Raw genomic sequence first — 54,799 nt, forward strand, 5'->3', positions numbered from 1 at the left:
GCTGCCCGAACTCCATGGCCTCGGCCAGCTGCGGGTGCATCCCTGCGGTCATGTGATGTCCTTCGTCCTCGGGTGACGGCATGGCCCACTACCGCTCCCAGTCTAAGGCGAGCTGCGCTGGCTCACGTCACCCATTTTCCGGCCTCGACCTGAGCGTCGCACCGCCGAAGCAGCACGCCTAATCCAGGTGCTCGCGGATCTCCGCCTCGGTGACCGCGCTGCCCAGCGCGGCGACCCAGCCGGTGATGCGGCGGGCCACGTCCTGATCGGTCAGCCCCAGCTCGGCCAGCAGTTCGCCCCGCGAGGCGTGCTCGTAGAACCGCTGAGGCAGGCCGACATCGCGGCACGGCACGTCGATGTCCGCGGCGCGCAGGGCCGCGGACACCGCCGACCCGACGCCGCCGTTGACGCCGTTGTCCTCGCACGTGACGACCAGTTTGTGCCGGCCGGCGAGCTCGAGGACCGCCTCGGAAACCGGTAGCACCCACCGCGGGTCGATCACCGTCACGCCGATCCCCTGGTTGTGCAGCCGCTTGGCGACCTCCAGCGCCATCGGGACGAACGCCCCGACGCCCACCAGCAGCACGTCGTGGTTCAGCCCCTCGGCCGGCACGGCGAGCACGTCGATAGCCGAGGTGCCGGCGCCCCGCCGCTCGATGGCCGGAATGTCTTCGCCCACATCACCTTTGGGGAACCGGAGCGCGGTCGGGCCGTCGTTGACGTCGAGCGCCTCACCGAGTTCCTCGCGCAGCCGGGTGGCGTCGCGCGGCGCGGCCACCCGCATGCCGGGCACGATGCCCAGCATCGACATGTCCCACATGCCGTTGTGGCTCGCGCCGTCCGAGCCGGTGATGCCCGCCCGGTCGAGCACCATGGTGACCGGCAGCTTGTGCAGGGCCACGTCCATCATGATCTGGTCGAAGGCCCGGTTGAGGAACGTCGAATAGATGGCCACCACCGGGTGCATGCCGCCCATCGCCAGGCCGGCCGCCGACGTCAGGGCGTGTTGCTCGGCGATGCCGACGTCGAACAGCCGGTCCGGGAACTGTTGCCCGAACGCGCTCAGCCCGGTGGGGCCGGGCATTGCCGCGGTGATCGCCACGATGTCGCGGCGTTTCCGGGCGTAGCCGATGAGCGCATCGGAGAACGTGGCGGTCCACCCGGGCCCGGCGACCTTGGTGGCCTGCCCGGTGACCGGATCGATGACGCCGCAGGAGTGCATCTGCTCGGCTTCGTCGTCCTCGGCCGGGGCGTAACCCATGCCCTTGCGGGTGACGACGTGCACGATCACCGGCCGGCCGAAGCCGCGCGCGTGGCGCAGCGCCGCCTCCACCGCGCGCTCGTCGTGGCCGTCGACCGGTCCCACGTACTTGAGCCCGAGGTCGGTGAACAGCAGCTGCGGGGACAGCGAGTCCTTGATGCCGGCCTTGACGCTGTGCATGAACCGGTAGGCGAGCTCGCCGAGCAGCGGCATCGAGCGCACCGCGTCGCGGCCCTTCGCCAGCGCCTGCTCGTAGGCCGGTTGCAGCCGCAGGGTGGCCAGGTGATCGGCGACGCCGCCGATCGTCGGCGCATAGCTGCGGCCGTTGTCGTTGACCACGATGATCACCGGGCGCTTCGACGCCGCGATGTTGTTCAGCGCCTCCCAACACATGCCGCCGGTGAGCGCGCCGTCCCCGACCACGGCGACCACGTGCCGGTTGCGGTGACCGGTCAGCTCGAACGCCTTGGCCAGCCCGTCGGCGTACGACAGCGCCGCGCTGGCGTGGCTGGACTCCACCCAGTCGTGCTCGCTCTCGGCGCGCGACGGATAGCCCGACAGCCCGCCCTTCTTGCGCAGACCCTCGAAATCCTGCGCGCGCCCGGTCAGCATCTTGTGGACGTACGCCTGATGGCCGGTGTCGAAGATGATCGGGTCGTGCGGCGAGTCGAACACCCGATGCAGCGCGAGGGTCAGTTCGACCACCCCGAGGTTGGGCCCGAGATGCCCACCCGTGGCTGCGACCTTGTGGATCAGGAACTCGCGAATCTCGGCGGCGAGTTCACGCAGCTGTTGTTGGGACAGGTGTTGCAGGTCAGCGGGCCCGCGAATCTGTTCCAGCATCCCGATAGTCTACGCAGCGAGCGCCGGAACAACAGGGAGCCGGAGGTCGCCGGCCTACGGGGGCCCGAAAAGCTCGACCAGGGTGTCGTGCAGCTCGGGGTCCGCCAGCACGACGACCTCGTCGCCGGCCTCAAGTTCGGTGTTCCCTCGCACCGGCACCAGGCCGGTGGTGCGGACCACGATGCTCACCCAGATGTCGCCGACACGGTCACTGAGCCCCTCTACCGTGCACCCCTCGGCGGCGGACCCCTTGGCGACGCTGAGGCGATGGACCCCCTCCGGTTCGTCCGCGAGCCGCACCCCTATCTCCCACGGCTGGGTCTCCACCGTGCGCATGGGCAGCCGCAACAGATTCGCGACGCCGGGCACCGAGCTGCCCTGCACCAGAACCGAGAAGATCACGACGACGACCACGATGCCGTAGAGGCGTTCGGCGTTGGGAACGTGCGCGGCCCGCAGCAACTCGCCGAGCAGAATCGGCACCGCCCCTTTGAGGCCGGCGAACAGGATGAAGAGGCGCTCGTTTCGCTCGAGTTGCACGCCAAGCAGGCAGGCGCTCACCGCCAGCGGGCGAATCAGCACCGTCAGCCCCGCGCCGACAGCGAGCCCGGGTATCCACACGTCGGGGTGGGTCAGCGCGTTGAGGTCGACGGTCAGACCCAGCACGACGAACGCGACGATTTCGGCCAGACCGGCCAGGGCGGCGTGGAATCGCTTGATCTCGGGCTTGTAGGGGGCGCGCGCGTCACCGATCACGATGCCGGCGACGAACACCGCCAGAAATCCCGACCCGTGCGCAAGCGTGGCGATGCCGTACAGCATCAGGCTCGAGGCCAGCGTTCGCAGCGGGTAGAGGCCTTCGCTCGGCAGCGCGACGCGGCGCATGAAGACGAGCAGGGCGCGGCCGCCGATCACCCCCACGGCCAGGCCGATCGCCATCTGCAGAGCGAATTGGGTTCCGACGCTGGCGAATCCGGCCGCACTGAGGCCACCGGCGGCGATCAGGCTGGACATCAACGAGATGCCGACCGGATCGTTGGCGCCGGACTCGCCCTCCAGGATGGTGCTGCTGCGGCCCCTGATTTCGCGTTTGCCCAGGACCGAGAACACCACGGCCGGATCGGTGGGAGCCACCGCGGTTGCGACGAGCACCGCGGGAAACCAGCTGATTCCGCAGGCGTAATGCAGCACCAAGGCGGCGCCGGCGGCGGTGAGGCCGGTGCCCAGGACGCCGACCGACAGGATGGGGGCAACCGCCCTGCGGAACCGGGCAGGCCCGATATGCATCCCGCCGTCGAACAGCACCAGCACCAGCGCGACGGTGATGACCTGTTGCACGATCCGCTCGGTCGGAGGCTGCACCGCCGGTACCGAGTGCACCACCGCTGCCGTTCCGACGAGCACGAGCAGGGGCACGGGGACCTTGACCCGCTCGGTCAGACGGTTCGCCAGCACCGCGACCAGACCGACCGCGCTGGAGAACAAGATGATGAGCGCGAACCGAAGATCGTCGTTCACGATTGCGGCACCCGGAGACGGGACGGCGTCTTGGCGGTAGGCACTCATGCCTTTCGGTTGGTCGACAGGGACATCGAGGACATCGCCGACCAGACTTCCCGGCACACCGCGACGGAGTCTATCCGCTCCCGCGAAACAGCACCGGCGAACGCGTTGCGATGACGGCGGTCTGGTCGCCCTATGACGCCGCTACACCCGGGTCAGCAGGGCGACGCATTCGGTGTGATGGGTGAGCGGGAACGCGTCGAACACCTTGATCTTTTCGACGGCATAGCCGTGGCGGAGGTAGAGGCCGATGTCGCGCGCGAAAGACGCTGCCTCGCAACCGATGTGCACCACCCTCGGCACGGCGGCGGCGGCCAGTTGGTCGATGATCTCGCGCCCGGCGCCCGCCCGCGGCGGATCCAGCACGGCCACGTCGGCGCCCGCCCGTTGCGTACCCAGCACCCGCCGCACCGAGTCGGTGACGACGTGCACCTGTGGCAGGTCGTCCAGCGCGACGCGGGCGGCGCGCGTGGCCGCGCGCGAGGTGTCGACGGACAGCACCCGCCCGGACTCCCCGACCGCGGCGCCGAGCGCGGCGGCGAAGACGCCCGCGCCGCCGTAGAGGTCCCAGGCGGTCATGCCGGGACCGGGCTGCGCCCAGTCGGCGACCAGCCGGCTGTACACCGCGGCCGCGCCGCGATGCGCCTGCCAGAAGGCGGTCACCGGGATCTGCCAGCTGCGCCCGCCCACCCGCTGCACGGCCTCGTAGCGGCCCTCCACCACCTTGGTCGCCGTCTTCCTGCCCTGCCGCAGGGTGCGCACCACGTGGCGCGCACCGTCATCGTCGACGGCGACGTGCAATTGGGCGGTCGGCGGCCACGGGGAGTCGGCGAGCCCGTCGAGCATGCCGGCCGGCAACTGCGCGCAGCGCAGATCGGTCACCAGCTGGTCGCTGTGATACCGGTGAAAGCCGGGGCGCCCGTCGGCGCCGACATCGAGCCGGACGCGGGTGCGCCAGCCCGTCGGCCCCGAGTCCGACAGGGGTTCGGCCGCACCGTCCCAGCGGTGTCCGCCTAGTCGCTCCAGCTGGTTGGCGACGACCTGCGCCTTGAGCGCGCGGGCCGCCTCCGGGGCGGCGAAGGCCAAATCGCAACACCCGGCGCCGTCCACCCCGGCGATGGGGCACAGCGACTCGATGCGGTCCGCCGACGGCTCGAGCACCTCGACAACCTCGGCGTGCCAATAAGATCCGCGGTCGGCGATGACCCGGGCCCGCACCCGCTCGCCCGGCAGCGCGTAGCGGACGAACACCACGCGCCCCTCGTGGTGCGCGACGCAGCTGCCGCCGTTGGCCGGGGCGCCGGTGACCAACGTCAGCTCATCGCACGGCGGCAGCACCCCGTGGGGCGGGCCGGGTGATCCGCGGGTCAATCGAAGATTCCCCGGCGAGCGTCACCCGGTGCCGCATGCGGCTGCAGCGCCTGCAGCCGCTCCGACGAAGTCAGTTGCCACGGAACAGAAGTCACCATCACGTTGGGCATGAACAACAGCCGGCCCTTGAGCCGCAGCGCGCTCTGGTTGTGCAGCAACTGCTCCCACCAGTGGCCCACCACGTACTCGGGGATGAACACGGTGACCACGGTGCGCGGCGACTCTTTGCTGACCCGCTTGACGTACTCGAGGATGGGGCGGGTGATTTCGCGGTAGGGCGAGGCGATGACCTTGAGCGGCACACTGATGTCGCTCTCTTCCCATTGGTGCACCAACTCGCGGGTCTCCCCCTCGTCGACGCTGACCGTGAGCGCCTCGAGCGCGTCCGGACGGGTAGCGCGGGCGTACGCCAGGGCGCGCAGCGTCGGCAGATGCAACTTGGACACCAGCACCAGGGCGTGATTGCGGCTGGGCAACACCACGTCGTGCTGGGCGGCGGCCTGCTCCTCCAGCTCCCGGCTGACGGTGCCGTAGTGCCGGTGAATCATCTTCATCATCACGAACAGCAAACCCATGGCGAACAGCGCGATCCACGCGCCGGCGAGGAATTTCGTGACCAGCACGACCAGCAAAACCGCGCCGGTCGAAAGCAATCCGACGGTGTTGACGACCCTGGAACGCATCATCTTGCGCCGCGCCCGTGGGTCGGTCTCGGTGCGCAGCAACCGGGTCCAGTGCCGCACCATGCCGATCTGGCTCAACGTGAACGAAATGAACACGCCGACGATGTAGAGCTGGATCAGGGCGGTGACCTCGGCGTGGAACGCGATGATCGCCAACAGGGCCGCCCCGGACAGGAACAGGATCCCGTTGGAGAACGCCAACCGATCCCCGCGGGTGTGCAGCTGGCGCGGCAGGTAGCTGTGCTGCGCCAGCACCGAACCGAGCACCGGGAAGCCGTTGAACGCGGTGTTGGCCGCCAGCACCAGGATGAGGGCGGTCACCGTGGCGATCAGCAGGAAGCCGATGTGGAAGCTGCCGAACACCGTTTCCGCCAGCTGGGTGACCAGGGTCTTCTGGTAGTAGCCCGGCGGGGTGCCGGTCAGTTGCCTGGCCGGATCCTCGACCAGCTGAACCCGGATCTGCTGGGCCAGCACGATGATGCCCATCAGCAGGGCCACCGCGATCCCGCCCAGCATCAGCAGCGTGGTCGCCGCGTTGCGCGACTTGGGCTTCTCGAACGCCGGGACCCCATTGCTGATCGCCTCCACACCGGTCAGCGCCGCGCAACCCGACGAAAACGACCGCGCCACCAGAAACGCCAGCGCGAAGCCGACGACCTGGCCGTGCTCCGCGTGCATCTGGAAGCCGGCCGACTCCGCCCGCAGCGGATTACCCAGCACGAAGATCCGGAACAGCCCCCAGCCGATCATCACGAACACGCCGACGATGAACGCATACGTGGGGATCGCGAACGCCACCCCCGACTCGCGGATGCCGCGCAGGTTCAACGCCATCACCAGCAGGATCGAGGCCACACAGAACCACACCTTGTGCTCGGCCACCAGCGGGATGGCCGAGCCGATGTTCGCCATCGCCGACGCCGTCGAAACGGCCACGGTGAGAACGTAATCGACCATCAGCGCGCTGGCCACCACCAGGCCGGCCGTCCCGCCCAGGTTGGTGGTGACCACCTCGTAGTCGCCCCCTCCGGACGGGTAGGCATGCACGTTCTGCCGGTAGCTGGCCACCACGACCAGCATCACCGCGGCCACGGCCAGCCCGATCCAGGGCGTCAGCGCGTAGGCGCTGACGCCGGCCACCGAGAGCATCAGGAAGACTTCCTCGGGTGCGTAGGCCACCGACGACAACGCATCGGAGGCGAACACCGGCAAGGCGATCCGCTTGGGCAGCAGGGTGTGACTGAGCCGGTCGCTGCGAAAGGGCCGGCCAATTAGCAACCGACGCGTTGCGGTTGAAAGTTTGGACACGAGAGCCAAGAGTAAGCCCACAAGGGTTTGGCGGTAGCTTCGTAGGCGAGAATGTTTGCCGACGCGAAATCGGCTGGCCGGCGTGGGTTGCCGATTTCAGAACACAGGGCGCAGCCGAGAGGATCGGAAAGTGCGAGTAGTGGTGATGGGCTGCGGCCGCGTCGGTTCCTCGGTGGCCGACGGGCTATCGCGGATCGGCCACGACGTCGCGGTCATCGACCGCGACAGCACCGCGTTCAACCGGCTCAGCCCGGAGTACGCCGGCGAGCGGGTGCTGGGCCAGGGATTCGACCGGGACGTGCTGCTGCGAGCCGGCATCGAGGAGGCGGACGCGTTCGCCGCCGTGTCATCCGGGGATAACTCGAACATCATCTCCGCGCGGCTGGCCCGCGAGACCTTCGGCGTCAAGCGCGTCGTCGCCAGGATCTACGACGCCAAGCGCGCCGAGGTCTACGAACGCCTCGGCATCCCGACCATCGCCACCGTGCCCTGGACCACCGACCGCCTCCTCAACGCGCTGCTGCGGGAAACCGAGACCGCCAAATGGCGGGACCCGACCGGCACGGTGGCCGTCTCCGAGGTCGTCCTGCACGAGGAGTGGATCGGGCATCGGGTCACCGATCTCGAACAGGCCACCGGCGCCCGCGTCGCGTTCCTGATCCGGTTCGGCACCGGCGTCCTGCCGGAACCGAAGACGGTGATCCAGGCCGGCGATCAGGTCTACGTCGCCGCGATCTCCGGCCGCGCCGCCGAGGCCGTGGCCATCGCGGCCCTGCCACCCAGTGAAGATTCGTAAGGAGCGGCGAAAATGAAGGTAGCTGTCGCCGGGGCCGGCGCGGTGGGCCGCTCCGTCAGCCGCGAACTCATCGGCAACGGCCACGACGTGACACTCATCGAGCGCAACCCGGACCACGTCGACGTGGACGCCATCCCCGCCGCCCACTGGCGGCTCGGCGATGCCTGCGAGCTGAGCCTGCTGGAGTCGGTGCACCTGCACGAGTTCGACGTGGTGGTGGCCGCGACCGGCGACGACAAAGCCAACGTCGTGCTCAGCCTGCTGGCCAAGACCGAGTTCGCGGTGCCCCGGGTGGTGGCCCGGGTCAACGACCCGCGCAACGAATGGTTGTTCACCGACGCCTGGGGCGTGGACGTGGCGGTGTCGACCCCACGGATGCTGGCCTCGCTCATCGAAGAGGCCGTCGCCGTCGGTGATCTGGTGCGCCTCATGGAGTTTCGCAGGGGCCAGGCCAACCTCGTCGAGATCACCCTGCCCGATGACACCCCCTGGGGCGGCAAGCCGGTGCGTCGACTGCAGCTGCCCCGCGACGCCGCGCTGGTCACCATCCTGCGCGGCCCCAGGGTGATCGTGCCCGAGGCGGACGAGCCGCTGGAGGGCGGCGACGAGCTGCTCTTCGTCGCGGTCGCCGAGGCCGAAGAGGACCTGCGCAAGCTGCTGCTGCCGGACGGCCCGGCGCTGACCGACTAGTCGGAGCCGGCCTCGACCCCGACGCCGGCGTCACCGGTCGCGGACATGGCCCGCAGCGCGGACTTGATCGCCAAATACGTCGCCAGCGCGGCCGCCACGGTCAGCGGCCACCCCATCGCGATGCGCGCGACGGCCAGCCAACCGGTCCGGTTGGCGTCGTAGAGCATGCCCTGCACGACGAATCGGGCGGCGAAGACGAGCACCCAGCATCCCGAGGCGATGTCGAAGGCGTAGACGGCCCGAGGGACATCGCGCCAGCCCTGACCGCGCCCGGTGGCCCAGCTCCACACGTAACCGACCAGCGGCCGGCGGATGACGACCGAGACCGCGACGACTACCGCCCACAGCAACGACATCCAGATGCCCACCAGGAAATAACCCTTGGACTCCCCCATGACGTAGGCGACGAGGCCGCAGATGGCGACGCCGAAGAATCCGGAGAATGCCGGCTGCGGGGATTCCCGCCGAATCAACCGCCACACCAGGACCAGTGCGGCCGCCGCGAGCGCGGACACGATCGCCGCGAACAAGCCCGACACCGACGAGGCAATGACGAAGATCACAACGGGCAGCGACGAATAGATGACGCCGCTGACCCCACCCGCCTGCCGGATCAGACGTTCCACCGTGATGCGGTCGACGGTCGCGCGGTCGGGCGAGCCCGACTCGTGGGCTTCCGCACCCGCCCCCGGATCACCGGGTCGTGTCACCGCTGAATTTCGTAGTGCGGGTTGTAGATGGCCTTGCTGCCGTTCTCCAGCGTGCCCAGCCGGCCCCGCACCCGCAGCTTGCGGCCGGAGTCGATGCCGGGTATCCGGCGCTGCCCCAACCAGACCAGGGTCACGGTGTCGCTGCCGTCGAACAGCTCGGCGCGGACACCGCCCGCGCAGGCCTTGCCGTTACATTCCACGCTGCGCAGCGTGCCGATCATCGTGACCTCTTGGCCGCGCTCGCAATCGATCGCCCGTTGCGCGCCGGCGCTCTCTACCTCGTCGGACAACTCTTCGGAGTCGCGTTGCTCCGGAGCCTCCGTCAATCGGCGGCTGAGCCGGCGCAGATATCCCTGGGCCCCCATGGCCCCTCCTGACAATGCTGATAAGCCTTGGCGCTTCCATTTATGCCAACGGACACCGTAGACCCCTTGGTTCCCCCGCGCCAACCCAATCAAACGTCGTGTTGGAGCGCAGGTGAACACCGGGGCACTATCTGGGGGTGGCTGTGGATCTGCGGGGTGTCACCATCGTGTTGTTGCCCGGTACCGGCTCCGACGACGACTACATTCGCCGGGCCTTTTCCGGTCCGCTGCGCGACGCCGGCGCCGTGTTGGTGGCGCCGCCGCCCCACCCGGACCGGTTGATCGACGGCTACCTGTCCGCGTTGGATGCCGCCGCGCAAACGGGCCCGATCGCCGTCGGCGGCGTGTCGATCGGCGCGGCGGTGGCGGTCGCCTGGGCTCTAGCCCACCCGGACAAGGCGGTCGCGGTGCTGGCCGCGCTGCCGGCCTGGGCCGGTGCGCCCGAGGCGGCGCCCGCGGCCCTCGCGGCGCGCCACACCGCATCGCAGCTGCGGGCCGACGGGCTGGCGACGACCACCGGCCAGATGCGGGCGTCGAGCCCGCCATGGCTGGCCGACGAGCTGGCGCGGTCGTGGCGCGCCCAGTGGCCCCAATTGCCCGACGCCATGGACGAGGCCGCCGCCTACGTGGCGCCGAACCGAGCGGAGTTGGCCGGGCTCGCGGCCCCGCTGGCCGTGGCGGCCGCGGTCGATGACCCCATCCATCCGTTGCGGGTGGGCGTGGAGTGGGTCGACGCCGCGCCGCGGGCGGCGCTGCGGACGGTGACGCTCGACGAGATCGGCTCGGATCCGGCCGCGCTGGGCGCGGCGTGCCTGGCCGCCCTCGCCGAGGCTTGATGGTGGCGACCCGCAGCGCCCGGCTACGCCGCGCTCGCGATCACCACGAGGCTTGATGGTGGCGACCCGCAGCGCCCGGCTACGCCGCGCTCGCGATCGCCACGAGTCCACTAGCCCCCGGTGGTGGTGCGCAGCTGCTGCATGGCCGAGCCCTCGGCGCTGCGCCGCGCCGCCGGCTCATTGGCCCCTTCCTGCGGCTCTTGTTGCGCCTGGGCTTGCTGGGCGGCCGCGGCTTCCCGCAATTGCTGCGCCATGGCCTCGGGCAGCTGCACCGTCAACGGCGTACGCACCGGAAGCGGTGTGTCACCGCGGCGAACCACGGTGTCCGCCAACGCGGCTCGCGCCTCCTGCTCGAGCGCTTCCATGGTCTCGTGCGGGCCGTTGATGACGCAGCGGATCATCCACCGGTAACCGTCGACCCCGATGAAGCGCACCGCGCCGGAGGCGGAGCCGACGACCTCGCGGCCCCAGGGTCCGTCCTTGATGCTGACTTGGGCCGAGTCCCTGCGCAGCGATTCGGCGAGCTCGCCGGCGACTTCGCGCCACAGGCCGCCCGTCTTCGGTGCCGCGTAGGCGGCGATGGTGAAGCGGCCGTTGGGCGTGACCACCCACACGGCGCTGGGAACTCCCGTCTCGGTCAGTTCGACCTGCAGCTGACCCGCCTCGGGCATGGGAATGAGCACCGACCCCAGGTCCAGGCGCGCCAGCTCGGCGACCGACGGGTCGTCGAAATCGTCGATGTCGAACGGTCCCTCGAGTTCTTCGACCTCGGAGGCCGCGTCGCCGGGCGATGTGACGATGTCGCCGGCCGGGCCGGCCGCGGTCTCGTCCTTGTCGTCTTTGCGTGCGCGCTTACCGAATCCAGCCATCAGCGCCGCCCTCCCCCGCAAGCGGGTGATTCCCCCACCTCATCGCGGACTCCTCTCTGCATGGTCGCCGGCGCGCTCACAAACTCGCATGTCCGCCGGAGGAACCGTGGCCACCATCGCCACGGGAGGTTTCGGCCAGGCCCGCCTCGTCGAACGACGACACCTCGACCAGCTCGACCAGCTCGACCTGCTGCACGAGCAGCTGGGCGATGCGGTCGCCGCGATGCACCACGATGGGCTCGGCCGGATCCAGATTGATCAGTGCGACCTTGATCTCGCCGCGATAGCCGGCGTCGATTGTGCCCGGACTGTTGACGATCGAAAGCCCCACGCGAGAAGCCAATCCCGAACGCGGGTGAATCAGGCCGACCATTCCGAAGGGAATCGCGACGGCCACGCCCGTGCGCACCAGGGCGCGTCGTCCCGGCTCCAGCTTGAGGTCTTCCGCGCTGTAGAGATCGACGCCGGCGTCGCCCTGATGGGCGCGCGTGGGCAGTGGCAGCTCGGGATCGAGGCGAACGATGGCCAGACTGGTTGACACGGGGCCACAGATTACCCTTGACTGCGTGTCCGGTACGCGCGTCGCACCGCACAGCGTGCGATATCGCGAACGACTGTGGGTGCCATGGTGGTGGTGGCCGCTGGGCTTCGGCCTGGCGGGGCTCATCGCTTTCGAAGTCAACATGGGTGTGGCCCCCCGGCCGTCCTGGCTGCCGTACGCGACGCTTTTCGCGGTGGCGGCCGGCACGCTGTTGTGGCTGGGCCGCATCGAGATCCGGGTGACCGCCGACCCGAGCGCCCCGGGCGGGGTGGAGCTATGGGCCGGCGAGGCGCACCTGCCGGTCACCGCGATCGCCCGCTCCGCCGTGGTGGAACCGCCGGCCAAGTCCGCCGCGTTGGGCCGCCAGCTCGACCCGGCGGCCTACGTGCTGCATCGGGCATGGGTCGGGCCGATGGTCCTGGTGGTACTCGACGATCCGGACGACCCGACGCCGTACTGGCTGGTGAGTTGCCGCCATCCCGAGCGGGTGCTGTCGGCATTGCGAAGCTGACCCCGAAAACGGTCAAGCCGCGCAGTCGGTACAGATCATCAGGCCGTTCTTCTCGCTGGCCAGCCGGCTGCGGTGTTGCACCAGAAAACAGCTCGAGCAGGTGAACTCGTCAGCCTGCTTCGGGATGACACGCACCGACAGTTCTTCCCCGGACAGGTCGGCGCCAGGCAACTCGAAAGACTCAGCGGTCTCGGATTCGTCGACGTCGACGACGGCCGACGCCGCCTCGTTGCGTCGTGCTTTGAGCTCCTCCAGCGAGTCTTCCGAGACGTCGTCGGTCTCGGTGCGCCGTGGAGCGTCGTAGTCGGTAGGCATACCTGTTCCCCTGCCCTGTTGCCTCTTCATGCCTCTAATGCCAGGCATCGCTTTGTACCAGCGTCGAACGCATCCACCAAATGATTCGTGCCCGTATCGCGGCCCATTAACGTGTGATTTACGTCACAGCACCATTGTGGGCCTTGCGTTCGCCTTTGAACAGTGCGTTTACCGTGCGACTAGAGTGCACCTGTGGTCGCACAAATCACCGAGGGTACCGCCTTTGACAAGCACGGTCGGCCCTTTCGGCGCCGCAACCCCCGGCCCGCGATCGTCGTGGTGGTCTTCCTCGTCGTGGCGACGGCCGTGGCGTGGACCATCGCGCTGACCCGGCCGGCGAAGGTGCACGAGGTCGCGGTCTGCAACCCGCCGCCGAAAGCGACCGGATCGGCGCCCGCCCAGCTCGGTGAGCAGGTGTCGCGAAGCGCGATGATGGACGTCACGCCCGCCAAGCTCAGCGACACCAAGGTCCGCGTGCTCAACGCCAGCGGCCGCGGCGGACAGGCCGGCGACGTCGCCGGCGCGCTGAAAGACCTCGGGTTTGCTCAGCCGACCGCCGCCAACGATCCCCTCTATACCGGCACCCGGCTCACCTGCGAGGGCCAGATCCGGTTCGGCACGGCCGGGCAGGCCACCGCGGCAGCGGTTTGGCTGGTCGCGCCCTGCATGGAGCTGTTCAACGACAGCCGCGCCGACGACTCCGTCGACCTGGCGCTGGGGACGGACTTCACCGCACTGGCCCACAACGACGACATCGACGCCGTGCTGGCCACTCTGCGCCCCGGTGCCACCGAGCCGTCCGACCCCGCGCTGCTCACCAAGATCCACTCCAGCAGCTGCTGACGCGGCTCAGTCGAGAATCGGGTCCAGGCCGTCGATTTCGTCCAGGGCGGCCAGCAGCTGCTCGGCGATCCCCGGCGCGGCGGCCAGCACCAGCCCCGCGCCGTCGATCTCCGGCGGCGGCAGGAAGACCCGGGCCCCCGCCTCGGCCGCGATCAGCGCCCCCGCGGCGCAATCCCATGGCTGCAGGCCGTGCTCGTAGAACGCGTCGAGCCGGCCCGCCGCGACCATGCACAGATCCAGGGCCGCCGAACCGATGCGCCGAACGTCGCGCACCACCGGCAGCAACCGCGCCAGCAAGTCGGCCTGCGCCGCCCGGCGCTGGCGTGCGTAACCGAAACCGGTGCCCAGCAACGCCATCGACAGGTCGTCCACCGTGGCGCACCGCAACGGCCTAACCCCGTTCTGGTCGATGACGTGCGCGCCCAGTCCGGTCGCCGCGGAGTAGACAAGGTCGCCGACGACGTCGGCGACCGCGCCCGCGACCGACACGCCGCCCACTTGCACACCGATCGACACCGCGTACGCCGGAATGCCGTAGACGAAGTTCACCGTGCCGTCGATGGGGTCGAGCACCCAGGTGACCGCGTCCGCGGGCTTGCCCGCGGGATCGGTCGGCCCGCCGCCCTCCTCGCCCAGAATCGGGTCACCGGGCCGTAATTCGGCCAGCCGGTCCCGCAGCAGGTGCTCGGTCTCGGTGTCGACGACGGTCACCGGATCGGTGGGGGTGGTCTTCGACCGCACCGCGCCGTCGCCGGAAAGTTTCGACCCCGCCGCGGCTTCGCCGAACACCTCGGCCCGGCGACGCCGCACGAACGCGGCGGCTTCCGTGGCCAACGTCTCGGCGACCGTGCGCAGCCGGGCGGGGTCGTCATCAGCTCGGGTCACCGGTCTATCGCATCACAGCCGCCACGGCCCCGCAGATGCCCCGTGGCCACACCGGCGCCGGGCTAAGGTGGGCGCACAGTCCAAGTCACGCGCAGGAGCTTCGATGACCAGCACCGACTCGACCACGGAAACGCCCGGCACCGGCACCGCCGTCGGCACCCCACAGCGTCGGGGATTCGGCGTCGATGTCGGCGGCAGCGGCATCAAGGGCGGCATCGTCGACATGGACACCGGGCAGCTCATCGGCGAACGGTTCAAGCTGTTGACCCCGCAACCGGCGACGCCGCAGGCGGTCGCCAAGACCATCGCCGAGGTCGTCAACGCGTTCGGCTGGACCGGCCCGCTCGGCGTCACCTATCCCGGGGTCGTGACCCACGGCGTCGTCCAGACGGCCGCCAACGTCGACAAGTCATGGATCGGCACCAACGCGCGCGAGATCATCAGCGGCATGCTGGACGGGCAGGACGTCACGGTGCTGAACGACGCGGACGCCGCCGGGCTGGCCGAGGAGCACTACGGGGCCGGCAGGAACCAGTCCGGCCTGGTCGTCCTGCTGACCTTCGGCACCGGAATCGGCTCCGCGGTCATCCACAACGGCACCTTGATACCCAACACCGAGCTGGGGCATCTCGAGGTCGGCGGCAAAGAGGCCGAGCAGCGGGCGGCGTCGTCGGTCAAGGAGAAGAACAACTGGAGCTACGAAAAGTGGACCACGCAGGTCACCCGGGTGCTGGTAGCCATCGAGAACGCGATGTGGCCGGACCTGTTCATCGCCGGCGGCGGCATCAGCCGCAAGGCCGACAAGTGGCTACCGCTGCTCGGGAACCGCACCCCGGTGGTGGCTGCGGCCCTGCTCAACACGGCCGGGATCGTCGGCGCGGCGATGGCCTCCACCTCCGACGTGACCCACTGATTTTCCCCGGCAGAGCCGTTCGACGGCTCGCTGTCGTTACAATGGTCATCGGCGACCGCCCGAACGACAGCGTGCAAACACGAACGCTGATCCAACGCCGACATCGACATAGCAGACACTTTCGGTTCACCATGCCCTTACCCACCGAAGGTGAGCCCAAACGAAGGGGTGTAAGTGGCAGCGACCAAGGCCAGCCCGGCAACCGACGCGCCGGCGAAACGGACCGCCACCAAGTCTCCGTCCTCCCCCGCTAAGCGCCCGGCGGCCAAGGCCGCCAATGGCGCTGCCCCCGCCAAACGCGCCGCGAAGGCGCCGGGACGGACCACCAAGGCCGAAGGCGAGGCCGGCGCCGAGCTGAAGAAGACCCGCGCCGCCAAGGCCCCGTCGGGCCGTGGGACCAAAGCGGCCAAGGGCGCCCCGGGCGATGCCGACGTAGAGCTGGAGGTCGTCGAGGACCTCGACGACACCGAAATCGACGCCGAGCCCGGCGAGGATCTCGAGATCGACGCCGGCGACCTGAGCCTGGACGACCTGGAAGACGACGTCGCGGCGGACGGTGAGGACGCCGACATCGAGCCGGCCGACGCCGACGACAGCGAAGAAGAGGGAGCCGCCCCGGCCGCCGCGGCCGGCGAGGCCGCCGACGCCGAGGACGAGGAGATCGCCGAGCCCTCCGAGAAGGACAAGGCGTCCGGTGATTTCGTCTGGGACGAGGACGAGTCCGAGGCGCTGCGTCAGGCGCGCAAGGACGCCGAGCTCACCGCGTCGGCGGACTCGGTCCGGGCCTACCTCAAGCAGATCGGCAAGGTGGCGCTGCTCAACGCCGAGGAAGAGGTCGAGCTGGCGAAGCGGATCGAGGCCGGCCTGTACGCGACGCAGTTGATGGCCGAGATGGCCGAGCGGGGCGACAAGCTGCCCGCCGCGCAGCGCCGCGACATGATGTGGATCTGCCGCGACGGGGACCGCGCGAAAAACCACCTGCTGGAAGCCAACCTGCGCTTGGTGGTGTCGCTGGCCAAGCGCTACACCGGCCGCGGCATGGCCTTCCTCGACCTGATCCAGGAAGGCAACCTGGGCCTGATCCGCGCGGTGGAGAAGTTCGACTACACCAAGGGCTACAAGTTCTCCACGTACGCCACGTGGTGGATCCGCCAGGCCATCACCCGCGCCATGGCCGACCAGGCCCGCACCATCCGCATCCCGGTGCACATGGTCGAGGTCATCAACAAGCTGGGCCGCATCCAGCGCGAGCTGCTGCAGGACCTGGGCCGCGAGCCCACGCCTGAAGAGCTGGCCAAGGAGATGGACATCACGCCCGAAAAGGTGCTGGAGATCCAGCAATACGCCCGCGAGCCGATCTCGCTGGACCAGACCATCGGCGACGAGGGCGACAGCCAACTCGGCGACTTCATCGAGGACAGCGAGGCCGTAGTGGCCGTCGACGCGGTGTCGTTCACTCTGCTGCAGGACCAGCTGCAGTCGGTGCTGGAGACGCTGTCCGAGCGCGAGGCCGGCGTGGTGCGGCTGCGCTTCGGCCTCACCGACGGCCAGCCCCGCACCCTCGACGAGATCGGACAGGTCTACGGCGTCACCCGCGAGCGCATCCGCCAGATCGAGTCCAAGACGATGTCGAAGCTGCGCCACCCCAGCCGTTCCCAGGTGTTGCGCGACTACCTCGACTAAGCGCGCTTTCGCGCGTCCTCTCCGGAGGTGTTGCGGCGTTGCCGCGCAAGGATTTCCGGCCTGCCCGGAAAATCCGTCGCGCAGCCGGCGGCGGCGTCGTACGGTGACTGCCATGTCAGCCCAACGCACCCTGGTCTCGTCCGACTCCGAGTTCGAAGCGGCCGTCGGCTATTCGCGCGCGGTCCGGGTCGGCCCGCACGTGTCGGTGGCCGGAACGACCGGCGCCGGACCGGCCGGAGATATCGCGTCGCAGGCTCGAGACGCCTTGCGCCGCATCGAGATTGCGCTCGGGCAGGCGGGCGCGGCGCTCACCGATGTGGTGCGCACCCGCATCTACGTCACCGACATCTCGCGCTGGCGCGAGGTCGCCGCGGTGCATGCGCAGGTCTTCGGCGCCATCCGTCCCGCGGCGACCATGGTGGAGGTGTCGGCGCTGATCGCACCCGAGTTCGCGGTAGAGATCGAGGCCGACGCCTACGTGCCGTCCCCCGCAGGCGGGAACGCGCCGTCGGGCCCCGGCCGGTAGTCGGTGACCCGGATCACGGCGTTCGCGGGCAGCGGGCCGTACAGGTGCGGGAACAGCATCGACGCGGGATCCGTTGCTACACCTGGTTCCCAGCGCACCTCGGAGTCCAATCGGGCCGGATCGATGTGCAGCAGAACCAAGTCACCGCGACCACGGTAGAGCCGGTTGGCCGGCAGATGAACCTGGTCGGGCGTCGACAGATGGATGAACCGCCCGCCGCCGGACGCGTCGGGGCGAATCTCACCGCACTTGCGGGCACGGGACCACTCGTCGCGCCCGCACAGATGTACCAGCAGGTCAGGAGCGAAGGCCACGAATGATCACTGTAGAGAGCACTACGAAACGAAACGTTTACAGCCCGTGAGAAACGACACACCCGATAACGATCAGGGAACAACGCGAAAACCCCATACGTCTGAGAGAGTGAATGAAAGCAAGAACGGAGAAGCCATGAATGCAACTCTGACCAGTCCCGAGCTAACCCGTGCGGACCGCTGCGATCGCTGCGGTGCCGCTGCTCGAGTCCGCGCCAAGCTGCCTTCTGGAGCCGAGCTTCTCTTCTGCCAGCATCACGCCAACGAGCACGAGGCGAAGCTGACCGAGCTGTCTGCCGTGCTGGAGGTCAGCGGAAGCTAGTTCCGCCAACTCACCCGTCGCCAATGTGGGCGGCGGGGGCGGTCTTCGGTAATGCTGGACGGGTATGAGCGATCAAGTCGCAAGACCGTCCCGCCATCACATCCGGCGACTCAGTCTGAGGACCCTCGCGAAAAGCTGGGATGACTCCATCTTTTCCGAGTCGGCGCAGGCGGGTTTCTGGTCGGCGCTGTCGCTACCGCCGCTGCTGCTGGGGATCCTGGGCAGCCTGGCCTACGTGGCGCCGCTGTTCGGCCCGGACACGTTGACGGCGGTCGAGAAGAGCATCATCTCCGCGATCCGCAGCTTCTTCTCGCCCAGTGTCGTCAACGAGATCATCGAGCCGACCATCCGCGACGTCACCGCCAACGCCCGCGGCGAGGTGGTGTCGGTCGGCTTCCTCATCTCGATGTGGGCCGGATCGTCGGCGATCTCGGCCTACGTCGATGCGGTGGTGGAGGCGCATGACCAGACTCCCCTGCGCCACCCCGTGCGCCAGCGGCTCTTCGCCTTGTTCCTCTACGTGGTGATGCTGGTCTTCGTGGTGTGCGCCGCGCCGGTGCTGGTGGTCGGTCCGCGCAAGCTGAGCGAGCACATCCCGTACAGCCTGGCCAACGTGCTGCGTTACGGCTACTACCCGGCGCTGATCCTCGGCCTGCTGGTCGGGGTGGTCATTCTGTACCGGGTGGCGTTGCCCGAACCGCTGCCGACGCACCGGCTGATCTTCGGCGCCGTGCTCGCCACGGCGGTCTTCCTGATCGCCACGCTGGGGCTGCGGGTCTACCTGCGGTGGATCACCAGCACCGGCTACACCTACGGCGCGCTGGCCACCCCGATCGCGTTCCTGCTGTTCGCGTTCTTCGGTGGTTTCGCGGTCATGCTGGGCGCCGAACTCAACGCCGCCATCCAGGAGGAGTTCCCGGCGCCCAAGACGCACGCGCACCGGCTGCGCAAGTGGCTGGAAGCCCGCCTGACCGTGCGGAAGCGACCGACTGGTTCCTCGCCGGAGCGGGCACCCGCCGACAACGCGACGCTGTGACGGCGGGCCTAGCCCTTCTTCATCCGGTCGTAGATCCGCTTGCAGTCCGGGCACACCGGCGATCCCGGCTTGGCCGCCTTGGTGACGGGGAAGACTTCCCCGCAGAGCGCCACCACGTGGTTGCCCATGACCGCGCTCTCGGCGATCTTGTCCTTTTTGACGTAGTGGAAGTACTTCGGCGTATCGCTGCCGGTCCCGTCGTCGACGCGTTCGTCGGTCTCGGTGCGTTCGATCGTCTGGGTCTGCATGCCTCACATTGTGCCCCGTGACTCGCCTCTGCCGGAATCGGCCGGGTGTGGGAGAGTGGAGAAATGAAGCGCGAATCCGATCTGGGGTTCGACGATGAGGGCCGACCGGTGCTCATCACCGCCGCAGCACCCTCCTACGAGGAGCAGCACCGCGCGCGGGTCCGGAAATACCTGACGCTGATGGCGTTTCGGATCCCGGCCCTGATCCTGGCGGCGCTGGCGTACGGCGCCTGGCACAACGGTCTGATCTCACTGGCGATCGTGGCCGTGTCGATCCCGTTGCCATGGATGGCGGTCCTGATCGCCAACGACCGGCCGCCCCGGCGCCCGGACGAACCCCGGCGGTTCGACGACGCCGAGCGACGGACGCCGCTGTTCCCCAGCGCCGAGCGGCCGGCGCTCGAGGCGCACCCGCATCCGCACTCGACCTGGCCCATGGGACCGCAGGGCTGGGAATAGTCCGCAGTTCTTAGGACATTCTCAGGTCGGCGGGACATTTGTGCACGTCAAGACGTGTGAGATGGAATGGGGCTGGGAACTCTCAGGGCTGATCTGTCGTTGAACTCAATGACAGTACAAGCCGAACGGGAGGTCGCTATGGCGAACGCCAGCACGAGCAGATTTGATGGCGATCTGGATGCTCAAAGCCCCGCCGCGGACCTCGTGCGCGTATATCTCAATGGCATCGGTAAGACGGCGCTGCTGAACGCGGCGGGCGAGGTTGAACTGGCCAAGCGCATCGAGGCCGGGCTCTACGCCGAGCATCTGCTCGAAACTCGCAAGCGCCTCGGCGAGAACCGCCGACGCGACCTCGAGGCCGTGGTGCGCGACGGCGAGGCCGCGCGCCGTCACCTGCTGGAAGCCAACCTGCGCCTGGTGGTGTCGCTGGCCAAGCGCTACACCGGTCGCGGGATGCCGTTGCTGGACCTGATCCAGGAAGGCAACCTGGGCCTGATCCGCGCCATGGAAAAGTTCGACTACACAAAGGGTTTCAAGTTCTCCACCTACGCCACGTGGTGGATCCGCCAGGCCATCACCCGCGGCATGGCCGACCAGAGCCGCACCATCCGGTTGCCGGTGCACCTGGTCGAGCAGGTCAACAAGCTGGCCCGGATCAAGCGGGAGATGCACCAGAACCTGGGCCGCGAGGCCACCGACGAGGAGTTGGCGGCCGAATCGGGCATCCCGGTGGAGAAGATCAACGACCTGCTCGAGCACAGCCGCGACCCGGTAAGCCTCGACATGCCGGTCGGCTCCGAGGAGGAAGCCCCGCTGGGCGACTTCATCGAGGACGCCGAGGCGATGTCCGCCGAGAACGCGGTGATCGCCGAACTGCTGCACACCGACATCCGCAGCGTGCTCGCCACGCTCGACGAGCGCGAGCACCAGGTGATCCGGCTGCGGTTCGGCCTGGACGACGGCCAGCCGCGCACGCTGGACCAGATCGGCAAGCTCTTCGGCCTCTCCCGCGAGCGGGTCCGGCAAATCGAGCGGGACGTAATGTCCAAACTCCGCCACGGCGAGCGCGCCGACCGGCTACGGTCGTACGCGAGCTAAGGCTCCCGGAACTAGTAGCAAGACGGTATGCCCGCCGCGGACGCGGCGGGCATACTGCTTGTCGGGGAAGCGTTACACCCATTCACGCAGCTGGCCAAGTAGACTCGGCGTCGATGGAGGGTGCTGAATGAACGACCTGGTTGACACCACCGAGATGTACTTGCGGACCATCTACGACCTCGAAGAAGAGGGCGTTACGCCGCTGCGCGCGCGCATCGCCGAGCGCCTCGAGCAGAGTGGGCCGACTGTCAGCCAAACCGTATCCCGCATGGAGCGCGACGGGCTGCTCCACGTCGCCGGCGACCGCCACCTGGAACTCACCGACAAGGGCCGGGCGTTGGCCATCGCCGTGATGCGCAAGCACCGCCTTGCCGAACGGCTGCTCGTCGACGTCATCGGCGTGCCCTGGGAGGAAGTGCACGCCGAGGCATGCCGGTGGGAACACGTGATGAGCGAGGACGTCGAGCGGCGGCTGGTGAAGGTGCTCAACCACCCGACCACCTCCCCCTTCGGCAACCCGATCCCGGGGCTTCTGGACCTGGGCGTGGGCCCCGAATCCGGGGCGGAGGAAGCCATGCTGGTCCGGCTGACCGAGTTGCCGCCCGGCTCGCCGGTGGCCGTCGTCGTCCGCCAGCTGACCGAACACGTGCAAGGCGACATCGACCTGATCACCCGTCTGAAGGATGCCGGCGTCGTGCCCAACGCCCGGGTGACCGTCGAGACGGGGCCCGCCGGGGTCACCATCGTCATCCCCGGCCACGAGAACGTCACCCTGCCGCACGAGATGGCGCACGCCGTCAAGGTCGAGAAGGTCTGACCCGCTCGCCGTCGGGCTAGCACGCCCTGCGGCCCAGCCGGCGCGGCGGTATCCGCACACCGAGCTGTTTGGCCAGCCGATAGCCGGTGAGCGCCAATTCCCGAATGTCCTCGGGCCGTAGCCCCGACTGCAACGCCGTGTCCAGCATGCCCGCCATCCGGTGGTCGGGCCGGCAACGCAGTGCGGCCTCCAGCGATACCCCGGCCAGCGGCCCGTCGCCGCGGGCGTAGGCACTGAACGCGAGCAGCACCAGGGCCTCCACCCGCCACGGTGGAGGCAGGGTGCGGGCCAGCAATGCCCACAATGACTCCGCCTCGCCGGCGTTCTCGCCGACGGCCAGGGCGTAGAGGATGTCGCGCACCTGCGCGTCGCTCAGGGCGCAGGCCAGCTTCGCCAGCTGGGCGTCCGACGGCACCTGGCCGGCGGCCGCACGCGACGCCACCGTCATGGCGAGCCGCACGTCGCCACGCACGCAGCGGTCCGGGTCGGTGCGGTGGGCCGCCCGGCGTCTGGTCGCCTGCCGCTCGATCACCCCGGTCAGCCCGGCGCTGCGCGCCGCGTCCTCGGGCGTGATGACGGCCTGCAGGTCAGCGCGGCGCGCGTAGAGCCGCCTGCCGTCGAGCACCGCCGCGGCCGCCAGCGGCGACGCCGAGGGATCGTCGACCGGGCCGCTCGAACCGCAGCCGTCCACGCAATGCCAGCGCCCGCCGAGCGCGACGCGGTCGACCACATGGGCCGCCCACAGCTCGATACCGTGCTCCGACAACGACTTCGCCAGCGCGTCGCACACCCGCCGGTAGTCCTCGTTACAGGATGGACAGTGCGCCCCCTCCGCGTCGACGATGACCGCGATCGCGGCGTCGGGCCGGGCCGCGGCGGCGACATCCGCGAGGTGCCCGACCCCGGCGGCGAGTTCTTCGGAGAGGTCGACGCGCAGCACCGCGCCGAGGTCACCACCATCCAAAGACACCAGTACCAATGAGTTTTCGGGGACGAAGCCGAGAACGGCCGGCAGGGCGGCGATGAGTGCGCCGGGGCGGTTCAGTTTGAAGTCAGGTCGATGCGTCGTCATGGGCACCACGGTGACGGGCCCCGCCGTCAACCGGCGCTCGCGAGAACGGGTGTAATTGGGCACCTGTGCATGAACCCAGCACTGTGAGTTCTGCTGCTCTACTGTTTACCCATGAGTTCGGCGCAAGAGTACGACATGGTGGTCATCGGTTCGGGGCCCGGCGGGCAGAAGGCCGCCATCGCCTCGGCCAAGCTCGGCAAGTCGGTCGCGGTCGTCGAACGGGGCCAGATGCTCGGCGGCGTGTGCGTCCAGACCGGCACCATCCCGTCAAAGACGTTGCGCGAGGCCGTCCTTTACCTCACCGGGATGAGCCAGCGCGAACTGTACGGGGCGAGCTACCGGGTCAAGGAGAAGATCACCCCGGCCGACCTGCTGGCCCGCACCCAGCACGTGATCGGCAAGGAAGTCGACGTGGTGCGCAACCAGCTGATGCGCAACCGCATCGATTTGTTGCTGGGCCACGGCCGCTTCGTCGACCCGCACACCATCGAGGTGGAAGACCCCTCCCGACGCGAAAAGCTCACCGTCAGCGGCAAATACATCGTCATCGCCACCGGCACCCGACCGGCGCGGCCGTCCGGCGTCGAGTTCGACGAGGAGCGGGTGCTCGACTCCGACGGGATCCTCGACCTCAAATCGCTGCCCACCTCGATGGTGGTGGTCGGCGCCGGGGTGATCGGCATCGAGTACGCCTCGATGTTCGCCGCGCTGGGCACCAAGGTCACCGTCGTGGAGAAGCGGAGCGACATGCTGGACTTCTGCGACCCTGAGGTCGTGGAGGCGCTGAAATTCCACCTGCGCGACCTGGCGGTGACGTTCCGGTTCGGCGAGGAGGTGACGGCGGTGGACGTCGGCTCGGCGGGCACCGTCACCACCTTGGCCAGCGGCAAGCAGATCCCCGCCGAGACGGTGATGTACTCCGCGGGGCGCCAGGGCCAGACCGATCACCTCGACCTGCACAACGCCGAGCTGGAGGCCGACGGCCGCGGGCGAATCTTCGTCGACGACTTCTTCCAGACCAAGGTGCCGCACATCTACGCCGTCGGCGACGTGATCGGCTTCCCCGCCCTGGCCGCGACGTCCATGGAACAGGGCCGGCTGGCCGCCTACCACGCCTTCGGGGAGCCGACCGACGGCATCACCGAGCTGCAGCCGATCGGCATCTACTCCATTCCCGAGGTCTCGTACGTCGGCGCCACCGAGGTCGAGCTGACCAAGGACGCGATCCCCTACGAGGTCGGCGTAGCCCGGTACCGGGAACTGGCCCGCGGCCAGATCGCCGGCGACTCCTACGGCATGCTCAAACTCCTGGTATCCACCGATGATCTCAAGCTGCTGGGCGTGCACATCTTCGGCACCAGCGCCACCGAGATGGTGCACATCGGGCAGGCCGTGATGGGCTGCGGCGGCACAGTCGAGTACCTGGTCGACGCCGTGTTCAACTACCCGACGTTCTCCGAGGCCTACAAGGTGGCCGCGCTCGACGTGATGAACAAGGTGCGCGCGCTCAACCAGTTCCGCCACTAGCAGCTGTCGTCGGGGTCACCCGGGATCGGGTCGCCGGGGCCGCCCGCGTCGGCGCGGGCCAGCAGCTGCGCGGTCTGCGCGTCGAACGGCGCCGAATACGAGACGTTTGCGGCGCACCCGCCGCGCTCGAAACCACCGATCACCCCGGTCAGCGTCGTGCCGTTGACCCAGGGGGCGCCGCTGGTGCCGTCCACCAGCCCCTCGCACGGAAACGAGGGAAACCCCGCCTCGGTCAACGACGTGCTGGCCTGGCATCCGATGGGCGCCCCGCCCACGCCGGCCGGGTAGCCCATCACGGTGATGTGACTACCGGGCGGCGGGGTCGTGCCCAGCGTCAGCGCCAGGCCGGCACGTGCCTCGACCGAGCTTCCCGCGTCGTTGCTCATGCGCGCGATCGCGTAGTCGGCGTTGGGGTCCTTGCTGGCGGTCCAGCGGGGGTCGAGGTAGACCGCGTCGGCCTTCCACACATCGGTCGGGGGCGGGGGCGCGTCGCCGGAGAAGCCCGGCACGAAGGTGATTTTGGACGCCCCGGCCAGGCAGTGCGCCGCGGTGATCATCAGGTTGCCGCCCGCGGAATGCACCACCGACCCCGTGCACACGTGCAGAAGGCTGCCGTCGATGAAGATGGCGCCGACGCGCTTGTCCGGGTCCACCGGTCCCGCGACCGCCTTTTGCTCGGGCTTTTGCTCGGGCTGACTGAGCCGTTGCGCCGGCGCACCGCTTCGCGGAGGCGGCGGCGGCGGAGCCGACGCACGATCGCCCGGCGGCCGCTTGCACGACGTCACTGACGTTGCCACGGCGACCACCAGGCACAGCATCACGGTCGGTACGCGCATCGCTGTCATCATGCCTGACGCCTGCGCGACGGGCCGACTCCAACGCGCGTCCCCCCAGACCCGCCGGCAAGGCGCATTCGCCACCCCCACGATGTTCTCTTCTGGATTAAACGCGAACTTCACACCGCTGTTCGATATTGGCGCCCACCGATTCGGGGGACACTGGTAGGGCACCCTGGAGAGATCCCCGAGAGGAGGCGGTCGGTGATGGCTCACGGTCAGGATCCGCAGGAACCGGACTACCAGCCGGGACAGGCCGGCATGTACGAGCTCGAGTTGCCCGCGCCGCAGCTGTCGACGTCGGACGGTCGAGGCCCGGTGCTGGTGCACGCACTGGAGGGCTTCTCGGACGCCGGTCACGCGATCCGGCTGGCCTCGTCGCATCTGAAGGCGGCCCTGGACACCGAGCTGGTCGCGTCCTTCGCCATCGACGAACTGCTCGACTACCGGTCGCGGCGGCCGATGATGACCTTCAAGACCGACCACTTCACCAGTTATGAAGAACCCGAGCTGAGCCTGTACGCCTTGCGCGACACCATCGGGACCCCGTTCCTGCTGCTCGCCGGCATGGAGCCCGACCTGAAGTGGGAGCGCTTCATCACCGCGGTCCGCCTGCTGGCCGAGCGCCTGGGCGTGCGTCAGACGATCGGCCTGGGCACCGTCCCGATGGCGGTTCCGCACACGCGGCCCATCACGATGACGGCGCACTCCAACAACCCGGAGTTGATCGCCGAGTTCACCCCGTGGATCTCCGAGATCCAGGTCCCGGGCAGCGCGTCCAACCTGCTGGAGTACCGGATGGCCCAGCACGGTCACGAGGTCGTCGGCTACACCGTGCATGTGCCGCACTACCTGACGCAGACCGACTACCCCGCCGCCGCCGAGGCGTTGCTCGAGCAGGTGGCCAAGATCGCGTCGCTCGAGCTGCCGCTGACGGCGTTGACCGAAGCGGCGGCGGTCATCCGCACCAAGATCGACGAGCAGGTCGAGGCGAGCGCGGAGGTTGCTCAAGTGGTGACCGCGCTCGAGCGCCAGTACGATGCCTTCATCGACGCTCAGGAGAACAGGTCGTTACTAGCAAGAGACGAGGACCTGCCTAGCGGCGAAGAGCTTGGCGCAGAGTTCGAGCGATTCCTCGCCCAGCAGGCGGAGAAGAAGCGCGACGACGACGACGACCAGGCCTGACCTTTCCCCCGGCCCGCATCCCGGCCCGACACCAAGGTTGGCGACATGACCGAGCGGAAGCGCAAGAGCACTCTCCGCCCGGTGCGTGAGGTCGCCGCCCCGCGGCTGGAATTCCGCACCATCCACGGATACAAGCGGGCCTACCGGATCGCCGGTGACGGGCCCGCGATCCTGCTGGTCCACGGTATCGGCGACAACTCCACCACGTGGAATACCGTGCAGGCCAAGCTGGCCCAGCGGTTCACCGTCATCGCCCCCGACCTGCTGGGCCACGGGCGATCCGACAAACCACGCGCGGACTACTCGGTCGCCGCCTACGCCAACGGGATGCGCGACCTGCTCAGCGTGCTCGACATCGAGCGGGTGACCGTCGTGGGCCATTCGCTGGGCGGCGGCGTCGCCATGCAATTCGCCTACCAGTTCCCGCATTTGGTCGACCGGCTGATCCTGGTCGCCGCCGGTGGCGTCACCAAGGATGTCAACGTCGCCCTCCGGCTGGCCTCGTTGCCGATGGGTAGCGAGGCCCTCGCCCTGCTGCGGCTGCCCCTGGTGCTGCCGGCGGTTCAGCTGGCGGGGCGCATCGCGGGCCTGGCGATCGGATCCACCGGGCTGGGGCGCGACCTGCCCAACGTGTTGCGGATCCTCGACGACCTGCCGGAGCCGACGGCCTCGGCGGCCTTCAGCCGGACCCTGCGCGCGGTGGTGGACTGGCGCGGCCAGATCGTCACCATGCTCGACCGGTGCTACTTGACCGAAGCGATCCCGGTGCAGATCGTCTGGGGCACCAAGGATGTGGTCGTCCCCGTTCGGCACGCGCGGATGGCTCACGCCGCCATGCCCGGCTCCCGCCTGGAGATCTTCGAAGGCTCCGGCCACTTTCCGTTCCACGACGACCCGGCCCGCTTCATCGACGTGGTCGAACGCTTCATCGACGGCACCGCGCCCGCCGAATACGATCAGGCGGCCCTGCGCGCGTTGCTCCGCAGCGGCGGCGGCGAGAAGGCCGTCAGCGGCCCGGCGACCACCCGCGTCGCCGTGCTCAACGCCATGGGCTCCGACGAACGCAGCGCTACCTGAACCACCTTGATCGGTGCGCCCGGGTCCGGGGCCGTACAGTCGGGCCATGGGTATCGACGTCACCGTGTTGCGGGTGTTCACCGATCAGGACGGCAATTTCGGCAATCCGCTCGGCGTCGTGGATGCCGGCCGGGTCGAACCGGCGGACCGGCAACGGCTGGCAACTGAATTGGGTTACAGCGAAACGGTTTTCATCGATATTCCGGCCGCCGGGTCAACCACCGCGCACGCCACCATCTACACCCCGCTGATCCAGATTGCGTTCGCGGGGCATCCCACGGTCGGCGCGGCGTGGTGGTTGCGGAAGAACGGCACGCCGATCAACACGCTGCAGGTGTCGGCGGGCCTGGTACAGGTGAGTTACGCCGACGACCGCACCGGCATCAGCGCCCGCTCGGAGTGGGCGCCCGAGGTCGCGCTGCACGAATTCGGTTCGCCCGACGAGCTTCTGGCCGCCGACCCGGGGGATTTTCCCGACGACACGGCGCACTACCTGTGGGCCTGGACGGACCAGGCCGCCGGTTCGCTGCGCGCCCGCGTGTTCGCCGCCAATCTCGGCGTGCGGGAAGACGAGGCGACCGGCTCGGCGGCGATGCGCATCACCGACTACCTCAGCCGCGACCTCCACATCACCCAGGGCAGGGGATCGATCATCGAGACGACGTGGAACGCCGAGGGCTGGGTGGGGGTGGCCGGCAGCGTCGTCAACGACGGTGTCCGCCATCTGAACTGACCCCGGCCGGCCCGGGCGCTCAGCGCTGGCGGTGCAGCACCGCGGCGAGGTGGTGCTGCAACGGTTGCCCGACCGCCCCCATCCGCACCGAATACGACAGCTCATCGCCGTCGATGCGGAAAGAGCGGCCCAGCGAGGTGACCTCCTTGGCGGTCGGGGTGAGCCCGACGTCCGTTGTGGAGAGCTCGATTTCGATCAGGCCGCCGCTGACCGTATACGTGCCCACCTCGATTTCGGTGATGCCGCTCGGATGGGCCAGCACCAGCTCGAGGTGACCGGGTTGCGGCACGCGCAGGTAGCCGGTCTCGGCGTGCAACGGCTTGCCGTCGGCCGCCGCCTTGGTCTTTTGCGCGTACGCCAGAAACGGCTTGCCGACGTGAGAGAACACCACTTCTTCGAGGTAGTCGAAGGGCTCGATCGTCGGGTACTCCCCCGCTCCCCGGCCGGCCCAGGTGCCCAGGAGTGGCGCCAGGGCGTCGAGATCGGGATGCAAGTCCATGGGCATGAAAACGAGCCTAGCCGGGCGAGGATGGGGACCGGCACGGCCCGCCGGCGCTCCGGGCCGGGGTCAGCCCGGCGTCGTGACCTGACGGTGTTCGCGCAGCGCCTGGATCTCGCGTTCGAAATCCTCGGCGGACTCAAAGGACCGGTACACCGACGCGAAGCGGAGGTAAGCCACTTCGTCGAGGTCGCGCAGCGGGCCGAGGATGGCCAAGCCGACCTCGTGACTGGGGACCTCGGGCGAACCCGCGGCGCGCACGGTGTCCTCGACCTGCTGGGCCAGCAGGTTCAGCGCATCGTCGTCGACCTGGCGGCCCTGGCAGGCCCGGCGGACCCCGCTGATGACCTTCTCCCGGCTGAACGGTTCGGTGACACCGCTGCGTTTGACCACAGCCAGCACCGCGGTCTCCACGGTGGTGAAGCGCCGTCCGCACTCGGGGCACGATCGGCGGCGCCGGATGGCCTGCCCTTCATCGGTTTCCCTCGAGTCGATCACCCGGGAATCGGGATGACGACAGAACGGGCAATGCATGACCGCTCCTTCGCCGTGCCGACAACCAGGTACCGCAGCACTTCGAGCGTACCCGTGCGCCCACCTGCGCGGGCGAGGCCCGGGTGTCAGCCGACGGGGGCGATCAGCGTCTGGCCCGCCACCACATTCGGCGAGTTCATGTCGTTGAGTTCACGAATGCGGTCGGCGACCTGCCGGGCCGGAGCGTCCGGAGCCACCCGGTGAGCGACGTCTTGCAGCGACTCGCCCGCCTCGACGCGTACGACGGCCAACCGGTCCGGTAAGTGCGCAGCCGAGCTGCCGGAGTCGCCGTTGAGCACCTGGCCGACGTTGCCGACCAGGCCCAGCCACAGGGTGATCGCGCCGGCGGCCAGCGCCAGCCAGATCGTGGTCGCCACCGTGACGGGCCGCCTGCGGTGCGGCGCGCCCGACATCGCGACGCCGGTGCCGCGGTAGCGCACGGGCGCGCCCGCCGGCCGCGACGGGCCGGGGCGGCGCAGACGATCCAGCCCGTCCCGGCCGTAACGAAGGCCCTGGACCGGTCCGTTGACCGGACGCCGTGGGCTGCCGGTACGCGGCGCCAGCGTGTGGATGATTGTCATCTGCGTTCCTCCGGTCAACTAAATTCGCTCAGCTGTTCGACTGTATCGCTCGTGTGTTCGAACACCGAACATGTGAGCGAAGCGTGTCGCACGAGCCGAACGCTAGACCACCCCACCGACAAGTTCGCGGGCGCTAGCGCTGACATGCGGCTGAAATACCCGATCCGCCGAAGAGTTACACCTTTGTGATTTATGACTTCGGCGTGTTTTTCGCGCGCGGCGGAGCGGTGGCGACACGCTAGTCGAACACATGTTTGATTCTTGGGCGCGCTGGGGTTACATTCAGTGCCATGAGCGACAGCAACGACACCTCATCGGCCGGCGCGGACAGTCGGCTGCACGCCGTCGATTCATCGCTGACCGAACGCCAACGGACCATCTTGAACGTCATTCGCGCGTCGGTCACCAGCCGTGGCTATCCGCCGAGCATCCGGGAGATCGGTGACGCCGTCGGTCTGACGTCGACGTCGTCGGTGGCGCATCAGCTGCGCACACTGGAACGCAAGGGATACCTGCGTCGCGACCCGAACCGCCCCCGGGCGGTCGACGTCCGCGGCGCCGATGACAACGTGGCGGCAGCGACCACCGAAGTCGCCGGCTCGGACGCGCTGCCGGAGCCGACGTTCGTTCCGGTCCTCGGGCGCATCGCGGCCGGTGGCCCCATCCTCGCCGAGGAAGCCGTCGAGGACGTCTTCCCGCTGCCGCGCGAGCTGGTCGGCGAGGGCACGCTGTTCCTGCTCAAGGTCGTCGGCGACTCGATGATCGAGGCGGCGATCTGCGACGGCGACTGGGTGGTCGTGCGACAGCAGAACGTCGCCGACAACGGCGACATCGTCGCCGCCATGCTCGACGGGGAAGCCACCGTGAAGACCTTCAAGCGCGCGGGTGGTCAGGTATGGCTGATGCCGCACAACCCGGCGTTCGATCCCATTCCCGGCAACGATGCGACCGTGCTCGGCAAGGTCGTCACGGTGATCCGCAAGGTCTAGCGCCGTCGCGGCCGCCGGCCGGCTCAGTCCGCCTTGACGAAGCCGTTGGCCTGCGCCACTTCCTCACTGGACAACCAGATTTCGGCGAGCGTGTCGTGGTAGAGCTCGCTGCCCGGCGTGTAGTACAGCCCGGAGCGGGCGCTCGCCTTGATCGGGTATCCGTCGGGCGCCTGGTAGGGGTCGTCGAGGGGTAGGTGGATGGTGGGGCGCCCGCCCGGGCCGGTCGCCACGCCGCTGTCCTCGTCGTCGGCGGCCGCGTGCCGCCCGCCGCCGCGCTGCTCGGACGTGCCGGCGGCCGCGACCTCGGGCGCGATGGCCTCCGGGGCGGCTGCCTCGGCCTCGAACACGTCCGCCGGGACGTGCGGTGCCGCGACGTCCGGATGCTCGGGCTCGGGGGCGGGAGCACCTTCGTCGAACCCGGCGTCGGGAGGCGTGTGGGGAACGGCGACATCGAGGTATTCGGCCTCCGCGTACTCGCCGTCGGCGCGGTCGGTGTCGTCGTAGGCGGGCTCGGGCTCGTCGTCGGCGTATCCGGCTTCGGCGTAATCCGTTTCGGCGTAATCGGATTCCGCGTATTCGGTTTCGCCGTACTCGGCTTCGGCGTATTCGGGTTCGGCAAAGCCGGCTTCGGGGTGGCCGGCCTCGGCTTCGGCTGCGGGATAGCCGGCCTCGGAGAGGTCCGCCGGCGAGACGGCGGAGAACGAGTCGGTGTCGACCGCGTCGGGGTCCTCCTGCTCGAGGTCGAACGAACCCTCCTCCGCGCCGCCCCGCCGCCAGCTCACCCGTCCGGCCGCCCCGGCATCCGGGGCCGCCTCCTGGCGGGCGAAATGCTCGGTGGTCACGTCGTCGTGTCCCCAGGGCTGGTCGCCCGCGGTGTCGTAGCCGAGATCGAAATCGCGGCTGGGCTCGTAGCCGGCGTCGTCGGCGGCGCGACGCCGGCGCCACCGGAAGGCCAGCAGCCCCGCCAGCACGATCAGCGCCAGCACCGGAACGACGGCCAACAACCACCACGACTGCCAGGTGAACTTCTTGGCATGGGTGGGCATCGCCGAGCTGCTCGGCTGATTCTGCCCCGACACCTGCAGGCCGGAGAGCAACGGCGCGAGGTTGGCCGGATCCGTGCTGAACGTGTTCTTCGCCCGGTTCCACGAGATCTTGCCGCCGGCGAACTGCTGGGAGACGACGTCGCCGTCGACGGCCTGGTCGCCGACCGGCGCGCCCAGCTTGCCGGTCGGTCCGCGGAGCTTGTCCCACGCGGCCTTCATCGCCCCGCGGACCACGAACGCGCCGTGCTCCGAGGTCCAGAAGATCACCGGCTTGTCGGCGCCGGAGAACGTGACGACGCGGCTGGACGGGATGCCGCCGTCGGACTCATTGGTGGTGGGGAAGCCCAGGTCGCTGCCCGCCGGTCCGCCGAGCGACTCGTACTTGGCCAGGATGTTGGTTTCGACGGCGTTCGCGCCGGTGGCGGGGGTGAAGTACACCTTCCCGTTGGCGAAATCCTGGACGATGCCCTCGCCGCCGACCGGATACTGCGCGCCCTTCTTGACGCCCAGGGGGCCGTTGGGGCCGCCGGCCGCGCGCCAGGCCATGTTGATGGCCGCGGTGGGGTCGATCGCCACCTGCAGGCCCTTCAACTGGTCGGCCAAGGCCGGCGGCTCGGTGGTGAACTGCTTCGTCTGCCTGTTCCACGAAACCTGGCCGCCGCTGAACTTCTGGGCGGACACCTCGCCGTTGTATGTCTCGTCGCCGATCGGCACGCCGAGCACGCCGCCCGAACTGCCCAGCTTGTCCCACGCGGCGTTGATCGCGCCGCGTACCACGAATGCGCCGTGCTCGGGTGTCCAGAAGATCACCGGCTTGTCGCTGGCCGAGAAGGTGCTCACGCGGCTGTCGGGGCCGGCGAGGCCGGGCACTTCGTTGATGGCCGGGAAGCCGAGGTCGCTGCCGGCGGGGCCGCCCAGCATCTCGTATTTGTCCAGGATCGGCCCGTAGATGAACTTCGCGCCGGTCGCCGGCGTGAAGAACATCTTGCCGCCGTCGAAGTCCAGCACGAAACCGTCCCCGGCGGGATAGACATCGCCCTTGCGGGCGCCCAGGGGTGAAGCGTCGCCGCCGGCTTTCTCCCAGGCCGCCATCATGGCCGCCTCGGCGTCTCCGATCGGAGACGCCGCCGCCGGCGGCGCCAGCAAGGCAGCGGCCATTGCCGTAGCGGCCAAGCTGACCAGCGCGCTCCCGACCAGCCTGCGCATGTGACCTCTCTGCCCGTTCACCCAGCCTCCCAGCCGACGGCTATTCCCCTATCAGCGGCCATGCCCGTTTCCGCACAGCCGGCGAGCGGGCCGCAGTCCGACCGCGGAGAAACGACCGCGTACCGAACCGCATTTGCGCCGGGCTCGCATAACTTTGCTCCAGCCAACGAAAAATGCGAAGTCAGATCAGGAATATTACAAAAACGGATACCACGCCGATGTCGAAATGATGCCGAGCCACGCTCAAATCGCGACTGGGCGTCCGGTCGCGCGCGCCCGATTGGGCTAATCGCGCCGAAACTCGACGACGACGATCGCCTGTGCAATGGGGCGTCCGTGCCGTCGCACGCAGCCATTCGGCATTCGCCGGAGTTGGCGACCGTGACCAGGCGCTCGGCGCCGTCATGCTTTTCGGCGTGACGATGCGCCATTGCCCGGGCGGCGTACCCAAAACGCATGTGCCGACGGTACGTGAAGCCATTAACTCCGCAACGATCCACCCGAGAATTCGGCCCCGCGGCGGGCACTGATCCGGTTTGCCGACGAGGTGCGAATTGGCCGGTCCGACGGCGCTTCCGGCCAATGGCGCGGGCTAGACCCCCAGGCTGCGACCGATGATCTCCTTCATGATCTCGGTCGTTCCGCCGTAGATGGTCTGCACCCGCGCGTCCAGATAGGCACGGGCAACGGGGTATTCGCGCATGTAGCCGTAACCGCCGTGCAGTTGCAGGCAACGGTCGATGAGATGCACCTGCTTTTCGGTGGAGTACCACTTGGCCATCGCCGCTTGCTCCGCGGTCAGCTTCTTGTCCAGGTGCAGCCGGATGAACTCGTCGACCATCATGCGCACCACGGTGGCCTCGGTCGCCAGCTCGGCAAGCACGAAGCGGCTGTTCTGGAAGCTTCCGATCGGCTTGTTAAATGCCTTGCGCTCCTTGGTGTATTGCAACGTGTGTTCCAGCACCTGCTCCATCGCCGCGGCGGCCATGATGGCGATCGAGATGCGTTCCTGCGGCAGGTTCTGCATCAGGTAGATGAACCCCATGCCCTCCTGCCCGAGCAGGTTCTCGGCGGGCACCTTCACATCGGTGAACGACAACTCGGCGGTGTCCTGCGCGTCCAGCCCGATCTTGTCCAGGTGGCGGCCGCGCTCGAAGCCCTCCATGCCACGTTCGACGACGAGCAGCGAAAAGCCCTGCGCGCCTTTGTCGGGATCGGTCTGGGCGACCACGATCACCAGGTCGGCGTTGATTCCGTTGGTGATGAACGTCTTTGCGCCGTTGAGCACGTAGTGGTCGCCCTGCTTGACCGCGCGGGTCTTGATGCCCTGCAAGTCGCTGCCGGTTCCCGGCTCGGTCATCGCGATCGCGGTGATGATCTCGCCGCTGCAGAACTTGGGCAGCCAGCGCTGCTTCTGCTCCTCGGTGGCCAACGCCAGCAGGTACGGCGCCACGATGTCGTTGTGCAGGCCGAAGCCGATGCCGCTGTAGCGGCCGGTGGTGGTCTCCTCGGTGATGATCGCGTTGTACCGGAAGTCGGGGTTGCCGCCGCCGCCGTACTCCTCCGGCACCGCCATGCCCAGGAAGCCCTGCTTACCGGCCTCGAGCCACACGCCGCGGTCCACGATCTTGGCCTTCTCCCAGTCGTCGTGGTGCGGCGCGACGTGACGGTCCAGGAAGGCGCGGTAGGACTCACGGAACAGGTCGTGCTCCGGCTCGAAAAGAGTGCGCTGGTACTTGACGGCACTGCCCATGTGAATGACCTCCGGCGACGGGGAACTCTGTCGCCCAACATATACCAACCAGACGGTTGGTCGGCAGTGGGCGGGGTTCGACCGCCGACTAAATCAGTGGGCCGCGAACTCTTGCAGCCGGCCGGCCAAGGCCACCGGAACCCGGGCCTTGATCCGGGTGCCGTCGGGGTTGTGCTCCTCCTGCTGCACCCGCCCATCGGCGTGCAACCGGGCGACCAGGTCACCGCGGTGATACGGGATCACCACGTCCACGGCGGTATCGGCGGGAACGGCCATCTCGCCCATCCGGCGCCGCAGGGCGTCGATGCCCTCACCCGTGCGGGCCGAGACGAACATCGCGCCGGGCAGCGCGTGCCGCAGCTTGGCCAGCGTCAGGCCACTCGCGGCGTCGACCTTGTTCACCACCAGCAGCTCGGGCGGTGGGTCACCATGATGGTCGGCGATGACCTCCGAGATCACCTCGCGCACCGCGTTGATCTGGGCCAGCGGGTTGACGTCCGAGCCGTCGACCACGTGCAGCAACAGGTCGGCGTCGACGACCTCCTCCAGCGTGGAGCGGAACGCCTCGACCAGTTGGGTGGGCAGGTGCCGGACGAACCCGACGGTGTCGGTGAGCACCAGCGGGCGACCGTCTTCGAACTCGGCGCGGCGGGTGGTGGGCTCCAGCGTGGCGAACAACGCGTCCTGCACCAGGACCCCCGCCCCGGTCAGCGCGTTGAGCAGGCTCGACTTGCCGGCGTTGGTGTAGCCGACGATGGCCACCGAGGGCACGTCGCTGGCCAGCCGGCGGCTGCGCTGGGTGTCGCGGACCGTTTTCATGTCCTTGATCTCGCGGCGCAGCTTGGCCATGCGTTCGCGGATGCGGCGGCGGTCGGTCTCGATCTTGGTTTCACCCGGACCGCGCAGGCCCACGCCTCCCCCGCTGCCGCCGGCGCGACCACCGGCCTGCCGGGACATCGACTCACCCCAGCCGCGCAGTCGCGGCAGCATGTACTCCATCTGGGCCAGCGATACCTGCGCCTTGCCCTCCCGGCTGGTGGCGTGCTGGGCGAAGATGTCCAGGATCAGCGCAGTGCGGTCGATGACCTTGACCTTCACCGCCTTTTCCAGCGCGGTCAGCTGCGCCGGGGACAGTTCACCGTCGCAGATCACCGTGTCGGCGCCGGTCGCCAGCACCACCTCGCGCAGCTCCTGGGCCTTGCCCGAGCCGATGTAGGTCGACGGGTCGGGCTTGTCGCGGCGCTGGATGAGCCCTTCGAGCACCTGGGAGCCGGCCGTCTCGGCCAGGGCGGCCAGCTCGGCCATGCTGGCCTCGCTGTCGGCGGCGGTGCCGTCGGTCCAGACACCGACCAGCACGACGCGTTCCAGCCGCAGCTGGCGGTACTCGACTTCGGAGACGTCGGTGAGCTCGGTGGACAGACCGGCGACGCGGCGCAGCGCCGACCGGTCTTCGAGAGCGAGCTCGCCGGTGCTTGGCTCCGCGACTGCGGGAGCGGGATTTTGAAATTCAGGCTGTGTCATAGGCAATACAAGATGATGCACGGCGAATCGGCGCCGTGCACTCGAATTAACGCTCCTGCGCGTCCCACCATTCCTCGCTGACCTCCCCCCGGGCCACCAACACCGACGGCCCCCTCAAGTAGCTGGTGGCGTCGGTGATCGTGACGACGACGTCACCGCCCGGCACCCGCACGGTCAGCGTGCCGGTGGCCGCACCGTCGGCGGCCAGCGCGGCGACGGTGGCCGCGACCGTGCCGGTGCCGCATGAGCGCGTCTCGCCCACGCCCCGTTCGTGTACCCGCATCCGCACCTCGCCGTCGACGGGTGAGGTGAGGACTTCGATGTTGACCCCGTCGGGGAACTGGGCGCGGTCGAAGCTGACCGGTGCGGCCACGTCCAGCCCCGCCAGCTCCTCGGCGGTCAGGCCGGGGTCCACGCAGGCCAGGTGGGGGTTGCCCACGTCGACCGCCAGGCCGGAAAACCGGCGGCCGCCGACGACAGCGCTTCCGGGACCCAGCGTGTTGGCCTTGCCCATGTCGACGCTGATGTCGGCCCGGGTGGCGTCGGCGCGGTGCACGGTGATCGGCCGCGGGCCGGCCGGTGACCCCACCACGAACTCGTCGCGAGCCTCCAGCCCGCTGGCGCGCAGGTAGTGCGCGAACACCCTGATGCCGTTGCCGCACATCTGGGCGAGCGAGCCGTCGGCGTTGCGGTAGTCCATGTACCAATCGGCCGAGGCGACGCCGTCGGGCAGCCGGTCGAGCACGCCTGCCGCCAGCGCGGCGCCGGCGGTGGTGACGCGCAGCACCCCGTCGGCGCCCAGCCCGCGCCGCCGGTCGCAGAGGGCGGCCACCCGGGCGGCGGTGAGGTCGAGCGCGGCGTGCTCGTCGGGTAGCACCAGGAAGTCGTTCTCGGTGCCGTGGCCCTTAGCGAATTGCACCTGCTCAGGATACGTGGCGCCAGGCGTGCAGGGCTTCGTCGACGAGCCGGGCGCCGTCGCTCGCGTCCAGCCAGCGGACCCGGTGGTCGCGGCGGAACCACGACCGCTGGCGCCGCACGTAGCGTCGGGTGCCCACGTACGTCTGCTCCCGGGCGTCGCGCAGTCGATCGGCGCCACCCCCGGCGTCGAGCGCCTCGATCACCTGCGCGTAGCCCAGGGCGCGCGACGCGGTGACCCCGTCGCGCAGGCCCCTGCCAAGCAGCGCGCCCACCTCGTCGACCAGGCCCTGGTCGAACATGGCGTCGGTGCGACGGGCCAGCCTCTCGTCGAGAGTCGTTGTCTCGCAATCGAGTCCGATGATGACGGTGTCCCACCTCGGTGCGCCGATGCGCGGTGCGGACGCGGCGAACGGCCGTCCGGTCAGCTCGACCACCTCGAGCGCGCGCACCGTGCGCCGCGCGTCGGTGGGCAGGATGGCCGCGGCCGCGGCGGGGTCGCGACGGGCCAGCTCGGCGTGCAGGCCGCCGACCCCGACCTCGGCCAGCCGCCGTTCCCAGCGCGCCCGCACGGCCGGATCGGTGGCGGGGAACGACCAGTCGTCGAGCAGGGACTGCACGTAGAGCATGGAGCCGCCCACGATGAGGGGCACGGCGCCGCGGGCCGCGATCGCCTCGACGTCCGCGGCGGCTGCGCCCTGGTAGCGGGCGACGGTCGCGGTCTCGGTGACGTCGAGAACGTCGAGCTGGTGGTGCGGGATGCCGCGGCGTTGGTCGACGGGCAGCTTGGCGGTGCCGATGTCCATCCCGCGGTACAGCTGCATCGCGTCGGCGTTGACGATCTCGGCGCCGCCCTCGAGCCGTTCCGCGATGTCGAGGGCAAGCTGCGACTTGCCGGTTCCGGTGGGGCCGATGATCGCCAGCGGTCGCACGGTCACCTCAGAGCTGCCAGGCACCGGCGAAGTAGCCCACGCCGTAGGGGGCGCCCCGGTACAACTCCTTGGCCGATCGCGGTCCGGGTTCGGCCAGCCCGGCCAGGACCTGGAAGGCGGCCCGGCCCAGGATCTGCCGCGGCAGCCGCGTCAGTGCTGCGACGTCACCGGTGGCCAGCGCGTCGTCGAGGGCCTGCTGCGCGTCGGCGTTCCCCGGGTCGTAGCCCCCGGGGGCGGCGGGGGTCAGGGTGTTGGCGCCGTCGGCCACCACCAGCACGCCGATGGGCTCGGGTGAGGCGTCGATCTCGGCGCGCAGCAAACGCCCGCGGTCCAGCGCGGTGCCGGCGTCGTGGTCGGCGGAGTAGACCCGTGCCCGCGCGGTGGCGTCGGGGCGGACCTGGCCGCGGAGCCAGGCGGCGAGCAAGACGCACACGGGCAGGTCGGCCGGCGACTCGTCGTTGGCCGACGGGGACAGCCGCACGCGGAGGTCCACCCCGAAACCCGCGAAGGTGCCGGCCGTGTGGGGACCGCACGCCTCGTCACGCGCGGCGGTCCCGATGACGCTCCAGCGCGCGGGCAGCAGGGCGGCCGCCGCCAGCACCGCGGCCGCCAGGTCGGTCACCTCCGCGGCGGCGGCTCCGGCGAGCTCGGGCACCAGCAGCGGGGCCGACGGAACGATCGCAATGCCGCTGAGCACGCCACCAAACTAACGTTTCGCCGGCGCGGCGTTTTCAGGCCTCGGCCGTCGCCGCCATGATGTGACCGCTAACAGGGTCGGCCTCGTCGTGGCCGGGCGACCACGTGCCCGGCGCGATCTCTCCGGCGTCACGGCCGACCTGCGCGACCATGGTGGCGGCCTCGCCGCGGGCCAGCGCGATCGTCGCCACGATCACCACGGCCACGGCCGCGACCAGCACGAAGGCCTTGGGCCCGGTGGCGTTCAGCGTTTCGCCGAGCACGAAGATGCCCAGCAGGCCGGCCACCACGGGCTTCGCCACGGTCATCGTGGGCATGGAGGCCGTCAGCGCGCCGGCACGGAACGCCGACTGCTGGAAGATCATCCCGGTCAGCGCCAGCAGCAGCCAGGGCACGAACTCGGGTGCGGTCAGCACGGCCAGTGGGCCGCCCTCGGACACCTCGACGATGCCCTTGGTCAGCACCGCGAACAACGCCAAGGCCGACCCGGCCACCACGGCCAGCAGCGCGGCCGCCAGCGGGCTGCCCGACCAGATCCGCGCGGCCACCACGCACGCCACCAGCAGTGGCACCGCCACCGCGGCCACGACGGCCCACGTCCCGACCGCCGCGCGCTGATTGCCGGAGGCCGGGTCGCCGACGAGGATGACCACGGCCAGGGCGCCGGCCAGTATCACCGCCCAGATCCACTCCCAGCGGGTCACCCGCCGCTTGGTCAGCCGCGCGTAGATCGGCAGCGCGAACAGCAACGCGGTCACCTGCAGCGCGGTCACCAGCACCACCGAGCCCCAAGCCAGCGCGCCGGCCTGCAGGCTGTAGTTGACGATCGCCGCCAGGCCCCCCAACCACCAGCGGGTGTCCCGCAGCGACATGCGGAACAACTCGAGATGGCCGACATCTTTGTCCGTGATTTCCTGCGCCGAGCGCTGGCGGATCACATCGCCGACCGCGGACGCCATCGCCGCGCACAATGCGATCAACGCCGCGACATCAACCTTCGACATAGCGACCCCTCACCTCAAAAACTGCCCCGACCAGCTTTCCCTCGCGCAATGGCAAATACACTCAAAATTCGCCTTCAATTCAGCAACAACCGTATGACGTTGCCCACGCCGCAGGCGTTCAGCGAATCACCCTCGTCGTTCATACGTCATCAACCTATGGAAGTGCTGTGGGTAACACTGCAATCGGGTAACGCCGGCAAGTCACGCGGGCTGGGCTGCGGCGAGTCCGAGCCGCGCCGCGACCCGGTCCCGCGTCGCGCAGGCGTCGACCCGCGCGCTGCCAGCACCGGTGCCAGGACCGCCGCCACGGTGGCCCACGTCCGTAGCGACGCCGTCGCATGGCCCGCCTGCGGGTTGCCGACCGTCACGACCACCGTCACCGCCGCGGTCAGCACCACCGCCCAGGCCCACTCCCGCGCGGTGACGGAGCGGCCTGCCGACCTGGCGCTGATGGGCAGCGCGAACAGCAGCGACAGGACCAGCAACGCCTGCACCAGCAACACCGAACCCTGGTTCAGTGCGGCCGCCTGCAAGCCGATGCTGACCACCGGCATCACGGCCCCGCACCTCCACCGCCGGTTGCCGAGCAACCTGCGGAACAGTTCAAGGTGCCCGACCGACGTGTCGGTGATCCGGTGTGTCGCACGCTGCTGCAGCACGTCGCCGATCGCGACGCAGAGCGCCGACGCCAACGCGAGCAAAGCGGCGATGTCCGCCTTGGCCATGGTTTCTCCGCCCGAGTCAGGGTACGGAGAACTGTCGTACCCGCTGCGTCTGCGGCGATGCATCCCGCGCGAAAGGATCACCGGTGGCGGCGCACGGGCCGCCAAGCTGCTTGAATACTGGTGAGTAGCTGTTGGGAGAGCCGCGATGCCGACCCACAGGTACAGCAGACGGTGCCGCTACGCGCGGCAGGTGCGCGGAACAGCAACCGCGCGAAGGGTAGGTGACCAGCGCATGACGGCTGACGAACCCCACGGCGCAGAGCCGGCCGGGCCGGCGCCCCAACCGGTTCCGGGCCCGGTCCCACGCCCGGGACCACGCCCGGGTCCCCGGCCGCAGGGCCCGGGGCCGCGGCCCGCCGTGCACCCGGTGCCGGCACCGCCCACCAGCGATCCGCACCGGTTCGGCCGCGTCGACGACGACGGCACGGTGTGGCTGATCACCGCCGGCGGCGAGCGCGTCGTCGGCTCCTGGCAGGCCGGTGACCCCGAAGCCGCCTTCGCCCACTTCGGCCGCCGCTTCGACGACCTGAGTACCGAGGTCACGCTCATGGAGGAGCGGCTCGCGGCGGGCACCGGCGACGCCCGCAAGATCAAGGCGCACGCCTCCGAGCTCGCCGAGACCTTGCCGACGGCGGCCGTGCTGGGCGACGTCGACGCGCTCGCGCGCCGGCTGACCAGCCTCGTCGAACAGGTCGAGGCCACGGTCGCCGCGGAGCGATCCCGTCGCGACGAGCATCGCGCCGCCCAGACCGCGCGCAAGGAGGCGCTGGCCGCCGAGGCCGAGGAGTTGGGCGCCAACTCCACGCAGTGGAAGACCGCCGGCGACCGCCTGCGGGCCATCCTCGACGAGTGGAAGACCATCAACGGCCTGGACCGCAAGGTCGACGACGCGCTGTGGAAGCGCTATTCGGCGGCCCGGGAGGCGTTCAACCGGCGGCGCGGATCCCATTTCGCCGAACTGGACCGCGAACGGCTGGGCGTTCGCCAGGCCAAGGAACGACTCTGCGAACGGGCCGAGGAGCTGTCCGATTCGACGGAGTGGGCCGCCACCAGCGCGGAATTCCGCAAGCTGCTCACGGAGTGGAAGGCGGCGGGCCGAGCGGCCCGCGACGTCGACGACGCGCTGTGGCGGCGGTTCAAGGCGGCCCAGGACGTCTTCTTCACGGCCCGCAACGCGGCGACGGCGGAGAAGGACGCCGAGCTGCGGGCCAATGCCACCGCCAAGGAGGCGCTGCTGGCCGAGGCGGAGAAGATCGACACCGGCAACCACGACGCGGCCAGGGCGGCGCTGCGCTCGATCGCCGAGAAGTGGGACGCGATCGGCAAGGTGCCGCGGGAGCGGTCCGCCGAGTTGGAGCGTCGGCTGCGGGCGGTCGAGAAGAAGGTGCGCGAGGCGGGCGAGGCCGACTGGTCGGACCCCCAGGCGCAGGCGCGCGCCGAGCAATTCCGCACCCGCGCCGAACAATACGAGCAGCAGGCCGAGAAGGCCGCGGCTGCGGGCCGCACCAAGGAGGCCGCAGAGGCCAGAGCCAACGCCGAACAGTGGCGGCAGTGGGCCCAGGCGGCCGCCGAGGCGCTGACCCGTAAGCCCTAGGCTTCGGACCCCCGGGACATCGGGTCGGGGCGGTTCGGAATGTCGGCCCTGGGGCCGCCGCCCAGGCTGTCGAGCAGCGTCATCGACTGCTGCTGCGCCGCGACCCGGCGCCGCTCCTCCTCGGCCGCGAGTTGCACGATGGTCCGCGACCACACCACCCGGGTCCACTGATAGGTCAGTACCAGGACGACGATCCACGCCGCGATCAGCCCCACCCCGGGGCCCGGATGACCCGCGGCCACCGTCTGGCGCGACCAGATGGCCAGCAGCCCCGCCGCACCGGCGAGCGCCGAACCCGCCAGCGCGACCCAGGCCAGCGCCCAGCGGCGGGTCACCAACGCCAGCATCGAGAACCCGACGCCGAACACCAGCGTCAGCCAGCCGAAGACGCGCGACGGCAGCGCCACCGCGGCCGCGCCGGCCCCGCGGCTGCTGAACAACACGTCCCAGCCCCGCACGGAGCCGGTGTGCGGCAGGATGAACGATCCCAGCAACACGAAGACCAGGATCGCCACGACGAAACCGCGCGGGCCCGGGTCGAATCCGCGCGCGACCCGGCGCTCGGCGGCCTCGATTTCGCTCCGCAGGACGTGGTAATGCGGGTGTTCTTCATTCATCGGGCACATCCAAGGGGTTGGGTGGATTTCGTGGGGCCGGGCGGTCCCACGGCGGGCATGCCGAGACCAATGCCGCCGGGGCGGTGCCCGGCGGCGTGCGCGTCTCCCGCGCGGGTCTGGCGGTGGCTGAGGATGCCGGCGTCGGCGATGAGGTGGTGCGGCGCGGCCTGGGTGATCACCGCGGTGACGACGTCCCCCGGTCGCACCCGGTCGTCGGCGCCGAAGTGCACCAGGCGGCCGTCGCGGGCACGGCCCGTCATCCGGGCCGTGCGGATGTCCTTGCGCCCCTCGCCGGCGGCGACCAGCAATTCCACGGTCTGGCCGACCAGCGCGCGATTACCCTCCAGCGAGATCTGCTCCTGCAGCTCGACCAGCCGCTCATAGCGTTCCTGCACAACGGCTTTCGGGAGCTGCCCGTCGAGTTCGGCGGCCGGGGTGCCGGGCCGCTTGGAGTACTGGAAGGTGAACGCGGCCGAGAACCGGGCCTGGCGCACGACCTCCAGGGTTTGCGCGAAGTCCGCTTCGGTCTCGCCGGGGAACCCGACGATCAGGTCGGTGGTGATGGCGGCGTGCGGCATGGCCGCGCGGACGCGGTCGATGATGCCGAGGTAGCGCTCGGCGCGGTACGAGCGCCGCATCGCGCGCAACACCCGGTCGGAGCCCGACTGCAGCGGCATGTGCAGGGCGGGGCAGACGTTCGGCGTCTGGGCCATGGCGTCGATGACGTCGTCGGTGAATTCGGCGGGGTGCGGGGAGGTGAACCGCACGCGTTCCAGGCCGTCGATGTCGCCGCAGGCCCGCAGCAGCCGCGCGAAGGCGCCGCGATCGCGGGGCAGCGTCGGGTCGGCGAACGACACCCCGTAGGCGTTGACGTTTTGGCCCAGCAGCGTGACCTCGAGCACGCCGTCGTCCACCAGCGCCCTCACCTCGGCCAGGACGTCGGCCGGGCTGCGGTCGACCTCCTTGCCCCGCAACGAGGGGACGATGCAGAAGGTGCAGCTGTTGTTGCACCCGACGGAGACGGAAACCCAAGCGGCGTAGGCGGATTCGCGCGCGCTCGGCAGCGACGACGGGAACTCCCGCAGCGACTCGGCGATCTCCACCTGGGCGGTCTTGTTATGCCGGGCCCGTTCGAGCAGCGTGGGCAGCGACCCGATGTTGTGCGTGCCGAACACGACGTCGACCCAGGGCGCCTTGCGCAGCAGCGCGTCCCGGTCTTTCTGCGCCAGGCAGCCCCCGACCGCGATCTGCATCTCGGCGTTGGCCCGTTTACGCGGGGCCAGGTGGCTGAGGTTGCCATACAGCTTGTTGTCAGCGTTTTCGCGGACGGCGCAGGTGTTGAAGACGACGACGTCGGCGTCGGCGCCCTCGACGGCCCGCCGATAGCCGGCCGCTTCCAGCAGACCCGCCAACCGCTCGGAGTCGTGCACGTTCATCTGGCAGCCGTAGGTGCGGACCTCGTAGGTGCGCGCGGGCCCCGCGTCGCCGGCCGCACCCGCAGCGTCCCGCACCACCATCGAAGTCACGGAGCCATGGTACGGCGACCGGTCGGCCCGCGAGAAACCGCACGTCAGCGGGCTAAACTCGGCGGCGCTCCCGTTCGGCGGCCAGCTCGGCCAGGACCACTTGGCACGCGAGGTTCTGGCTGTAGCCGCGACGCGCGAGCATTCCGACCAGCCGGCGGGTCACCCGCGCGTCGTCGCCGTCGAGCGTTTCCCGGCGCAGCTTCGCCCGCACCAACTGCTCGGCCCGGCCCCGTTCGGCTCCCGCGTCGATTTCGGACAGCGCCGTGGCGATCACGTCCCCGTCGACGCCCTTGGTGTGCAGTTCGGCGGCCAGGGCCCGGCGGCTTTTCGCCCGGCGGGACTGCACCCACTGTTGTGCGAAGTCGGTGTCATCGACCAGGCCGACGGCGGCGAGCCGGTCGAGCACCGAAGCGCTGACGTCCTCGGGGTAACCGCGTTTCGCCAGCTGGCCGTGCAGCTCGGCCCGGGTGCGCGCCCGCGCGGTGAGCAGGCGCAGGCACAGCGTCCGCGCCTGCTCCTCGCGGGAGGGCTCAGAAATCGACGGGGGCGGGCAGGACGCTGTCATCGGACAAGCCATCGGTCACGACCGCACCAATGCCGAGCTTTTCCTTGATCTTCTTCTCGATCTCGTTGGCCACCTCGTCGTTTTCCATCAGGAAGGTGCGGGCGTTCTCCTTGCCCTGACCGAGCTGCTCGCCTTCGTAGGTGAACCAGGAACCGGACTTGCGGATGAAGCCCTGCTCCACGCCCATGTCGATCAGCGAGCCCTCCCGGCTGATCCCCCTGCCGTAGAGGATGTCGAATTCGGCCTGCTTGAACGGCGGCGACACCTTGTTCTTGACGACCTTGACGCGGGTGCGGTTGCCGACCGCGTTGGTGCCGTCCTTGAGCGTCTCGATCCGGCGCACGTCCATGCGCACCGACGCGTAGAACTTCAAGGCCTTTCCACCAGTGGTGGTTTCCGGGCTGCCGAACATCACCCCGATCTTCTCGCGCAGCTGGTTGATGAAGATCGCGGTGGTTCCCGAATTGTTCAGCGCGCCGGTCATTTTCCGCAGCGCCTGGCTCATCAGCCGGGCCTGCAACCCGACGTGGCTGTCACCCATCTCGCCCTCGAGTTCCGCGCGGGGCACCAGGGCCGCCACCGAGTCGATGACCAGGATGTCCAGCGCGCCGGAGCGGATCAGCATGTCGGCGATCTCGAGGGCCTGCTCCCCCGTGTCGGGCTGGCTCACCAGCAGGGAATCGGTGTCCACGCCAAGCTTTTTGGCGTAATCGGGGTCCAGGGCGTGCTCGGCGTCGATGAACGCCGCGACGCCACCGGCGGCCTGGGCGTTGGCCACCGCGTGCAGGGCGACGGTGGTCTTACCCGAGGATTCCGGGCCGTAGATCTCCACGACCCGGCCGCGGGGCAGCCCGCCGATGCCCAGGGCCACGTCCAGTGCGATGGATCCGGTCGGGATGACCGAGATCGGCTGACGCATCTCGTCGCCGAGACGCATCACCGAGCCTTTGCCGTAGCTCTTTTCGATCTGGGCCATCGCCAGCTCGAGAGCCTTCTCGCGGTCGGGGGCTTGCGCCATGGTGCCTCTCCTATGGTTCGGTGTGTTCGGTGACCGGTGTCGGTCGGTTGGCCGTGACACTAGAGAAGGCCACCGACAAGTTGACTCACCGAACGTTCCCCACAGTAGCCGAACACGTGTTCGATTCAAGTGGACACGCCGGGCCCGGCAACCCCATGTGGCAACATCTGCTGCCGAAAGGCGCCGACAGGGCCGATGAAGCCCGACGGGGCCGATAAAGCCCGACGAGCCTGAGGAAACCGGCGTGAATCCGGTGCGGTCCCGCCCGACCGGGGTCCGCCCCGTGAGCCGGACACTCGCCGTCGGCGCTCCCCCAGGATGTCGGGGCGGATCTCCCCTTGAAGGAGGCTTGGTCGCGCACACATGGACATCTCTGCTGAGCTGGCCGAAATCTCTTCCCTCCATGGGTTTTTCGCGTTGACCGTGGGTGGCGACGCGGCCGGATGGCACCCGGTCGGTCGGTCGTACGCCGACGGCTTCACCGACTTGGTCGACGCCACCGCGAGGCGCTATCGCACGACGGACCTGCGGATCGCGGCCTCGCTGGTCCAGCTCGGTCACGCCACCCGCCTGTGGTCACCGGTGCTCGCGTGCGCGCTGGGCCATGGGGTCGTGCCCGACCTCGACGACCTGCAACGCGCCGACGAGGGGGCGCAACTGCGGTTGCCCGCACCCGTCGGGCGGCCCGTCGACCGGCCGTCGGCGGGATTGCTCTACCGCATCGTCGTCGAACAGCACCTGCGGCCGCTCGCCGCCGGACTGCGGGTCAAGCTGGCGCCGGCCCTGCTGGCGGGCAACATCGCCTCCGCGCTGGTCGGGGCGTCCCGCGCCCTGCTGACGGCGCGGCCCGGCCTGCGCGGCCCGATCGTAGAGGTGACGAACTCGCTGCTGGACACCGGCACGCTGGCCGGATCCGGCGCCGTCACCGGCGCCCTTCTCGACTTCAGGCGGCGCAGTTGCTGCCTGTTCTACCGCGTGCCCGGCGGATCGGTGTGCGGCGACTGCGTGTTGCGCCGAACACCGCGCCGCACCCGCGGATAGCCCGGATTCACCACTGGTCGCGCGGCACGTCGAAGTCGACGCACAGGGCCCGCCACACGTCGCGGGGCTCGACGCCGTCCTCGATCGCCTGGTTGGCGGTGCGGCCGTCGAATCCGGTCAGCACGTGGTCCGCCAGCACCGAAGAGCCGTACGCCGCGCCGAAGCGCAGCACGACCCGCTCGTTGAATTCCGTTAACCGCACGCCAGCAAGATACCCACCGGTGCAGTGATCAGACACCGGCCCCGTCACCGCCAGCTGGCCGGCAGGTCGGCCCAGTGATTCGGGCAGTAGTCCTGAACGGCCTCGGACATGATGGTCCGCGCGCGCTCCGCCGACATCCTGGAACGCAACTGCATGAAGGCGTATTCGACCGGCTCGAATCCCTGCTGAGCGGCCGCCGGGTCGTCCATCAACTGGCAGGCCTGCTGCTCGTCGCCGCTGTCGGCGTGCGCGATGCCCGAGCCGAACACCAGGGCCAGAAGCAGGCCGCCGGCGGCGATCGTCCTCATTGCCATTGCCCTCCCGTCGCGAACCGGCCAATCATCCCGCAGGGGCGAGCGCTTCGTGGCACACGCGGACCGGATCGGCCACGCTGGCGATGCTAGCGGCGGCGGCCCGGGCGGCTGCCCGGTATCCGGGCGAGCACAGCACCTCGTTGACCGCGGCGACCAGCGCCTCGGGGGTCAGCGGCCGGATCAGCCGCCCGCTGCCCTGCCGGACCACCCGGTTGGCCATCTCCCATTGGTCCCCGCCCCCGGGCACCACCACCAGCGGCACCCCCGCCAGCAGCGTCTTGGCCACCATGCCGTGCCCGCCGCCGCAGACCACCACGTCGGCGTGCGTCAACAGCTCGGCCTGGCTGCCCAGCCCGACCACCGCCCACGGCGGCACCTGCAGATCCGCCCCGCCCAGCCGCGAGACCACCAGCCGCGATCCGGCCGGGAGCGTCTCCCCCGGCCGCAGGTGAGCCAGCGCGACCTCGGCCAGCCCCTCGGTCCCGGTCAATGCGGTCGACGGCGCGACCACCACCACGGGCCCCGAGCCGGCCGGGATGTCCAGCACCCGATCGGTCGGTTCGAAGTGCAGGGGCCCCACCAGCACGGCCTCCGGCGGCCAGTCCGGCCGCGGCACCTCCAGGGCCGGCAGGGTGGCGATCAGGCGCCGCAGCGGCCCGGGGTCACGGGCCGGCAGCCCGATCTCGACCCGCGCGGCGGCGCGCTGCCGCAGGCCCGCGCGCCAGGACCGCGCGGTCAGCGCGCGCATCGCGGCGTCGCGGAGCCGGCCGCGCAGGCCGGTGCCCGGCGCCAGTCCGCTGCCGATCGGCGGCAGCCCCTTCGACGGCAGGTACAGCGGATGCGGGTCGAGCTCGATCCACGGGATGCCCAGCAGCTCGGCGGCCATGCCGCCGCCTGCGGTGATGACGTCGGAGACCACCAGGTCGGGCGCCAGGTCGCGCAGCGCGGGCGCGTTGAGGACGGCCATCCGCGCCGCGCGCCGATGGATGCGGGCCCCGGCGTCGACGTCGTCGTCGGTGGCCACCAGACCGTCCAACGCGACGGCGTCGACGCCGGCGGCGCGGGCGGTGTCGAGCCACTGACCGCCGGTGAACAGCGTGGGCTGGTCGCCGGCCTCGGCGAAGCGTTGGCACAGCGCGATCGCGGGAAACGAGTGACCGGGATCCGGCCCGGCGACCACAGCGACACGCATCGGCCTCACCCTGCCACAGCGCGCGACCCGCACGCTCGCCTACGCTGGCAGTCATGACCGAGCTGACCGGTACCGCCGTTGCGAACACCCGCACGGTCGAGGGCTTCCTCAACGCCCTGCAGGACGCGGACTACGACGCCGCCGACGCGGCGCTGGACGACAACCTCGTCTACGAGAACGTCGGGTTGCCGACGATTCACGGCCGCGTCCGGGCTATGAAGCTGTTTCGCCAGATGGACGGCCGCGCCGCCTTCGAGGTGAAGATCCATCGCATCGCCGCCGACGGCGGGGCGGTGCTCACCGAGCGCACCGACGCCCTCATCTTCGGCCCGCTGCGGCTCCAGTTCTGGGTGTGCGGGGTGTTCGAAGTCCACGACGGGCGAATCACGTTGTGGCGCGACTACTTTGACTTCTTCGACATGTTCAAGGCCACCCTTCGTGGCCTGGCGGCCGTGGTGCTGCCGTCGCTCAGGGCGACGTTCTAGCCCGCGGTCATCAGCTGGCGCCGCGCAGCCCGCCGAGTTCGTCGAACGCCTGCGCCCAACCGACCAGGCGGTCGGTCGCCCCGGCCAGCTCGGCGCGGTAGCGCTGCGAGGCGGCCAACTGGTCACCGTTGGCCGACGACACCAATTGGGCTGCGGCGGTGACCATTTCGTTGTACTGGCGAACGCCGGCGCTCAACTGTGCGGTGAACGCGTTGATGGTCGGCACCAGATACGACCGTGACGATTCGCTGGACTGCGCCGCCCGCTCCATCGACACCACCTCCGCGGCGGTGGCCGCCATGGCCGCCGAGGTCTTGTTGGCCGCCGCGCTCAGGTCGCGGATCTCGGCCGTCGGCAACATCGAGCCCCGTTCGATCACGTTCAGCAGGGAGAGGAAACCGCGTTCGGAGGCACCCAGCGCGTACATCGCGGGGCGCGCCGCCGAGCCGGGCGGCGGCAGCCGACGGACGTTGGTGGGGCGCGGTGTGGGCAGCGGCTCGGAACGCAGCCACCGGTAGCGGAACAACAGCAGCGTCGCCGGGACGGCCATGACGACCGCGACGGCGCCGGTGATCTCCAGCAGCAGCGCGAACCAGCCCCAGGCGGCCAGCAGCATCGTGACGGCCGCCCAGAACACGCAGCCGGCGCTGAAGATCAGGCCCCATCGCAGCGCGCGGCGGCGGCGCCGCAGCAGCCGAGCGCGGGGATCCGCGGCGGCGCTGATCTTCTCGGCCACCAGGCCGGACAGGTCGGCGGCGGTGGCCATCCCACGCCCGAGCAACGTGCGCCAAAGGCCGCGCCGCGTCTCGCTCACCGCCGACACCGCGTTACTGGCCAAAAGGCTTCTCGGTGGTCGCGCCCCCGCTGGTCTCCGCGGGCGCGGCGGTCGCCTCCGGAGTGGCCCCGGCGGCCGGCGTCGCTCCGGTCGGCAAGGCTTCGCCGCGCATCGAGGCGCGGATCTGCTCCAGCCGGGAATGGCCGGCCATCTGCACACCGGCCTGCTCGACCTCGAGCATGCGCCCCTGCACCGAGCCCTGGGCCAATTCGGCGGCACCCATCGCGGTGGCGTAGCGGCGTTCGATCTTGTCGCGCACCTCGTCGAGGCTGGGAACGTTGCCGGGCGCGGCGATCTCGCTCATCGACCGCAGCGATGCGCTGACCTGTTCCTGCATCTTGGCCTGCTCGAGCTGGCTGAGCAGTTTGGTGCGCTCGGCGATCTTCTGCTGCAACACCATGGCGTTCTGTTCGACCGCCCGTTTGGCCTGCGCCGCCGCGTTCAGCGCCTGATCGTGCAGCGTCTTGAGGTCTTCGACGCTCTGCTCGGCGGTCACCAGCTGGGCCGCGAACGCCTCGGCGGCGTTGTTGTACTCGGTGGCCTTGGCGGCGTCACCGGCTGCGGTGGCCTGGTCGGCCAGCGTCAGCGCCTGACGCACGTTGACCTGAAGCTTTTCGATGTCGGCGAGCTGCCGGTTGAGCCGCATCTCCAGTTGCCGCTGGTTGCCGATCACCTGCGCCGCCTGCTGGGTGAGCGCCTGATGCGTGCGTTGCGCTTCCTCGATGGCCTGCTGGATCTGCACTTTGGGGTCGGCGTGCTCGTCGATCTTCGCGTTGAACAGCGCCATGAGGTACTTCCACGCTTTGACGAACGGATTGGCCATGAGTGAGCTCCACCTTCGCTTCTTGTGGGCCGGACGGCCCCTGGATGGGCCCGTCGCCTGTCGCTCAATTTAGTGGGTCGGCGCCGATCGCCCTACCCCTGACGCGGGATCCCGGGTGCGGGCCGCGTTCAGGCGATCGCCAGGGACGCCACCGGCGGGATGACGACCTTGGTGTCGGCGTCGATGCTCGGACCGCGCAGCCCGTCGGCGGGCGTCCGCTCCACACCGGCCATCCGCTCGCCCGCGTCGATCAGGACCGACGACAGCGGCACCCGCAAGGCGTCGCAGATGGCGTTGAGCAGCTCGCTGGAGGGCTCCTTGCGCCCGCGTTCGACCTCGGACAGATAGCCGAGGCTCACCCGCGCCGAATCGGACACCTCGCGCAGCGTCCGGCCCTGTGTCATCCGGGACTCCCGCAGCACGTCGCCGATGACCTCGCGCACTAATGGCGGCATGTTCCGCCCTCCTTCGTCCAGTCAGCCCGCGCCCGGAGCGAAACGGCCCCGTCCGGCAGGCGCTCATTAGGTGGAACGCGGCCGGCGGGGTCTTGGTTCCCGTTCCGCGGGACAGATTCAGTCGGTGGTGCGGCGCACTTCGCGGACGGTCGACACGACGTAGTCGATGCCGGTGACAATGGTCAGGAGGATGGCCGCGCCCATCACCACCGCGGCCGTCACGCGGAAGGGACCGGACAGGGGCAGGATGAACAAGCCGATCGCCACGGACTGCACCACCGTCTTGATCTTGCCGCCCCAACTGGCCGGGATGACGCCGCGGCGAATGACGGCCAGGCGCAGCACGGTCACGCCGAGCTCGCGGGCCAGGATGACCACCGTGACCCACCAGGGCAGGTCGCCGAGCATCGACAGCCCGATCAGCGCCGACCCGATCAGCGTCTTGTCCGCGATCGGATCGACGAACGCGCCGAATTCGGTTGCCATTCCGTAGTTGCGGGCCAGCAGGCCGTCCAGCCGATCGGTGATGACCGCGAGCGTGAAGATCACGAACGCCACGATCCGAAAGGCGATCTCGTGGCCGTCCTTGGCGAACAGCGCGAGCAGGAAGACCGGGACCAACACCAGCCGGAGCAGCGTCAGCGTGTTGGCGAGGTTTGCGATGTGGACGCGGCCTGGGGGTCCCATCACCGGACCCGTTTGCGGCTGCCCCGACACGGCAACAGAATAACTGTTGGTCAGCACGCCCGTCCCGGATGCCGATACTGTTAGCCGTGACCGAAAGCTCGCAGGACTGTCTGGTGCGACGCGCGCGAACGTCCGATGTCCCCGCCATCAAGCGACTCGTCGACACCTACGCCGGCAAGATCCTGCTCGAGAAGAACCTGGTGACGCTGTACGAGGCGGTCCAGGAGTTCTGGGTGGCCGAGCGCGAAGGCGACGTGGTGGGTTGTGGCGCGCTGCACGTGATGTGGTCCGACCTGGGCGAGATCCGCACGGTCGCCGTCGACCCGGCGATGACCGGCCACGGCATCGGCCACGCGATCGTCGACCGGCTGCTGGCCGTCGCGCGCGAGCTGCAACTGAAGCGGCTGTTCGTGTTGACGTTCGAGACCGAGTTCTTCGGCAAGCACGGGTTCACCGAGATCGAGGGCACGCCGGTGACCGCGGAGGTGTTCGAGGAGATGTGCCGCTCTTACGACATCGGTGTCGCCGAGTTCCTGGACCTGAGCTACGTCAAACCCAACATCCTCGGCAACTCCCGGATGCTGCTGGTGCTGTAGTCCCGCGAGCAGACGCAAATTCTCATTGAGACGGCCCTACACGTGCGATTTTGCGTCTGCTCGCCAAGCTACTCGTCGGGGTCGCCGCCGTCGGCGTCGCTGCCGCCGCGGATCAACGCCAGCGTCCCGGCCAGCTCGTCGGGCTTGACCAGCACCTCGCGCGCCTTGGATCCCTCGCTGGGCCCGACGATGCCGCGGGTCTCCATCAGGTCCATCAGCCGGCCGGCCTTGGCGAAGCCGACGCGCAGCTTGCGCTGCAGCATCGAGGTGGAGCCGAACTGGCTGGACACCACCAGCTCGACGGCCTGCAGGAAGACGTCCATGTCGTCGCCGATGTCGGGGTCGACGTCCGTGCGCTCGCCGGTGGGCTTGGCCGTGGTGACGCCCTCGGTGTACTCGGGTTCGGCCTGGTCCTTGCAGGCGGCGACGACGGCCTGGATCTCCTCGTCGGTGATGAACGCACCCTGCAACCGGATCGGCTTGCCCGCGCCCATCGGCAGGAACAGGCCGTCGCCCATGCCGATCAGCTTCTCGGCGCCCGCCTGGTCCAGGATGACCCGGCTGTCGGTCAGCGACGACGTGGCGAACGCCAGCCGCGACGGCACGTTGGTCTTGATCAGGCCGGTGACCACGTCCACCGACGGGCGCTGGGTGGCCAGCACCAGGTGAATGCCCGCCGCGCGGGCCTTCTGGGTGATCCGGACGATGGCGTCCTCGACGTCGCGGGGGGCGGTCATCATCAGGTCGGCCAGCTCGTCGACGATCGCCACGACGTACGGGTAGGGCCGGTATTCGCGCTGGCTGCCCAGCGGCGCGGTGATCGCCCCGGAGCGCACCTTCTCGTTGAAGTCGTCGATGTGGCGCACCCGGGAGGCCTGCATGTCCTGGTAGCGCTGCTCCATCTCCTCGACCAGCCAGGCCAGCGCGGCCGCCGCCTTCTTGGGCTGGGTGATGATCGGCGTGATCAGGTGCGGGATGCCCTCGTACGGCGTCAGCTCCACCATCTTCGGGTCGATCAGGATCATCCTGACCTCCTCGGGGGTGGCCCTAGTCAGCAGCGAGACCAGCATGGAGTTGACGAAGCTGGACTTGCCGGACCCGGTGGAGCCGGCGACCAGCAGGTGCGGCATCTTGGCCAGGTTGGCCGAGATGAAGTCGCCCTCGATGTCCTTGCCCAGCCCGATCACCAGCGGGTGGTGGTCGCGGCGGGTCGACGGCGCGGTCAGCACGTCGGCCAGCCGCACCATCTCGCGGTCGGTGTTGGGCACCTCGATGCCCACGGCGGACTTGCCCGGGATCGGGGCCAGCATGCGCACGCTCTCGGTGGCCACCGCGTAGGCGATGTTCTTCTGCAGCGCGGTGATCTTCTCCACCTTCACGCCGGGCCCGAGTTCGACCTCGTAGCGGGTGACGGTGGGCCCGCGGGTGCAGCCGGTGACCGCGGCGTCGACCTTGAACTGGGTCAGCACCTCGCTGATGGCGTCGGCCATGACGGTGTTGGCGGCGCTGCGCTTCTTGGGCGGGTCACCGGCGACCAGCAGGTTCAGCGAGGGCAGGGTGTAGGGGCCCTCGACGACCCGGTCCAGCACCTCGGTCTGCTTCTTGGGGCGACGGCGGCTCTTCCCGATGGCCGGCTCCGGCGTGGTGGGAATGTCGTCCTCGTTGTCGCGCAGGGCGGGGGCCGGGTCGACCGCCCAGGCCGGCGGCTCGTCGCCGGGGGCCGGCACCGTCTCGTCGGGGAAGCCGTCGGAGAAGCCCTCGGCCGCAAGGGGATCGGCGTCGTCGTAGTCGCCGTGGTCGTCGTAGTCGTCGTAGTCGTATTCGTCGTCGCCGAGCAGTCGGGCGCCGAACATGGCGCGCACCGCGTCGGGCACCTCCCGGATGGTCGTCCCGGTCAGCAACAGCAGGCCGAACATGAAGCCGATGAACAACAGCGGCGCGGCGATCCAGGCGGTCAGCCCGTCCGAGAGCGGGCCCCCGATCGCGAAGCCGACGAATCCGGCCGCGCGGCGCCGGGCCTCCGGGTCCTCGGGCGAGCCGGACCACAGGTGGCGCAGCCCGAGCACGGAAAGGGCGATCAGGGTGGCGCCCAGGATCAGCCGCGGCCGCGCGTCGGGATTGGGCTGGGTGCGCATCAGCGCCACCGCCACGCCGGCGGTGACGACCGGGAGCGCCAGAACGCCCGCCCCGATGAAGGTGCGCAACAGCGTGT

59 protein-coding genes and 1 pseudogene (2 of these 60 running past the window's edge) are annotated in these 54,799 nt (G+C 69.6%); 22 read left to right on the top strand and 38 right to left on the bottom strand.

All coding sequences use genetic code 11. The features are described from left to right. The 5 genes from U8D42_RS12995 to U8D42_RS13015 all read right to left on the bottom strand — a co-directional run. Positions 1 to 52, bottom strand: the 5' end (the start) of a protein-coding gene (locus tag U8D42_RS12995) for a YbaB/EbfC family nucleoid-associated protein (RefSeq protein WP_322860081.1). It extends 296 nt beyond the left edge of the window; 52 of the gene's 348 nt are visible here — the first part of the coding sequence; it begins with the start codon at positions 50 to 52; the stop codon falls past the left edge of the window. Between the two features lie 126 nt (positions 53 to 178). Further along, positions 179 to 2,104 (bottom strand): 1-deoxy-D-xylulose-5-phosphate synthase, encoded by a 1,926-nt coding sequence (gene dxs / locus U8D42_RS13000; protein ID WP_322860080.1) that lies wholly within the window; start codon positions 2,102 to 2,104, stop codon positions 179 to 181. Between the two features lie 54 nt (positions 2,105 to 2,158). Continuing rightward, a complete protein-coding gene (locus U8D42_RS13005; protein WP_322860079.1) occupies positions 2,159 to 3,622 on the bottom strand; it encodes a cation:proton antiporter in 1,464 nt (487 codons plus the stop codon). Between the two features lie 189 nt (positions 3,623 to 3,811). Further along, positions 3,812 to 5,005, bottom strand: a complete 1,194-nt coding sequence (locus U8D42_RS13010; RefSeq protein ID WP_322860190.1) for a class I SAM-dependent RNA methyltransferase — start codon at positions 5,003 to 5,005, stop codon at positions 3,812 to 3,814. 29 nt (positions 5,006 to 5,034) lie between these two features. Further along, positions 5,035 to 7,029 carry an APC family permease gene (locus U8D42_RS13015; RefSeq protein WP_085240024.1) on the bottom strand — a complete coding sequence of 665 codons (1,995 nt, stop codon included), beginning with the start codon at positions 7,027 to 7,029 and terminating at the stop codon, positions 5,035 to 5,037. Between the two features lie 130 nt (positions 7,030 to 7,159). Here U8D42_RS13015 and U8D42_RS13020 point away from each other — a divergent pair, with 130 nt between their 5' ends. After that, positions 7,160 to 7,825 carry a potassium channel family protein gene (locus U8D42_RS13020; RefSeq protein WP_167542764.1) on the top strand — a complete coding sequence of 222 codons (666 nt, stop codon included), beginning with the start codon at positions 7,160 to 7,162 and terminating at the stop codon, positions 7,823 to 7,825. 12 nt (positions 7,826 to 7,837) lie between these two features. Then, positions 7,838 to 8,515 (top strand): potassium channel family protein, encoded by a 678-nt coding sequence (locus U8D42_RS13025; protein ID WP_085240023.1) that lies wholly within the window; start codon positions 7,838 to 7,840, stop codon positions 8,513 to 8,515. Here U8D42_RS13025 and U8D42_RS13030 read toward each other — a convergent pair. Continuing rightward, positions 8,512 to 9,225 carry a DUF3159 domain-containing protein gene (locus tag U8D42_RS13030; protein WP_431523765.1) on the bottom strand — a complete coding sequence of 238 codons (714 nt, stop codon included), beginning with the start codon at positions 9,223 to 9,225 and terminating at the stop codon, positions 8,512 to 8,514. The genes U8D42_RS13025 and U8D42_RS13030 overlap by 4 nt on opposite strands. After that, on the bottom strand, positions 9,222 to 9,590 hold the full coding sequence (locus U8D42_RS13035; protein ID WP_085240021.1) for an OB-fold nucleic acid binding domain-containing protein: 369 nt from the start codon (positions 9,588 to 9,590) through the stop codon (positions 9,222 to 9,224). The genes U8D42_RS13030 and U8D42_RS13035 overlap by 4 nt, the downstream gene beginning before the upstream one ends. Before the next feature lie 137 nt (positions 9,591 to 9,727). Between U8D42_RS13035 and U8D42_RS13040 the strand changes: the two genes are divergently transcribed. Then, the gene (locus tag U8D42_RS13040) at positions 9,728 to 10,426 is read left to right on the top strand and encodes an alpha/beta hydrolase (RefSeq protein ID WP_322860078.1); all 699 of its coding nucleotides are present in this window, start codon (positions 9,728 to 9,730) and stop codon (positions 10,424 to 10,426) included. Between the two features lie 110 nt (positions 10,427 to 10,536). On the opposite strand, the gene U8D42_RS13045 is transcribed toward U8D42_RS13040, so the two are convergent. Continuing rightward, positions 10,537 to 11,295: a DUF3710 domain-containing protein gene (locus U8D42_RS13045; protein WP_322860077.1), complete on the bottom strand. Its 759-nt coding sequence runs from the start codon at positions 11,293 to 11,295 to the stop codon at positions 10,537 to 10,539. A gap of 76 nt (positions 11,296 to 11,371) precedes the next feature. Beyond that, positions 11,372 to 11,836, bottom strand: a complete 465-nt coding sequence (gene dut / locus U8D42_RS13050; protein ID WP_322860076.1) for a dUTP diphosphatase — start codon at positions 11,834 to 11,836, stop codon at positions 11,372 to 11,374. A gap of 25 nt (positions 11,837 to 11,861) precedes the next feature. Between dut and U8D42_RS13055 the strand changes: the two genes are divergently transcribed. After that, positions 11,862 to 12,347, top strand: coding sequence for a DUF3093 domain-containing protein (locus tag U8D42_RS13055; RefSeq protein ID WP_085240017.1), 486 nt, complete (start codon positions 11,862 to 11,864; stop codon positions 12,345 to 12,347). 12 nt (positions 12,348 to 12,359) lie between these two features. On the opposite strand, the gene U8D42_RS13060 is transcribed toward U8D42_RS13055, so the two are convergent. Beyond that, complete coding sequence (locus U8D42_RS13060) at positions 12,360 to 12,662, bottom strand: DUF4193 domain-containing protein (RefSeq protein WP_007171590.1); 303 nt, start codon at positions 12,660 to 12,662, stop codon at positions 12,360 to 12,362. Positions 12,663 to 12,854: 192 nt separating this feature from the next. Here U8D42_RS13060 and cei point away from each other — a divergent pair, with 192 nt between their 5' ends. After that, on the top strand, positions 12,855 to 13,505 hold the full coding sequence (cei, locus tag U8D42_RS13065; RefSeq protein WP_085240016.1) for an envelope integrity protein Cei: 651 nt from the start codon (positions 12,855 to 12,857) through the stop codon (positions 13,503 to 13,505). A gap of 6 nt (positions 13,506 to 13,511) precedes the next feature. Here the strand turns inward: cei and U8D42_RS13070 are convergent, their stop codons facing one another. Beyond that, entirely contained in the window at positions 13,512 to 14,390 is an 879-nt protein-coding gene (locus U8D42_RS13070) for an inositol monophosphatase family protein (RefSeq protein ID WP_322860075.1), read from the bottom strand. 103 nt (positions 14,391 to 14,493) lie between these two features. Here U8D42_RS13070 and ppgK point away from each other — a divergent pair, with 103 nt between their 5' ends. The 3 genes from ppgK (at position 14,494) to U8D42_RS13085 (ending at position 17,512) form a co-directional block, all read left to right on the top strand. After that, positions 14,494 to 15,303: a polyphosphate--glucose phosphotransferase gene (ppgK, locus tag U8D42_RS13075; protein WP_090423079.1), complete on the top strand. Its 810-nt coding sequence runs from the start codon at positions 14,494 to 14,496 to the stop codon at positions 15,301 to 15,303. Positions 15,304 to 15,477: 174 nt separating this feature from the next. Then, entirely contained in the window at positions 15,478 to 16,986 is a 1,509-nt protein-coding gene (locus U8D42_RS13080) for an RNA polymerase sigma factor (protein WP_085240013.1), read from the top strand. A 112-nt stretch (positions 16,987 to 17,098) separates the two neighbouring features. Next, a complete protein-coding gene (locus tag U8D42_RS13085) occupies positions 17,099 to 17,512 on the top strand; it encodes a RidA family protein (RefSeq protein WP_322860074.1) in 414 nt (137 codons plus the stop codon). Here U8D42_RS13085 and U8D42_RS13090 read toward each other — a convergent pair. Continuing rightward, positions 17,461 to 17,826, bottom strand: a complete 366-nt coding sequence (locus U8D42_RS13090) for a DUF952 domain-containing protein (RefSeq protein WP_085240011.1) — start codon at positions 17,824 to 17,826, stop codon at positions 17,461 to 17,463. The two genes, U8D42_RS13085 and U8D42_RS13090, sit on opposite strands and share 52 nt — an antisense overlap. Positions 17,827 to 17,962: 136 nt before the next feature. On the opposite strand from U8D42_RS13090, the gene U8D42_RS13095 reads away from it, so the two are divergent. Beyond that, a complete protein-coding gene (locus U8D42_RS13095) occupies positions 17,963 to 18,148 on the top strand; it encodes a DUF7455 domain-containing protein (protein WP_082945686.1) in 186 nt (61 codons plus the stop codon). 64 nt (positions 18,149 to 18,212) lie between these two features. After that, positions 18,213 to 19,184 (top strand): YihY/virulence factor BrkB family protein, encoded by a 972-nt coding sequence (locus U8D42_RS13100; RefSeq protein WP_322860073.1) that lies wholly within the window; start codon positions 18,213 to 18,215, stop codon positions 19,182 to 19,184. Between the two features lie 8 nt (positions 19,185 to 19,192). Here U8D42_RS13100 and U8D42_RS13105 read toward each other — a convergent pair whose 3' ends face one another. Beyond that, entirely contained in the window at positions 19,193 to 19,432 is a 240-nt protein-coding gene (locus tag U8D42_RS13105; protein WP_067924016.1) for a DUF3039 domain-containing protein, read from the bottom strand. Positions 19,433 to 19,477: 45 nt separating this feature from the next. Between U8D42_RS13105 and U8D42_RS13110 the strand changes: the two genes are divergently transcribed. The 3 genes from U8D42_RS13110 to U8D42_RS13120 all read left to right on the top strand — a co-directional run bounded on the left by U8D42_RS13110 (position 19,478) and on the right by U8D42_RS13120 (position 21,806). Continuing rightward, complete coding sequence (locus U8D42_RS13110; protein ID WP_420845652.1) at positions 19,478 to 19,891, top strand: DUF3099 domain-containing protein; 414 nt, start codon at positions 19,478 to 19,480, stop codon at positions 19,889 to 19,891. A 108-nt stretch (positions 19,892 to 19,999) separates the two neighbouring features. Then, a complete protein-coding gene (gene sigB / locus U8D42_RS13115) occupies positions 20,000 to 20,989 on the top strand; it encodes a sigma-70 family RNA polymerase sigma factor SigB (RefSeq protein WP_067924022.1) in 990 nt (329 codons plus the stop codon). A 127-nt stretch (positions 20,990 to 21,116) separates the two neighbouring features. Next, a complete protein-coding gene (locus U8D42_RS13120; protein ID WP_085240008.1) occupies positions 21,117 to 21,806 on the top strand; it encodes a metal-dependent transcriptional regulator in 690 nt (229 codons plus the stop codon). Between the two features lie 16 nt (positions 21,807 to 21,822). Here U8D42_RS13120 and U8D42_RS13125 read toward each other — a convergent pair whose 3' ends face one another. Next, a complete protein-coding gene (locus tag U8D42_RS13125) occupies positions 21,823 to 22,878 on the bottom strand; it encodes a DUF4192 domain-containing protein (RefSeq protein WP_322860072.1) in 1,056 nt (351 codons plus the stop codon). 111 nt (positions 22,879 to 22,989) lie between these two features. Between U8D42_RS13125 and sthA the strand changes: the two genes are divergently transcribed. Further along, positions 22,990 to 24,405, top strand: a complete 1,416-nt coding sequence (gene sthA, locus U8D42_RS13130; RefSeq protein WP_085240006.1) for a Si-specific NAD(P)(+) transhydrogenase — start codon at positions 22,990 to 22,992, stop codon at positions 24,403 to 24,405. On the opposite strand, the gene U8D42_RS13135 is transcribed toward sthA, so the two are convergent. Continuing rightward, positions 24,402 to 25,253 carry a trypsin-like serine peptidase gene (locus U8D42_RS13135; protein WP_322860071.1) on the bottom strand — a complete coding sequence of 284 codons (852 nt, stop codon included), beginning with the start codon at positions 25,251 to 25,253 and terminating at the stop codon, positions 24,402 to 24,404. The genes sthA and U8D42_RS13135 overlap by 4 nt on opposite strands. A gap of 195 nt (positions 25,254 to 25,448) precedes the next feature. On the opposite strand from U8D42_RS13135, the gene U8D42_RS13140 reads away from it, so the two are divergent. From U8D42_RS13140 to U8D42_RS13150, 3 genes are read left to right on the top strand one after another with little or no spacing between them, the layout of a single operon-like run. Continuing rightward, complete coding sequence (locus tag U8D42_RS13140; RefSeq protein WP_322860070.1) at positions 25,449 to 26,426, top strand: proteasome assembly chaperone family protein; 978 nt, start codon at positions 25,449 to 25,451, stop codon at positions 26,424 to 26,426. A 45-nt stretch (positions 26,427 to 26,471) separates the two neighbouring features. After that, positions 26,472 to 27,503: an alpha/beta fold hydrolase gene (locus tag U8D42_RS13145; protein ID WP_322860069.1), complete on the top strand. Its 1,032-nt coding sequence runs from the start codon at positions 26,472 to 26,474 to the stop codon at positions 27,501 to 27,503. 46 nt (positions 27,504 to 27,549) lie between these two features. Then, positions 27,550 to 28,236 (top strand): PhzF family phenazine biosynthesis protein, encoded by a 687-nt coding sequence (locus U8D42_RS13150; protein WP_322860068.1) that lies wholly within the window; start codon positions 27,550 to 27,552, stop codon positions 28,234 to 28,236. 19 nt (positions 28,237 to 28,255) lie between these two features. On the opposite strand, the gene U8D42_RS13155 is transcribed toward U8D42_RS13150, so the two are convergent. The 3 genes from U8D42_RS13155 to U8D42_RS13165 all read right to left on the bottom strand — a co-directional run bounded on the left by U8D42_RS13155 (position 28,256) and on the right by U8D42_RS13165 (position 29,850). Continuing rightward, on the bottom strand, positions 28,256 to 28,741 hold the full coding sequence (locus tag U8D42_RS13155) for a peroxynitrite isomerase (protein WP_322860067.1): 486 nt from the start codon (positions 28,739 to 28,741) through the stop codon (positions 28,256 to 28,258). Between the two features lie 63 nt (positions 28,742 to 28,804). Continuing rightward, positions 28,805 to 29,269: a transcriptional regulator NrdR gene (nrdR, locus tag U8D42_RS13160; protein ID WP_085240000.1), complete on the bottom strand. Its 465-nt coding sequence runs from the start codon at positions 29,267 to 29,269 to the stop codon at positions 28,805 to 28,807. 86 nt (positions 29,270 to 29,355) lie between these two features. Then, positions 29,356 to 29,850 (bottom strand): LysM peptidoglycan-binding domain-containing protein, encoded by a 495-nt coding sequence (locus U8D42_RS13165; protein WP_322860066.1) that lies wholly within the window; start codon positions 29,848 to 29,850, stop codon positions 29,356 to 29,358. A 290-nt stretch (positions 29,851 to 30,140) separates the two neighbouring features. On the opposite strand from U8D42_RS13165, the gene lexA reads away from it, so the two are divergent. Continuing rightward, positions 30,141 to 30,839 (top strand): transcriptional repressor LexA, encoded by a 699-nt coding sequence (gene lexA / locus U8D42_RS13170; RefSeq protein WP_322860065.1) that lies wholly within the window; start codon positions 30,141 to 30,143, stop codon positions 30,837 to 30,839. A 23-nt stretch (positions 30,840 to 30,862) separates the two neighbouring features. On the opposite strand, the gene U8D42_RS13175 is transcribed toward lexA, so the two are convergent. The 8 genes and pseudogenes from U8D42_RS13175 to U8D42_RS13210 all read right to left on the bottom strand — a co-directional run. Next, positions 30,863 to 33,112: an LGFP repeat-containing protein gene (locus tag U8D42_RS13175; RefSeq protein ID WP_431523766.1), complete on the bottom strand. Its 2,250-nt coding sequence runs from the start codon at positions 33,110 to 33,112 to the stop codon at positions 30,863 to 30,865. Between the two features lie 571 nt (positions 33,113 to 33,683). Next, complete coding sequence (locus tag U8D42_RS13180; protein WP_322860064.1) at positions 33,684 to 34,844, bottom strand: acyl-CoA dehydrogenase family protein; 1,161 nt, start codon at positions 34,842 to 34,844, stop codon at positions 33,684 to 33,686. Positions 34,845 to 34,937: 93 nt separating this feature from the next. After that, complete coding sequence (gene hflX, locus U8D42_RS13185; protein ID WP_322860063.1) at positions 34,938 to 36,365, bottom strand: GTPase HflX; 1,428 nt, start codon at positions 36,363 to 36,365, stop codon at positions 34,938 to 34,940. A 46-nt stretch (positions 36,366 to 36,411) separates the two neighbouring features. Continuing rightward, complete coding sequence (dapF, locus tag U8D42_RS13190; RefSeq protein WP_322860062.1) at positions 36,412 to 37,284, bottom strand: diaminopimelate epimerase; 873 nt, start codon at positions 37,282 to 37,284, stop codon at positions 36,412 to 36,414. A gap of 4 nt (positions 37,285 to 37,288) precedes the next feature. Next, positions 37,289 to 38,212 carry a tRNA (adenosine(37)-N6)-dimethylallyltransferase MiaA gene (gene miaA / locus U8D42_RS13195; RefSeq protein ID WP_090423069.1) on the bottom strand — a complete coding sequence of 308 codons (924 nt, stop codon included), beginning with the start codon at positions 38,210 to 38,212 and terminating at the stop codon, positions 37,289 to 37,291. Between the two features lie 7 nt (positions 38,213 to 38,219). Beyond that, positions 38,220 to 38,909 carry a hypothetical protein gene (locus tag U8D42_RS13200; RefSeq protein ID WP_322860061.1) on the bottom strand — a complete coding sequence of 230 codons (690 nt, stop codon included), beginning with the start codon at positions 38,907 to 38,909 and terminating at the stop codon, positions 38,220 to 38,222. 34 nt (positions 38,910 to 38,943) lie between these two features. Next, on the bottom strand, positions 38,944 to 39,912 hold the full coding sequence (locus U8D42_RS13205; protein WP_322860060.1) for a DMT family transporter: 969 nt from the start codon (positions 39,910 to 39,912) through the stop codon (positions 38,944 to 38,946). A 275-nt stretch (positions 39,913 to 40,187) separates the two neighbouring features. Next, positions 40,188 to 40,637, bottom strand: a pseudogene (locus tag U8D42_RS13210) (DMT family transporter); the annotation flags it as partial. A 232-nt stretch (positions 40,638 to 40,869) separates the two neighbouring features. Here U8D42_RS13210 and U8D42_RS13215 point away from each other — a divergent pair. Continuing rightward, a complete protein-coding gene (locus U8D42_RS13215) occupies positions 40,870 to 42,231 on the top strand; it encodes a DUF349 domain-containing protein (RefSeq protein ID WP_085239990.1) in 1,362 nt (453 codons plus the stop codon). On the opposite strand, the gene U8D42_RS13220 is transcribed toward U8D42_RS13215, so the two are convergent. The 4 genes from U8D42_RS13220 to recA form a co-directional block, all read right to left on the bottom strand. Next, positions 42,228 to 42,857: an Rv2732c family membrane protein gene (locus U8D42_RS13220; protein WP_322860059.1), complete on the bottom strand. Its 630-nt coding sequence runs from the start codon at positions 42,855 to 42,857 to the stop codon at positions 42,228 to 42,230. The two genes, U8D42_RS13215 and U8D42_RS13220, sit on opposite strands and share 4 nt — an antisense overlap. Continuing rightward, positions 42,845 to 44,365 (bottom strand): tRNA (N6-isopentenyl adenosine(37)-C2)-methylthiotransferase MiaB, encoded by a 1,521-nt coding sequence (gene miaB / locus U8D42_RS13225; RefSeq protein ID WP_322860188.1) that lies wholly within the window; start codon positions 44,363 to 44,365, stop codon positions 42,845 to 42,847. Before miaB ends, U8D42_RS13220 begins: the two co-directional genes overlap by 13 nt. Positions 44,366 to 44,426: 61 nt before the next feature. Beyond that, positions 44,427 to 44,939 (bottom strand): recombination regulator RecX, encoded by a 513-nt coding sequence (gene recX / locus U8D42_RS13230; protein ID WP_322860058.1) that lies wholly within the window; start codon positions 44,937 to 44,939, stop codon positions 44,427 to 44,429. Then, positions 44,905 to 45,957 carry a recombinase RecA gene (gene recA / locus U8D42_RS13235; RefSeq protein ID WP_007171543.1) on the bottom strand — a complete coding sequence of 351 codons (1,053 nt, stop codon included), beginning with the start codon at positions 45,955 to 45,957 and terminating at the stop codon, positions 44,905 to 44,907. The genes recX and recA overlap by 35 nt, the downstream gene beginning before the upstream one ends. Positions 45,958 to 46,320: 363 nt before the next feature. Between recA and U8D42_RS13240 the strand changes: the two genes are divergently transcribed. Further along, the gene (locus U8D42_RS13240) at positions 46,321 to 46,998 is read left to right on the top strand and encodes a (2Fe-2S)-binding protein (RefSeq protein WP_322860057.1); all 678 of its coding nucleotides are present in this window, start codon (positions 46,321 to 46,323) and stop codon (positions 46,996 to 46,998) included. 7 nt (positions 46,999 to 47,005) lie between these two features. On the opposite strand, the gene U8D42_RS13245 is transcribed toward U8D42_RS13240, so the two are convergent. From U8D42_RS13245 to U8D42_RS13255, 3 genes are read right to left on the bottom strand one after another with little or no spacing between them, the layout of a single operon-like run. Further along, positions 47,006 to 47,200: a DUF3046 domain-containing protein gene (locus U8D42_RS13245; protein WP_085239986.1), complete on the bottom strand. Its 195-nt coding sequence runs from the start codon at positions 47,198 to 47,200 to the stop codon at positions 47,006 to 47,008. A gap of 44 nt (positions 47,201 to 47,244) precedes the next feature. Further along, the gene (locus U8D42_RS13250; RefSeq protein ID WP_085239985.1) at positions 47,245 to 47,508 is read right to left on the bottom strand and encodes a hypothetical protein; all 264 of its coding nucleotides are present in this window, start codon (positions 47,506 to 47,508) and stop codon (positions 47,245 to 47,247) included. A 31-nt stretch (positions 47,509 to 47,539) separates the two neighbouring features. Next, on the bottom strand, positions 47,540 to 48,706 hold the full coding sequence (locus U8D42_RS13255; protein WP_322860056.1) for a glycosyltransferase: 1,167 nt from the start codon (positions 48,704 to 48,706) through the stop codon (positions 47,540 to 47,542). 53 nt (positions 48,707 to 48,759) lie between these two features. On the opposite strand from U8D42_RS13255, the gene U8D42_RS13260 reads away from it, so the two are divergent. Continuing rightward, positions 48,760 to 49,191, top strand: coding sequence for a limonene-1,2-epoxide hydrolase family protein (locus U8D42_RS13260; RefSeq protein WP_322860055.1), 432 nt, complete (start codon positions 48,760 to 48,762; stop codon positions 49,189 to 49,191). A 10-nt stretch (positions 49,192 to 49,201) separates the two neighbouring features. Here the strand turns inward: U8D42_RS13260 and pspM are convergent, their stop codons facing one another. From pspM to pgsA, 4 genes are all read right to left on the bottom strand, one after another. Continuing rightward, entirely contained in the window at positions 49,202 to 49,957 is a 756-nt protein-coding gene (gene pspM / locus U8D42_RS13265) for a phage shock envelope stress response protein PspM (RefSeq protein WP_322860187.1), read from the bottom strand. Between the two features lie 61 nt (positions 49,958 to 50,018). Continuing rightward, on the bottom strand, positions 50,019 to 50,849 hold the full coding sequence (gene pspA / locus U8D42_RS13270) for a phage shock protein PspA (RefSeq protein WP_322860054.1): 831 nt from the start codon (positions 50,847 to 50,849) through the stop codon (positions 50,019 to 50,021). 128 nt (positions 50,850 to 50,977) lie between these two features. Beyond that, positions 50,978 to 51,304, bottom strand: a complete 327-nt coding sequence (gene clgR / locus U8D42_RS13275) for a transcriptional regulator ClgR (RefSeq protein WP_085242009.1) — start codon at positions 51,302 to 51,304, stop codon at positions 50,978 to 50,980. Positions 51,305 to 51,421: 117 nt separating this feature from the next. Further along, positions 51,422 to 52,021, bottom strand: a complete 600-nt coding sequence (gene pgsA / locus U8D42_RS13280; RefSeq protein ID WP_322860053.1) for a CDP-diacylglycerol--glycerol-3-phosphate 3-phosphatidyltransferase — start codon at positions 52,019 to 52,021, stop codon at positions 51,422 to 51,424. A 38-nt stretch (positions 52,022 to 52,059) separates the two neighbouring features. Between pgsA and U8D42_RS13285 the strand changes: the two genes are divergently transcribed. Beyond that, entirely contained in the window at positions 52,060 to 52,587 is a 528-nt protein-coding gene (locus tag U8D42_RS13285) for an amino-acid N-acetyltransferase (protein WP_085242010.1), read from the top strand. A 68-nt stretch (positions 52,588 to 52,655) separates the two neighbouring features. On the opposite strand, the gene U8D42_RS13290 is transcribed toward U8D42_RS13285, so the two are convergent. Beyond that, positions 52,656 to 54,799, bottom strand: the 3' portion of a protein-coding gene (locus U8D42_RS13290; RefSeq protein WP_431523767.1) for a DNA translocase FtsK 4TM domain-containing protein. Its footprint extends 538 nt past the window's final position; the window shows 2,144 of its 2,682 coding nt (coding positions 539-2,682); the start codon falls outside the window, past its right edge — the gene reads right to left on this strand; its stop codon occupies positions 52,656 to 52,658.

The organism is Mycobacterium europaeum (assembly GCF_034555895.2).
Taxonomy (GTDB): domain Bacteria; phylum Actinomycetota; class Actinomycetes; order Mycobacteriales; family Mycobacteriaceae; genus Mycobacterium; species Mycobacterium europaeum.

What these genes read in the sequence shown, in the direction of transcription:
- U8D42_RS13250 (WP_085239985.1), bottom strand. Translation starts at nt 47,508, where the DNA reads ATGAGGACGATCGCCGCCGGCGGCCTGCTTCTGGCCCTGGTGTTCGGC.
- U8D42_RS13155 (WP_322860067.1), bottom strand. Translation starts at nt 28,741, where the DNA reads ATGCCCATGGACTTGCATCCCGATCTCGACGCCCTGGCGCCACTCCTG.
- U8D42_RS13260 (WP_322860055.1), top strand. Translation starts at nt 48,760, where the DNA reads ATGACCGAGCTGACCGGTACCGCCGTTGCGAACACCCGCACGGTCGAG.
- U8D42_RS13135 (WP_322860071.1), bottom strand. Translation starts at nt 25,253, where the DNA reads ATGATGACAGCGATGCGCGTACCGACCGTGATGCTGTGCCTGGTGGTC.
- U8D42_RS13165 (WP_322860066.1), bottom strand. Translation starts at nt 29,850, where the DNA reads ATGACAATCATCCACACGCTGGCGCCGCGTACCGGCAGCCCACGGCGT.
- U8D42_RS13125 (WP_322860072.1), bottom strand. Translation starts at nt 22,878, where the DNA reads ATGACGACGCATCGACCTGACTTCAAACTGAACCGCCCCGGCGCACTC.
- U8D42_RS13105 (WP_067924016.1), bottom strand. Translation starts at nt 19,432, where the DNA reads ATGCAGACCCAGACGATCGAACGCACCGAGACCGACGAACGCGTCGAC.
- U8D42_RS13120 (WP_085240008.1), top strand. Translation starts at nt 21,117, where the DNA reads ATGAACGACCTGGTTGACACCACCGAGATGTACTTGCGGACCATCTAC.
- clgR (WP_085242009.1), bottom strand. Translation starts at nt 51,304, where the DNA reads ATGCCGCCATTAGTGCGCGAGGTCATCGGCGACGTGCTGCGGGAGTCC.
- U8D42_RS13240 (WP_322860057.1), top strand. Translation starts at nt 46,321, where the DNA reads ATGGACATCTCTGCTGAGCTGGCCGAAATCTCTTCCCTCCATGGGTTT.
- miaB (WP_322860188.1), bottom strand. Translation starts at nt 44,365, where the DNA reads ATGGTGGTGCGGGACGCTGCGGGTGCGGCCGGCGACGCGGGGCCCGCG.
- U8D42_RS13215 (WP_085239990.1), top strand. Translation starts at nt 40,870, where the DNA reads ATGACGGCTGACGAACCCCACGGCGCAGAGCCGGCCGGGCCGGCGCCC.
- recX (WP_322860058.1), bottom strand. Translation starts at nt 44,939, where the DNA reads ATGACAGCGTCCTGCCCGCCCCCGTCGATTTCTGAGCCCTCCCGCGAG.
- U8D42_RS13220 (WP_322860059.1), bottom strand. Translation starts at nt 42,857, where the DNA reads ATGTGCCCGATGAATGAAGAACACCCGCATTACCACGTCCTGCGGAGC.
- hflX (WP_322860063.1), bottom strand. Translation starts at nt 36,365, where the DNA reads ATGACACAGCCTGAATTTCAAAATCCCGCTCCCGCAGTCGCGGAGCCA.
- sthA (WP_085240006.1), top strand. Translation starts at nt 22,990, where the DNA reads ATGAGTTCGGCGCAAGAGTACGACATGGTGGTCATCGGTTCGGGGCCC.
- lexA (WP_322860065.1), top strand. Translation starts at nt 30,141, where the DNA reads ATGAGCGACAGCAACGACACCTCATCGGCCGGCGCGGACAGTCGGCTG.
- U8D42_RS13095 (WP_082945686.1), top strand. Translation starts at nt 17,963, where the DNA reads ATGAATGCAACTCTGACCAGTCCCGAGCTAACCCGTGCGGACCGCTGC.
- U8D42_RS13180 (WP_322860064.1), bottom strand. Translation starts at nt 34,844, where the DNA reads ATGGGCAGTGCCGTCAAGTACCAGCGCACTCTTTTCGAGCCGGAGCAC.
- nrdR (WP_085240000.1), bottom strand. Translation starts at nt 29,269, where the DNA reads ATGCATTGCCCGTTCTGTCGTCATCCCGATTCCCGGGTGATCGACTCG.
- sigB (WP_067924022.1), top strand. Translation starts at nt 20,000, where the DNA reads ATGACAGTACAAGCCGAACGGGAGGTCGCTATGGCGAACGCCAGCACG.
- U8D42_RS13150 (WP_322860068.1), top strand. Translation starts at nt 27,550, where the DNA reads ATGGGTATCGACGTCACCGTGTTGCGGGTGTTCACCGATCAGGACGGC.
- U8D42_RS13205 (WP_322860060.1), bottom strand. Translation starts at nt 39,912, where the DNA reads ATGTCGAAGGTTGATGTCGCGGCGTTGATCGCATTGTGCGCGGCGATG.
- U8D42_RS13035 (WP_085240021.1), bottom strand. Translation starts at nt 9,590, where the DNA reads ATGGGGGCCCAGGGATATCTGCGCCGGCTCAGCCGCCGATTGACGGAG.
- U8D42_RS13025 (WP_085240023.1), top strand. Translation starts at nt 7,838, where the DNA reads ATGAAGGTAGCTGTCGCCGGGGCCGGCGCGGTGGGCCGCTCCGTCAGC.
- dxs (WP_322860080.1), bottom strand. Translation starts at nt 2,104, where the DNA reads ATGCTGGAACAGATTCGCGGGCCCGCTGACCTGCAACACCTGTCCCAA.
- U8D42_RS13145 (WP_322860069.1), top strand. Translation starts at nt 26,472, where the DNA reads ATGACCGAGCGGAAGCGCAAGAGCACTCTCCGCCCGGTGCGTGAGGTC.
- pspM (WP_322860187.1), bottom strand. Translation starts at nt 49,957, where the DNA reads ATGGCCACCGCCGCCGACCTGTCCGGCCTGGTGGCCGAGAAGATCAGC.
- U8D42_RS13085 (WP_322860074.1), top strand. Translation starts at nt 17,099, where the DNA reads ATGTCAGCCCAACGCACCCTGGTCTCGTCCGACTCCGAGTTCGAAGCG.
- ppgK (WP_090423079.1), top strand. Translation starts at nt 14,494, where the DNA reads ATGACCAGCACCGACTCGACCACGGAAACGCCCGGCACCGGCACCGCC.
- U8D42_RS13140 (WP_322860070.1), top strand. Translation starts at nt 25,449, where the DNA reads ATGGCTCACGGTCAGGATCCGCAGGAACCGGACTACCAGCCGGGACAG.
- pspA (WP_322860054.1), bottom strand. Translation starts at nt 50,849, where the DNA reads ATGGCCAATCCGTTCGTCAAAGCGTGGAAGTACCTCATGGCGCTGTTC.
- U8D42_RS13100 (WP_322860073.1), top strand. Translation starts at nt 18,213, where the DNA reads ATGAGCGATCAAGTCGCAAGACCGTCCCGCCATCACATCCGGCGACTC.
- recA (WP_007171543.1), bottom strand. Translation starts at nt 45,957, where the DNA reads ATGGCGCAAGCCCCCGACCGCGAGAAGGCTCTCGAGCTGGCGATGGCC.
- U8D42_RS13060 (WP_007171590.1), bottom strand. Translation starts at nt 12,662, where the DNA reads ATGCCTACCGACTACGACGCTCCACGGCGCACCGAGACCGACGACGTC.
- U8D42_RS13045 (WP_322860077.1), bottom strand. Translation starts at nt 11,295, where the DNA reads ATGGCTGGATTCGGTAAGCGCGCACGCAAAGACGACAAGGACGAGACC.
- U8D42_RS13255 (WP_322860056.1), bottom strand. Translation starts at nt 48,706, where the DNA reads ATGCGTGTCGCTGTGGTCGCCGGGCCGGATCCCGGTCACTCGTTTCCC.
- U8D42_RS13285 (WP_085242010.1), top strand. Translation starts at nt 52,060, where the DNA reads ATGCCGATACTGTTAGCCGTGACCGAAAGCTCGCAGGACTGTCTGGTG.